This window comes from Leptolyngbya sp. UWPOB_LEPTO1 (genome assembly GCF_017302695.1).
Taxonomy (GTDB): domain Bacteria; phylum Cyanobacteriota; class Cyanobacteriia; order Leptolyngbyales; family Leptolyngbyaceae; genus Leptolyngbya; species Leptolyngbya boryana.
In genome coordinates, this window is the sequence record NZ_JAFLCJ010000006.1 from 113,251 (window position 1) to 169,248 (window position 55,998).

Sequence of the window (55,998 nt, forward strand, 5' to 3'; positions counted from 1 at the left end):
TCAACGGCAAGGTTAGCGTTTCCTTGACTCTGATCTTCAGCGTTTCTTCTTTCAGCAGTCGTCGGGTCACTTCATACTCGACCCGATCTGCCCACACGGCATAAGACCGATTGAGCCGAACTGCCTCCTGGCAGGCGACCGTTGCCCAATCTCCAATCCAAACCGCAGGCGCAAAGCAGAGCAGTTGGCATTCTTGAATCTTTTCTCGTAGGAGATTACGGATCTTCCGATACTGACGCACGTAAATAATTGGTTTATAGGCAAATGGTAAAGGCACTAATTCAATCTGGTCGGCACAAGGCAAATCCTCGATCGCTCTCCAAGTTTCGGTTTTAGAAAGTTCCTGTGCTTCTGCCTCTGGCAAAACTGGCGCTGCCATCACAACGCGACCAAAATGCTCAACCCACCGAATCAAGCCGTCACAAGTTTGCTCATCCAACCCATAGCGTCCGTCCACGACTCGGAACGGAACGGGAACGACGAGTAACAAACTAGTATCCATAGCGTAAAAATCCCCTGCCTACAATAAAGTCAAGAATTGGGTCAAGTAGCGAATTGCATTTGTGAACAAACTGTGAACAAATTATGTCAAAAGGTGGGTGAACCCGGACTTTTGGCTAAATTGCTCCGCAATTCTATGGTCTGCAACAGTCAATAAGTATAACTACTGAACCTTTGTGCGGGAGAGCTTCATAGAAACAACACAATTGTGAAGCGTCTGCTTATTCTCCTGAAATCCAACTAAATTCTAGTGTCCTGCCTAGTGAAAATTGCTTAAATCGGGCGAGAGAAAATTGTTTCTTTAAACACTTGATCAAATTCCGCAAGGTTTCCATAAACTTACGGTTCTGGGTGAGATTGGATTGCAGAATAGATAGGGAGATTTGCGGAAAGCGTAATTTTATGAAGCTTCAATCCTTGATTCCACTAGGGTTAGGTCTAGCGTTGACCGGCTGTAATGTTTCGGGTGTCGATGCAGGCAACCGCCCTCAGATTAAAGTGAATCAGGCTTACTTAGTCAAGCCTGACCTTTTGGCAATTCGGATTGAAACCGGAAAGATCATTCACGCTCAACAGACTCCCTACAAACCCCAAGCGGGCGATCGCATTGAGCAACCTCGTCCGGTGGACGAAGATTGGGTGATTCGCAACGGTAAAGCGATCGGGTCTTTAGTGGGCAAACAGCGCAATATCTTATATCCATTTGATCAATTTGTCCCGTCTCCGTTTGATTCCCAATGGGCGGATCGCATGACCAGCTACCGGATTACTTCCCAAGAAGACTCCACCTATTCGGCAAATCTTAATCCAACCGCGGTCTATCGCAAATCTAAACCCACCGACATGGCACGCGTCGGTCAATGGAAATTTGAATTTCCGATGCTGCATACGATGTATCTGAAACTTCCGAGCGCGCTGAAAGCTGGAAAGACTTATCAGATCAACTTTCCAGGCAGCAGTGTTGAAACTGTCTCGTTTAAATTTGAGCCAAATCGGACGCGAAGTGAAGCGGTGCATGTTTCACACATCGGATTCACTCCGAAAGAAAACGCCAAGGTGGCGTTTCTCTCAACTTGGCTCGGAAATGGGGGACGGCTGGAATATGGTGCAGGTCTGCCCTTTGCTGTGATTGATGAGCAGACGAATCGCAAAGCCTTTACCGGGAAGACTCAACTCTCGCGCACGAGTCAGGAAAATGAAGATCCGCGATCGCGCAATTACACGAATACCAACGTGTACATGATGGATTTCACCGCTCTGCAAACTCCTGGGAAATATCGAGTTTGCGTCGAAGCGATCGGGTGTTCTGGTTCTTTTGAGATTCGACCCGATGTTTGGAAAAACGCCTTCTCCACCTCAGCCCGTGGACTTTATCATCAACGCAGCGGCATTGCCTTAACAGCACCCTATACCCAATGGACGCGCCCGCGGGCGTTCCATCCGCAAGACGGCACGGTTGTGTATCAATCCAAAACGCCAATTTCTCAAGTTGATCAAGGCATCGGCACCGCAGAATATCCCAAAGCACTCGCGGCAGGTGAAACGAAGCAAACTGTCCCGGATGCTTGGGGCGGCTATTTTGATGCGGGCGATTGGGATCGCCGGATTCAACATGTCGAAGTCTCGCGGCACATGCTTGAATTGGCAGAACTCTTTCCGAACTACTTCGATCGCGTCTCTCTGAACATCCCAGAATCCAAAGACCGCTTACCCGATGTGGTCAATGAAGCCCTTTGGACGATCGACTTCTTCCGCCGCCTCCAAACGCCTGACGGTGGAATTCGCGGCGGCATCCAATCCCAGCGCGATCCGCGTTTAGGGGAAGGAAGCTGGCAAGAGTCTTACAAAATTTATGCCTATGCTCCGGATGCCTGGTCAAGCTACCTCTATGCAGGCGTTGCCGCGCGAGCCGCGCACTGGCTCAAGTCTAGAGATGCCCAACTCGCAAAAACTTATCAAGAGAGTGCCCTGCGAGCGATGGCATATGCAGAACGGGTTTCAAGTGGAACTTCAATGCCGAAACCCGTTCGTGACAGTCGTAACTTAGCCGCGCTAGAACTTTATCAACTAACAGGCAGTGGCTCCTGGCATCAGATCTTTCTACAAACGACCGTCTTCAAAGATCCCGCCCAGGATGTGATCGTCTGGGATGAACATGATCAGCGCGATGCGGCATTCTTGTATGCGCGAATGCCGAGAGAATTAGTCGATGCAACCGTTCAGAAAAATGCGAATAATGCCCTAGTGCGGGATGCGGATACTGCATTAGCCGTGGGCGAGCAAACTGCTTTCAAATGGTCAAAAGAAATGCCGATGCATCCGATCGGGTGGGGAAATGGTCTTGGTGCGCCGAAAGCAGTGTCTTTGGTTCGCGCTCATTACTTAAGTCAAAATCCGAAATATCTACGATCGAGCGTGCTTGCAACTCAGTTTTCACTGGGCGCAAATCCCGATAACATGTCCTACACGACAGGAGTCGGATACCGCACTCCGCGCAATCCGTTGCTCATTGACCAGCGTGTGCGGGGCATTGAACCGCCGCCTGGCATTACCGTATACGGTCCGTATGACCCAGTGTTTTATAGTAAGACCTGGACGATCGACCTATTCAAAGATGTTCTGTTCCCTGCCCCGATGGACTGGCCCGCCACTGAATCGTATTTTGATATTTTTCTGTTTCCGATGGCGACAGAATTTACGGTGATGCAGTCCATTTCTCCGACCGCTTATCTCTGGGGCTATTTAGCTGCCCATACTGCTAGGAACGACTAGAGCAAACATATGACCAACTCACTCAAGAAAGTGGCGCTCAGGGGAGCATTCTGGACAATTGCGGGTTACGGTAGTCAACAAATTCTCAGGCTAGGCAGCAATCTGATTCTGACGCGCTTATTGGTGCCAGAGTATTTTGGTCTTATGGCTCTGGTCAACACGATCAGAATCGGAATCGAGCTATTTTCCGACTATGGGATTACGCAGAGCATTATCAGCAATAAGCGCGGTGATGACCCCCTGTTTCTTGATACTGCTTGGTCATTGAAAGTGATTCGCGGCTTTCAAATTTGGGCGATTAGTATTTTGCTCGCCTACCCGATCGCTCAACTTTATCAAGCCCAAGATCCGCAGGGGCAACTCCTGTTTCTGTTGCCCATTACCGGCTTTACAGCGGTCTTAGAGGGGGCAGCTTCGACCGCGGTGCTGACTTGGGAGCGCCATATCGAAATCAAGAAGATCATGCTCTACGACATGAGCATTACTATCGTGACGCTTCTGATTTTGGTCTTGCTGTGTTGGTGGCATCCGTCTGTCTGGTCATTGGCAATCGGAGGTGTCGCTAGCTCGGCAATTAACATGGTGGCGAGCCATTTCGTCAATCGTAAACATCACAATCGCTTTCGGTTTGATAAAGAGATTCTCAAAGAAATTCAGAATTTTGGAAAATGGATTGCGGTGGCATCGTCGATGATGTTTTTGGCGGATCAAGCCGATCGCTTTATTTTGGCAAAGCTCCTCTCGTTTGAGAGGTTGGGGGTATATACGATCGCTTACACGTTAGCGAGTATTCCGCGGAGTGTGATTCAAGAATTGAGTGTAAAGGTGATCTTTCCCACCATCTCGAAGCAGTTGGATTTGTCGCGATTGCAGCTTCGCGCCAAAATTGTGAAACAAAGATGGTTACTTTTGGTGGGTACAGCAGTCTTTCTAGCCGGATTGACGGTGTGCAGCGATTGGTTCATTATGCTGCTGTATCAAGGGCGAAATAAGCATTGGGAGCAATACCAGGATGCAACTTGGATGATGCCAATTCTGTGTTCTGGAATTTGGTTTTCGATTCTGTTCTATACGACTAGCCCGACTTTAGTGGCAATTAACAAGCCGATGTATTCGGCGCAAAGTAATTTTGCTCGACTGAGCATCGTGGGCTTAGGGATGCCGTTAGCATTTTCTCAATTTGGTGAACTCGGTGCGATCGTGGTTGTGGCGATGAGTGATTTTCCGCTGTATGTGGTGAATCTTTACGGGTTGAAGCAAGAAAAGCTATCGTGTACGACGCAGGATGTTTATTGTACGGCTTTCTTTGTAACGACGCTTTCTCTCTTGCTTTTGCTGCGATACTCATTGGGTTTAGGTGTCCCAATTCATGTGCTTTTGCAAGGGTCTTAATAAAGTACAGCCTTTGATCATTTAGGAGAGGGTTACTTTGCAAAACAACCAAAGACAACCTTAGAGATTAAAAATGCCTAAATGAATCAGAATTGCTGTTAAGGTGTGAGATCCTAATCTTTTACAGAGTTCGTCCATGATGAAAGATCTTGATCTCGACAAAACAACTTACTTACTCAATTCCATTATGGAAGCAGAATTGGCGGGGGTTGTTCGGTATACGCACTATGCTCTCATGGTGACAGGACCCAATCGGATTCCGATCGTGCAATTTCTAAAAGCCCAAGCGAGTGAATCCCTGCTACATGCTCAGCAAGTTGGGGAGATTCTGACGGGATTAGAGGGACATCCGAGTTTGCGAATTGCCACGATCGAAGAAACCGATAAGCACTCGGTCTATGATATTTTGCTGGAAAGTTTGAACCATGAAACGAATGCCTTGAATCTATACAAACAACTGCTGGATGTTGTTGAGGATGCCAGCATTTATTTAGAAGAATTTACACGCGGAATGATTGGACAGGAAGAATTGCACGGCATGGAATTGAAGAAGATGCTGCGCGATTTTCATCCGAATTTAGCTTAGTCTACGTGCCAGGAAGCTGCCGAACTCTAACCCGAGATAGCCAATTGCGGCGCTTCCTAGCCAGTACAGTAAAGCAAGGCTATGATTGCCAGATTTGACCAGCACTGAGGTTTCGAGTGCGTAAGTCGAAAATGTCGTGTAAGAACCGAGAAATCCGACCGCAAAAAATAGCCGTAGTTCTGGTGTGCCGATGCCTCGATCGAGAAAATACGCCACAAAAAATCCCATCAGCATTGCCCCGGTAATGTTGATGAAAAAGGTTCCATAGGGAAATTGCACCCCAAACACCCGCCCAAACCATAAGGTGAGATAGTAGCGACTGAGTGCGCCTGGAATTGCACCCAGACTAATGGCGATCGCAGAAGAAACGTTCACGATTATAGATTTGTAGATGATGGACTGCGAGCTAGTTTTGAGCGTTTTGATTTTTGCGTGGATTCAGTTCTGCACATTTTGCAACGGCAGCTTCGTAGGCTTGAGTGTACTCTTTGCCACCTAGCATCAAATCTCCGTAATATTCATACGGGGTTGATCCATAAATCGGCAGTGGATCATCTTCTGGATAGTCCTCTTGCGCTTCTTCTAAAGCTTTTCTCAACTGTTTAGCTGTTAATTTTTGAGCAGGATAGTAGTGAATGTGTTCAGGCTTGCGGTTGAGATGTGGCAAAGACGGATCGAGAATGCGATCGCTTAACTCTAACCAGCCATGCTCGATCGGTTTATAGGGCGCACCAACACAAGCTACAAAGCCCTGCACATACAATGCGCCATCGACGACTGAAACTGCTTTCGAGGCATTTTGAAAACTTGATTTGGCTTTACTCTTGATGCGAGTCGCAAGCTCGATCGATTGGTCTGGATCTAGAGGTTTATCCATATTACATCAGTAGGATTCAGGCTCTTTCTAGGGTATCGAGAAACGGGCAATTTAAACAAATTCACCTTTTGCAACCAAAATCGTTTTGCCGCCCACAGCAATATCAAAGGTCTGATTTTCCTGGCTAGCTCGTAAGAACAACACTGAAGGTCGTCCGATCATATACCCTTGTTCGACTCGAATATCAATCTCCGTTTGCCCAAAGTAGGCATGTTGGACTAAATATGCGGCAAGGCATCCATTCGCACTGCCTGTTGCCGGATCTTCAGGAATGCCTAACCCATCGGCAAAGACACGCACGCTCAGTTGATTGGCTGCATTGAGTGGCTCAGGGCAAAATACAAGGATTGCTTTCGCGTCCATCGTCTTGATGCGTTGGAAAAATAAATCTTTGTTCACTTTCGCCTGTTGCAAAGCGTCTTGAGTTTTCAGCGGCACGATCAAGAATGGAACGCCAGTCGAGACGGTTTCGATCGCAAACCGATCGTCAATTTGATCTAAACTCAGCCCTAGGATAGATGCAACTTCAGCACGATCTAGACCCATACCAAACGTAGGTTGATTCTGCTGCATCCAAAGCATGTCAATGGACTGATCGGCATACTCGATCGTCACTGGAATCTGCCCAACTTGCAAATTTAATCTCACGATTGATACTGAATCTTGGATAATCATCTGTTGCAAAACGAACGCAGTGCCAAGCGTGGGATGCCCCGCAAATGGCAACTCCTGCTCTGGTGTAAAAATCCTCACGTTATAGCCTTCTGATTGCGGACTTTCAGACAGAATAAAGGTCGTTTCAGAATAGTTCATTTCCTTTGCAATTGCCTGCATTTCCTCGGTAGTGAGTTGGGTACTAGCTCGAAAAACAGCAAGTTGATTGCCTGCAAATTTGTGTTCAGCAAATACATCTACGATATAGAACGGTAATGGCATAGTTTTAAGTTGTGGGAATGTGCCAAAAGGTACACGATTAGGCCAAAAAAGGCAGTTAGCTTAGTGAAATTACGCCTTGGGGATAATCCATTTTGTGCCGCGAGAACTTTATAATAACCCTTGGTAAAAGTGTATTGCTAAATACAATCTTGAGATTTAACCTCATCACAAATAACCAAAAATGTTGATACTCGGACTTATGTGGGTCGCTTCATGGTTTAGTGGAATCCCGAGTTTTGGGACGAAGCTACTAGAAACGCCCAAATTTCTCACCCATGTTCTGTGTAACAGCCGCGCGTGCCATTCTACCGTGCTACCTTCTTCTTCGCTTCAACCGCTGGTACTCGGAACATCCCCTACTTCTTCTGCTACTTCTTCTGTCTCGCTCGATCGCTCAGAAACTTCCACTTCCCAAACCTGGTTGAGCACAGTCGAGACACTCGTCTTTAATTCAGAAATTGCTCCAAATCTCAATACGATTCATCCGGTAACGCAGTTTATCGATGCAATGCAGTCTGTGTTTGATCAGTTGCCAGTCGTGGCTGACTCGAAACAGATGGACAGAGCGATTGCGATCGTTGAAGTGGGCTATGACGGAGCGCTGCTCGGCGAAAATCCTCCTATTCTCCCGAAACTGGGATTTTGGCAATGTCCAACCTGGCAAATTGGCTCGTCTGATTCGATTGGAGGCTATCAAATCTGGCTCAAGGGCTGCCAAATTGCAACGGTTCGCGATCGTTCGACCGCAGAACTGTTTAGAAAAGAGTTACGTCGAATGATGACGACTCCGAATTTCGATGCTTCAAAGGTGCGGGCTGCAATGGAATTGGGTCAGCCAAGGTTGAAGTTCGGCGATCGCAGCCTCTTGACGATTACGGATCAGATTGCTGCCCAAACTGGTCGTCCAGCGGAAATGATCGCGATCGAATGGGCAAACAATCTCCGCATCGCACTGGGGCAACCTAGCTTGGCTTTAGCAGATGCCCAAGCCCAGATGTATGGATTAGAGCCAACCCAGCAGTTTATCGATGGCATGGCATCCTGGTATGGACCCTATTTTCACGGTCGCCAGACGGCAAATGGAGAAATTTTCGATCAAAACGATCTGACGGCGGCACATCCGACCTTGCCTTTGGGGACATTTCTCAAAGTGACGAATCAACTCAACGGCAAGAGCATTGTCGTGCGGGTCAACGATCGCGGTCCGTATTTTGACAATCGCGTTCTCGATTTGTCGAAGCGCGCTGCTGCCATCATCAATGGCGAAGAGCGGGGCGTTGTCCCGATCGAAGCGGTAGTCATGCAGTCGGCGGTCGTCGCTCGGACTCCCATCAACAAACCCCCGCAGCAGGTGGCGCGCTTGGTGACAGGCTATTGATGCAAAATGATGTGGCGCTTGGTGTCGATCGAGAGCCAGCCAGCTTGTTTCAATTGACCGAGTAATCGAGTAACGGTCACACGAGTTGTGCCGATCGCGTTGGCTAATTGCTGATGCGTCAGGCGAATTGTGAATCGGGTGCCGCGTTGAGTCGGCTGCCCGATTTCATGCTGGAGCAGAATCAGTAACTGTTTCAGGCGTTCTTCAACGCGACGGCAGCCCGATAGCGCTAAAAATGCTTCTGATTGTTGAAGTCGGCGGCTGAGATGGCGAAACAGTCCTTGACAGAGTGCAGGAGAGCGTTCGACTTCTGCGATCGTCAAGGGCAGCAGATCGACATCGGTTAATGCGATCGCTTGATAGGGTGTAATCCAGGTCAGCGGTAATCCAAAGGGCATCGAAGGAGTCACGATACTGAGGAGTGCTTCATCGCCTGTTGGATGCAAGGTGTTGATCACGACCACACCGCGACAAGTCACCCAAATCTGATCAGGGCGCAATGGAATTCTCTGACCGCTTCGGAAGGGTTGAAGGGTTCGTTCTCGGTAAAGTTGTTCTAAAAGTCGTCTTGAATCGGGTAGCTCAATCTGTGGTGGTGCGAACGATTGAATCATGAACTCTGCTCCATCTTGAAAGCCCGCCATTCACTGTAGTCTTTGAAGATCAAGGGCAGGTAATCCCTGGGTTTGGATTGGGTTAAGATTTGCAGCACACTCCAAAACCGCGAAAGTCTTGCAGAGTTTTGCTAGGGCGACAATAATAGTCCTAATGCTTTGAAGGACGAGCCAGTGGCAGAGGAAAAACGATCTGATTCAGTAAACGAGCCAAATCATTATGCGTTGTTAGGGCTGCATCCTTCGACTTCGGTGCGGGAGATTCGTCAGGCGTACCGGGAATTGAGTAAGCTTTATCATCCGGATACGACGGAACTGCCGACCGCGATCGCAACGAGGAAGTTTCAGCGCTTAAATGAAGCATACGCGACCTTGAGCAATCCGGAGCGTCGTACAGCATACGATCGCGTAATTGGATATTCGCGGGTAGTTGTGGTGCGCCCTTTGCCGAGCTTGCACAAACCGAATCAGCCTGAACCGAAGTCTTCAGCGTATTTGGATGCAACGGATCGACCTTTATCTCCGGGCGAATTGTTTGCGCTGTTTATTCTGGGTGTAACGTTTGTTGGATGTTTGATTTTGGCGATTATGATCGGCATTACTCGCGGTGATCAAGCATTTCAGCCACTCACGGCTCAGCATTTCACAGTGAAAGAAATTGTAGAAGAAGTGCAGCCAGTTCAAGAGACACCTGCACAAGAACTTTTACCCTCGCCGGAGACTGCATCTGAAAATTCTGCATTGAACTCTGCATTGACCACAGAGATTGAGCAAAAGACTGAGCCATCCAATCCGCCAGTGTCTTAGAGAACTTGGCTTTGAATTGAGGAATGAGCCAATCGTTGATAGAAATGAGATATACCCCAAATCCTTACAGGTGAAATTACTCTAGCTATGGCTTTACCTTCTGCCGACACTCCGCTTTACAATCATCCGCTGCCTGCGATCGAAGAATGGCTGTCTGATATGGGCTGCGAACAAGATAGCCAGGAACTTCACTGCTGGACGATCGAACGCCCAAAATGGCAGGCTGAACTGATGTTAGATGTCGATCAACTGAGCGTGCGATATCTCAACATTGAGGGGCGTGATATTCAGCGATCGTTCAAATATTCGCTCAGTCGTCAAGATGTTGAGGATGCGGTATTTGGTGGTCCTTAGGGCTTAAGTTTGCGCAGTCCTTGGAAGGCAGTTTGTCGCAGCGATTTGGGCAAGAGCGATAGGGCTAAACCCGTATAGGCTTTAGAAATTGAAGCGAACTTGCCCGATCGCACCAAGTTTCGTCCGGTTTCGGTATCGCCGATTTCGATCAGGCGCAATCCAAGCAGCAATTGAGTTTCAGCGAGCCGCGATCGCCGAATTTTCTCTAAACCTGAATCAGAGAATTCAAAATTGGCGAGATAAGTGAGCTTGTCTTTGAGATAGGGAATGGCGCGATCGATGCCTTGCTGTTCCGCATGAACACGGTATTCCATGAGGCGTTGAGGTAAGTAGTATCCTTGCTTTCCCTCTAAGGCTAATCTGACGAACAAATCATTATCTTCGCAGTTTTGAATGTTGGGGCGCATGTAGTCTACCTCATGCAATGCTTGTGTTCTAAACAGCGTTGCCCCAATTTGAAAACTTTGTTTGACGAAGACCGTTGCTAGTAGGTTATCGGGAATGCCTTCGGATAGGTCTGTTCTGCCCCATTTGTGAGAGTTCTGATCGCTGAAAGCATTGTCTCTCTGCCCTTTGGAATCGATGATCCAATGATCAGTTCCGACAAAATCGATCGTTGAATTGCGATCGAGAATTTCACTTGTTTTCTCTAAGAACTCAGGCGTTAAGCGATCGTCATCGTCGAATTTAAGAAAATACGTTCCGGTTGCGATTTCAAAGCCCGATCGCATGTTGTTACTTTTGCCAACATTGCGAGAATGCCGGATGTATCGAATTCGGGGGTCGTGATAGCGCGATAACACTTCTGGAGTGGCATCTTTTGAGCCATCGTCACAGATGATCAACTCCCAATCGGCGATCGTTTGTGCAAAAACACTGTCGATCGCATCCGGCAAAAGGTGGGCGCGATTATAGGTGGGAATACAGATGCTAATTTTGGGCATATCGAAAGGGAGGTGGGTTCCCATTCAATATCGACAAGATTGGGGCGTGAATATCAGAGGGAGTGGGGACTTCCCATTCCCCTACTTCCCCACCTTAATAGGCAGTCGCAGACTTACGATGCTGAATCGCAGTCATTCCCGTCGTTTCGAGGACTTTGCCATTCTCTACAGTCGCGTACAGTAACCAATGATCGCCGCAGTCCATTCGGTTTTGAATCTTGCACTCTAGATAGGCGAGTGCATCGAGTAACACGACACAGCCGTTTGCCGCAGTTTCCGTACTTAATTCAGCAAAGCGATCTTCTCCGGGGGCAGTCATCTTGATGAAATTCCGTCTGACATTTCGACCTTCTCTCAGAATGTTCAGAACAAACGGCGTTTCAGCTTGATCGAGCACACCCTCAGCCCGACCTTTCGGAACCGCGATCGTCACACCAGGTGGTGTAAAAGTCGCTTGCGAAACCCAAGAAGTGAGAATTCCAAACGGCGTTTCTCCCTGATTTGCGGTAATGACGCATAATGACCCAATGACACGACCTAAAGCTTGCTCAGTACGATCGCTTTGAACTTCTGCAACAACTTGACGAGGCGCACGCGCTTTTTTCGCTTTCTTCAATGCCTGAGCGAATTCTGTCCCTGCCTTTTCACAGTGCTGTAAGTCTTCCTCAGTCGGCTTGAACTTGACGCGAATGGTGTCAAATCCAAAGGCAAATCCAGCATCTTGCAGTTTACTTTCAAGTAAGTCGATCGCTTCTCCACTCCAACCATACGACCCAAAAACGCCCGCAATCTTGGTCTTAGAGGCAGTAGAAAGGACTAAACCTAATGCAGTCTGCATTTGAGTAGGGGCATGTCCGCCGAGGGTTGGAGAGCCGATGACAAAGCCATCACATTGCTCGATCGCGGCTGTAATCTCTGCTGGATCAGCGAGTTCACAATTGATCGATTCGACGTTGATTTCAGTATCGGTTAAGCCTTTCGCAATCGCGTGAGCGACCGTTGCGGTATTGCCATAGGCGGAAGTGTAAAGCAGGGCGACGGAGAGTTCTTGAGTTTCTTGCTGCTCGCACCATTCGAGATATTCAAGTTTTAGGCGGCTTTGGCTGTAGCGAACAATCGGGCCATGACCGACTCCATACCATTTGGGACGGAAGCGGGAGAGTTTGTCAATCGCATCTTCAACTTGCTTGGACTGAGCCGCATGTAGACAATCGAAGTAGTAATGTCGATCGTCATCGAGTTTTTTCCAGTTCTCATCGAAGATCGGATCATCGCAAACGTGAGCGCCAAAGAACTTGTCTGTATAGAGAATTCGAGTCGCTGGATCGTAGGTGCAGATTCCATCGACCCAGCGTGGAGTGGGTGTAAATGCAAACTGCAATTCATGCCCTTTTCCGAGATCGAGCACTTCTTCCCCTCGAACTGCGTAGAGGTTGAGTTCTTGATTGGGAAACGCCGCTTTCAGAGTATTGACCGCAGGTTTAGAGCACACGATCGTAATCTGTGGCGCAATTTCCAGCAGTCGCTTGATAGTCTCAATCCGATTGGAGTTCACGTGACCGAGAATCACGTAATCCAGCTTTTGAAAGTATTGATGATCGTGGAGTTCTTTCAGAAAAATATCGGTGAAGGATTCTCCGGGCGGATCAATCAGGGCACTTTTCTCAGCCTGAATGAGATAGCTATTCGCGGTTGTGCCTTTTTGTCGCGCGTATTCGACTTCAAACTTGAGACGATCCCAAGTGCGAGATCGTAAGACGCGCGTATTTTGGGCAATTTCGGCAACTTGGACATCTCGCGATCGAGGTTGAACCATAGGACAAATCAAGGGTTAGGGGGTAGGGAGTGGGGGGTAGGGAGTGGGGAGACGATAAGAATTTTTTGTTCTTTGAACCCTGAGGCGCAAACTAACTTACTCCCTACTCCCCACTCCCCACTAAAATTAATAGTGGTTTCCAACTTTCCGATGATGAACCGCTGTCAGCGAATCTGCTTTCGCAACTCGTCCAGCAGTCACGGTGCTGTAAACAATCCAGTGATCGCTACATTCCATTCGGCTGACGACTTCGCATTCCATGTATGCCAAGGCATCCGCAAGAATTGGTGAACCATTGGTCGCGGGATAGTTTGCGACATCAGCAAAGCGATCGGCTCCTGGGGCAAATCGCTTTAGGAAATGCTTCATCAAGGTCTGATACTTGCCCTCTTCGAGCGCATTCAGCACAAAGCGATCGCCGACATGCAGGAACGATTCAATTGCTCGATCTTTGGCAACCGCGATCGAGACTCCTAACGGCTCAGAACTCGCTTGAGCAACCCAAGAAGCCAACATCGCACTAGAGATGTCGCCCTTTTTCGCCGTGATGATGTACAAACCGCCGCTAATCCGACCGAGGGCTTTATCTAACTCGGTATCGAGCGCTTTCATCTGTTTGACGGTGCGATCGCGCGTTAGCCATTGTCCTAAGTCGGTTCCAGATTCTTCGCAAAGCTGATAAATTGCTTCGGTGGGTTCGACTTCAATCTTGATCGGCTCGAACTTCTCAGTTAATCCAATTTCACGGAACTGGTTGCGAATCGGGTAAACGGCTTCATCGTTTCCGCCCCCGACTTCAAATAATCCAAAGTTCTGTTTGGAGTTCGCCGCTGCCAGAATAGTTCCCAGTGCTGCCTGCGCGTTTTCTGCAATTTCGCCCACTTGAGGAGCCATGCCTAGCACGACCGCGCTGGATAATTCAACCAATTCCCGCACGTCTTGAGGTTCTGCAACTCGCAGATCCATCATTTCAACCGCAACGCCTGTTTTCGTGATTCCGGCTGCGATCGCTTGGGCAATGCGATCGCCATACCCATACCCGGAAACATAAAACAACCCAACGGTTGTGGTTGCTTTCGCTTGGCTCTGACTCCAATCTTTGTAGCGTCCAACTAATTCTGCAATGTTGTAGCGCAGCAGCGGGCCGTGACCAGTCGCGATCGTGGTAAATTCTGGCAATTCGCTGATGCGTTTGATGGCACCAAGTACCGATCGAGCATTCGGAGCCATCAAGCAATCGTAGTACAGACGAAATTCAGCTTCGAGAATTTCTAAATCTTCGTCGTAGGTGTGATCGTCGCAGAAGTGCATCCCAAATGCATCACAGGTAAAAAGCGTCTGGGTTTTGTGGTCGTAAGTAAAAATGGTGTCAGGCCAATGCAGATTCGGAGCGGAAACGAATTCGAGTTCGTGACCGTTGCCGAGATCTAAGCGATCGCCACTTTTAACAATCTTGCTCTTGAAAGAATGATGCACGAGTCCTTCTAAAAACTGAATCGCCACTTTTGCCCCAATCACCGTAATCTCAGGGTTGAGCGCTAAGACATCGCGGACTAAGCCGCTGTGATCCGGTTCAGTGTGGCTGATGATGAGATAATCAATTTCCTTCGGATCGATCAACTCATTCAGTGCGTCTAAATAGAGTTCTTGAAATTTGGCGTGAGAGGTATCAACGAGCGCGACTTTCTCGCCTTTAATCAGAAAAGAGTTGTAGGTTGTACCGTTTTCGAGTGAGAATTCGATGTCGAAGCGATCGCGATCCCAGTCTAAACAGCGGATCGTCGTTGTCTCAGGAGCAATTTCAGCGATTTCAGTTGTGAGGCGCACTCTTGATCGAGCGGGGCGAGAAGCAGAAGCGACCATATACCAATCTCCCTACGAACAATATGTTAACGGTAAAACAATTTTCTTAATCTGTTTCAATTCTCTCTCGTTATAACTCAGTTTGTAAAGTTTTAATAAGCAAGGATACCTATAAATGAATCTAATAGATTGCGAATGGATTGCGCTCAATATCGGCAATTCCCGGCTGCACTGGGCTGTATTCAAAAATGATCAGGTTCAAGAGAAATGGGATACCCCGCATATTATCGAGAAAATAGAAGATTTATTGCCTCATTTTCCTTCTAATCGTATAGCACATTTAATTAATTTTACTAATCAATCAAAGCCACGGAATGATATTGATTGTGAGCTATGGATCGCGTCTGTTGTTGCGGAGCAATTCAATTACTGGTCTGATTATCCGAAGCTGCATTCGATTCAATTGAAAGAGGTTCCGATTCAGCAGATTTATCCAACTTTGGGCATCGATCGAGCTTTAGCGCTTTGGGGTGCAATTCAAATTTATGGCAGTCCAGTGCTGGTGATCGATTGTGGAACAGCGCTGACTTTCACCGGGGCGAATGAGAACAATCAATTGGTTGGAGGTGCGATCGCGCCTGGCGTGCGGTTGCAATTTCAAGCGTTAGGAAATCACACAGCAGCATTACCTACGATCGAGCAAGTTGCAACGTTGCCGAATCGCTGGGCAACCGATACGGTTCACGCGATCGAGAGTGGGATTTTGCACATTCTCTTAGCAGGTATCCGAGATTTTATTGCCGATTGGCATCGACAGGTGGGAGAAAGCGCGATCGTGTTAACGGGAGGAGATGCAAATTTGATTGCTCAATTCTTGGAGTTGGAACAGGTTCAGGTTGATTTAGATTTGGTATTTTGGGGAATGCGATCGCTTCGGAATCATCAGAAAATGGTTTAGAGGATGTGGTCAGCTTTTTCGATCGTAAACTCTGCGTTGCTGCAATTCATGGCTCTCCTCCAAGAAAGACCGGATTGATTGCAGCACGGCAAACGTCGGTTAAAAGAAAATGAACGGAACGTCAGAAGAACTGACTTCATTACGCTTCAGGAAGTAATCAAATTACTCATCTGAGTAATTTGATTGCTCAAGAGTAAACCTCTGCATAACGATGGCGCTCACAAGCCGCAGGTAATCTCTGCACCTTAACCAATTACATTTGGGTGTTCCGGTGCATTGCGGGTGTTGGACTGCAATTTCTGCACGTCCTTAAAAATAGCAGACTGAAACTCATGTCCGAGTAACTGTTTGAGTTTTGGGCTTGCCTGTTCTAGAAAAGTTGGCGACATCTGCTGTGCTAGGTTTTCCAGCGGACGGACAAACTTTGGATTGTAATTTCCTAGAACTGAAACGCGCGGCTTATCTGAGTGATTTGTAGATGTGTCATGCCAACAAAGTCCGTGAGAAAGAACGACTGAACCTGCTGCTCCAGTGACTTTATAGGCTGAGCTCGAAAACTCCTCTCGCTTAGGAAATTGGCAAAGCTTCTGGGTGTCTGCTGCAAATAAAGGAGCGCCGTTAGTTTCTGTAAAGTCTTCCATCATCCAGATTGCTTGAACTTCCATCACAGGGGTTGCTGGATAGGGAGGAGTCATGGTGAAGTAAGGATAATCGACATGTGCGCCCATACTACTAGCACCTGGATAAAGGATATGTGCAGAGAACCCACCAAGGGTCATATCGCTTCCGAGAATTGCCTCCAAAACCTCTATCACTTTCGGATGCTGTACCATTTGCTCAAAGATTTTTGCTTCTTCGAGCAATCTGTATAGGCGTGATCTCTCCCCCGTCTTTAAAAATCTTCCTGCTGGTTCTTCTGAGGCGAGTTTGAGGATTTGCAATCTAGCTTCAGAAACTTCTTTAGGTGTGAATAACTCTGGCAATAGAACATAGCCTTTGCCTTGAACAATTTCTTCTGCTAAGGATGTAACATCCCACATAGATTATTTCCTCTAAGTACCAGCATTGTTACCATACAATGAAATTAACGCGAATCCCAAAGCAGATAGCTTGAACAACGAACAGTTGTAGTTATCAGATGCAGATAATCTTCGCTAGCCCCTAGTATCCTTCAAAGTTTCAGTGCATTGCGGTCCTTATACTACGATCGCTCACTATTTTGCTTTTGGAACTTACTTACTAATTGCATAGCAATAACAGTCTCGTGGCTCTTTAGCAATATTCGGGTGAATGAACCACCGCTTCAAAACCCCTTCTCTCTGCATTCCAACTTTCTCCATCACTCGTGCCGATGCAGGATTTTCAACATCACAAAAAGCCCAGACTCGATAGATCTCATCCTGTGCTAATGCCCAATTCGTCAGTGCTTGCATCGCTTCTGTCATATACCCTTTACCCCATTCTGATCTTGCAAGAACATATCCTAAATCTGCCTTGTACTGATTGATGCGAATTTCTATCATCCCAATCAGTTGGGCATCTTGCTTGCAGATCAGTACATAAGGAAATGCAGAGTGATTCGCCCAAACCGAAATACATCGATCGATGAACTCATCTGTCTCTCTAATAGACTGATGAGGTTGCCAACTCAGATACTTCGTTACCTCTGGGTCTTGTGCGTATTGCTCAAATATCGATCCTGCATCTTCAGGTATTGGCTGCCTCAAGCATAATCGCTTCGTTTCTAGAGTTTGTGGTGGTTTCATAGCACATTCCCAAGTTCCAGACTCAACTCACAGCTTACTAGATAAGCAAGGGCAGTGCAGACTCAACTCAGAATTTTAGCGCTAGGTTTCTCCAGTGTCGTCGTCATAGAAAAGCTCCACACTTTTCTAGCTCTTGTACGATTTCGACTGCATGAGCAACTCCATCTTCAGCTTGAATCTTTGCTCCTAGATCGGCAGCACGTTGGCGCATTGCTGAATCGTTCATAACCTGCTGAATTGCTTTTGCCAATCTTTCAGCAGTAAGGTCTTTACGAGGAATCGGTGCTGTCCCTACGCCTAATTCTGCAACGCGATGTCCCCAAAAAGGCTGATCACCAAAGAAAGGAATCACAATGGTCGGTATCCCTGCTCTGAGTCCCGCGGCTGTTGTCCCTGCACCCCCATGATGAACCACAGCCGCGACACGTGGAAAAAGCCAAGAATGGGGAATTGAATCCACCATAAAAACCGTATCTGGCAAATCACGCTTACCCAGACCCCGCCAACCCGATTGCAAGATAGCACGTTGTCCCGTAAGTGCGATCGCTTGTAAGACTAGATCTGCTGTTTCTTCTGGATTTCGACTCACCATACTCCCAAATCCAATAAACACAGGGGGAGAACCACTTTGTAGAAACTCTAGTAAAGCGAGAGGTGGAGACCAATTGGGAGGCTCATCTAAGAACCAATAGCCAGTCATATGAGTATTCTGCCAATCCGAGGGTTTCGCAATCACAGATGGACTTAACCCATACAGGATGGGATAACGCTGAAGATGAACCGAATGATAATTTCCCCAAAATGGGGCAGCGGGCAACTCTAGCACTTGTTGTCGTGCTAATCCATCCCCTGTCCGCGCTCCCTGCCACATGATCTGTCGAAAGACATGATGCGACAGTCGATTGACAGTTCCGCCAAATTTAGCAATAGATTGAGGAAACAAAACAGCGGGAAAGGCTTGAGTCGGCGTAAAAGGAAAGATGTATGCCTGAAGCAACGGGATCTTCAGCTTCTCAGCAAGGGAAACACCGAGGAAGAGTCCGCCTACGCCTGCAACTAGCAGATCCATTCCCTGAGCCGCGACCAATCCGCCCTCTGCCCAATCGATCGCGGCTCGTTGAGAAGCTTTCGCTGTACGTGCATTAATCGCCAGAAAATTCCCGCTTTCTAGCAACTGACGGTTCGCGGGGTCTTCTAGAAAAGCTTGGACGTTGCCCTTAAGCGGATAGAACTCTAGCTCATATGAATTGACTAACGATTCAAAGTTTTCATGCGTGGCAAGTCGAACGCTGTGTCCTGCGGTTTTCAGCCCCTTGCCCAAAGCAACGTAGGGCTGAACATCGCCTCGACTTCCCATCGCCATAATCATAATTCGCATCATTGACTCTCTCTTTTCATTGCTTGCTGTAGAACTTGCTTGTAAAATGTGAGTAATTACTCATAATTTTATGGGCGATCGCACTCCTCTGACAACTCGCATTTCGAGAAGCCCTACCGATGTCTCCTAAACCTCCTGCAACCCCACGTAAACAACCCAAACAAGAGCGATCACAAGTCACTGTTGAAGCGATTCTCTCGGCAACGGCTCACATTTTGACGGAAAACGGGTATAACCAACTGACGACGAATCGGGTGGCTGAACGGGCTGGTGTGAGTATCGGCTCGCTGTACCAATACTTTCCGAATAAGGAAGCTTTGATTTTTGCTTTAGCGGAGCAGCATGCTAATGAAATGGTGCAATTAGCAAAGCAGCATTTAGAAGGACTCAGCGATCGCACAATTCCAGAGGTGCTGCGACAAATTATTAAAGCAGCATTGGCGGCTCATGCTGTGAACCCTAAGCTTCATCGCGTTTTGCATGAACAGATTCCCCACAGTGAAGTGATGAAACGCTTAGATCAGGCAAAGATAGAAAATCTGCTGCAATCATTTCTCGCGCAACGCTCTGATCAGCTTCGACCCAAGAATCTAGAGTTAGCAGTTTTTATGGTTGAGCGCACGATCCGAGCCTTGATTTATGGGGCGATGATCGATCATCCTGAGTTGCTCAAGACTGGGGAATTGGAACAAGAACTAACGCTGATGTTGTCAGCATATTTAGTCAAAAAGTGACCAGAGTAGATTCAAGAGTTGCTTCAACAGATGGCTTTTAACATAAAAGTATTGGGCAGCCATTTTCTGCTATTTAATCCCAATCACCATCGAATCTGGGCCAACTAAATGCTCAACCCGGATCTGAGAAAAACCAGCTTCTTTCATCCATCCAGAGCAGTCAGCACCTGTGTAGTCGAAGCCTCCTGGCGTTTCGATCAGCATATTTAGGCTCATCATCAGACCAAAGGCATTCTTTGAGCGATCGTCATCAATGAGTGCTTCATATACGACGAGAGCACCTCCAGATGGAACAGCATCGAATGCTTTTGCAATCAGCATTTTCTTCGTCGGTAGATCCCAGTCGTGCAGAATATGCCCCATCAGTACTACGTCAGCTTTGGGCAGATCGTGCTGGAAAAAATCACCTGGCACAAACGACAGACGGTCTGCTACCCCTGATGTCATGCTGTACTCTTCAAAGAAAGGAGCAACCTGGGGCAAGTCGAATCCGAAACCCTGTAAATGCGGGTTTGCTTTTGCGATCTGAACTGCTAAATCACCTTGGGCTGTGCCTACATCTACGAAGGTGCGGTAGTCTTTCCAGGGAAAGCGTTGTGCGATCGCGACATTAGAACCTCGGCTCACTCCTGTCATCGCAGAAAGAAATTCTTTCAAGCGGTCTGGCTCGGCATAGAGGGTTTCAAACAGACTAGGATCACCTGTCCGATATTCGTTTTGCGGTTGCCCAGTGCGGAGAGCGTCAGTGAGATGACCCCAGAAGGGATACAAGCGGTGGTTCGCCATTTCTAGTATCCCTCCGACGTAGGATGGCTTGGTTCGATCGAGGAATAGATTGGTCTCGATCGTATTCGAGTAGAGATCGCCTGTGCGTTCCAGGAAGCCAAGCGCGACTAACGCATCGAGGAAGTCACGCGCCGAGCGTGGGTGCAACCCTACCAGATCTCTGATTACGTCAAATGGCTTGGCACCATCTGCCAGTTTAGTAAATAGGTCGATTTCGATAGCACTCAACAGCATCTTTGATGCCCAGAAAGCTAGCCCTGTTTGCAAGATTTTCTCTGGACTTGGTTGTTCACTCATGCTGTTCTCCTAAAACCCAAAAGTCGCGCTCAGATATTATTTTTGTTTACTATTTACGATAGATTTACCCAACTTGTACAGACGAACGATTGTTCCGAATCATACCTTTCGACAGCCGATTAGACAGACAATTTAAGGATTTCTTCTCGAAGCGCTTAGCGCTCAAAAAAGTTCGTCTGTCTCAGAATGAATGAAATATTGGGGAGCTTCATCCCTGCAACAAGTCATGCGATCGGCGGAAGTTTAGCGCTCTCACAAAAAACTAGTAGATTGCTAAGATTGCCTCTCGCTTACTAACAAAAGCACTCCAAGTCTTTCAAAGACTTGGAGTGCTTATCTTATGAACTAACCTAATTACGAACTAGCCCATTCGAGATCGATAGTCCTCATACCCAAACGTTCGCCACAATTCAAACGAACCATCTTGTTTGAGACAACCGATCGATGGATGCGTTACCCCGTTAAACATTGTTGTTTTAACCATGGTGTAGTGCATCATGTCCTGGAACAATAAGCGATCGCCAACCTCTAAAGGTCGATCAAACTGATAATCTCCCAAGAAATCTCCAGCCAAACAGCTAGCACCACCTAAGCGATACCCAGTTTGACCTTCTGGCAACACAGAGGCTCCAGTAATCTCTGGCTGATAAGGCATCTCTAAGCAATCTGGCATATGTGCTGTGAATGAAACATCTAACATCACATGCGTCATGTTCGGCATTGGAATCAGATCCAAGACTGAGCTTAGTAAAAAGCCTGTCTGCCAAGCGATCGCTGAACCCGGCTCTAGCATCAATTGCAAGTTCGGATACTTCTCATGGAAAGCTTTCAGAACTGCGATCGCATGATCGACATCGTAGGTTTCATGCGTCATCAGATGTCCGCCCCCAAGATTGAGCCATTTCAACTGAGGCAGTAAATGACCATAGTGTTCCTCAATGTTGAGCAGCGTTTTCTCCAAAGCAAACGAATCACTTTCACAGAGGTTATGCGAGAGAAACCCCTCAATTCCATCCGGTAAGCGATCGCCCAATTGCTCAGGTAGTACCCCCAAGCGTGATCCTGGCACACAAGGATTGTAGAGCGCAGTTTTCACAGGAGAAAAGAGCGGATTGATCCGAATCCCGATCGAAGCATTGCGCGGGAATTTGAGCGATCGCTCCCACTGACTCAAAGAATTGAACGTCAAATGCGAAGCAGACGCGAGTAACTCCGGTAAGTCCTCGTCCCGATAAGCAGGCGAGTACACACACAGCGCACCCCCGAAAAACTCCGATGCCAGTTGCGCTTCCCACAATGAACTTGCAGAAGCTCCATATAGACTTTCGCGAATCATCGGAAAGCTATGAAACAGCGCAAAGCCTTTCAGTGCCAGTAACACTTTCACAGGCGCATCTCGTTGAACCCGCTCGAAAATTTGCAGGTTGCGTCTCAGCTTTGCTTCTTCCAGCACAAAGCAGGGCGAAGGAATATTCGCCAAGACCTCATTGACTTGTTCCATCAGTTAGATCGCCTCAAAGGGAGAAGGTTGACCGATGACTTCATGCCAAGGCAGTCCCATGTCACCCAACTTTGCTAAGAATGGATCAGGATCTAGCTGTTCAACGTTGAACACACCTGGCTTTTGCCAAGTTCCATTCGCCACCATGAGAGCACCTAGCGCTGCCGGAACGCCTGTGGTGTAGGAAATTGCCTGTGCCCCGACTTCTTGATAAGCCGCAGCATGATCGCAATTGTTGTAGATGTAGTAGGTCTTTTCTTGACCATCTTTGATGCCGCGAATGTGACATCCGATCGAGGTTTGTCCGGTATAAGTTGCTGCTAGAGAAGCTGGATCAGGAAGCAGCTTCTTCAACATTTTCAGAGGCACAACGGGTGTTCCTTCATAGTCGATCGGATCAATTCGGGTTAATCCGAGCGTTTCTAGCACCTGAAGGTAGTTGATATAGCTCTGTGAAAAGGTCATCCAGAACCGTGCTCGCTTCAAAGTCGGAATGTGCTTCACCAGCGATTCGAGTTCTTCGTGATAGAGCAAGTAAGATTCGCGATCGCCGATATGGGGATAATCAACAGGGCGATGAATTGATAAAGGCGGAACCGTGATCCATGCGCCTTTTTCAAAATAGCGTCCCGGCTGAGTAATCTCGCGAATATTAATCTCTGGATTGAAATTCGTTGCAAATGCTCTGCCATGGCTACCGGCATTGCAATCGACGATATCTAGCTCGTGAATCTCATCAAAATGATGTTTCAGAGCGTGAGCAGTAAAAATGCCGGTCACACCTGGATCAAAGCCACAGCCTAGAATCGCAGTTAGTCCGGCATCATAAAAGCGGTCTTGATAAGCCCACTGCCAGCTATACTCGAATTTCGGATTGTCTGGAGGCTCGTAATTCGCCGTGTCAAGATAATGCACACCTGCATTCAGGCAAGCATCCATCAACGCCAGATCTTGATAGGGCAATGCCACATTCACCAAGACATCTGGACGGAACGACTTCAAAAGAGCCACAGTTTGAGAGACATCATCCGCATCGACTTGCGCGGTTTGGACATGCCTACTGGAAATACTTTCTGCAATCTGGTTACACCTTTCTACCGTTCGGCTGGTAAGCAGAATTTCCTCGAATTCTTCCAGTGCAGCAAGTTTGTGAGCCACTACTCTGCCAACCCCGCCTGCGCCAACGACCATCACTCGTGCCATTTTTTCTCCTTTGCGCTTCGTTTAGAAGTCCGCGATTATCGATCCCCTAGATACTTCTAGATTTTCTGGACACATCATTATGACACGGGATCTTGTTCGTCGTTATGTATCAACAACACAATCTGGAAATTTCATTCAATCCACTGATAGGCGCGTTGAAATCGATCGCAATTCGTCTGGAATTTCACTGACTTCTGGAAATTCCAACAGCGTCTCAGACAATCCTAAGTATCCGGATTCTGCGAACGATAACAGCATTCGTTGTAATGCAAACCAAACTTCCGGCTCAAATTCCCAGTCGCGTCCTCGTTTGGCTCGACCTGCGATCGACTTTAATGCCCAAAAGTAACTATTCCGGACGATTGACCCACCTTTTTTGAAGGGCGGGACATCTTCGTGATGCAGATACAAAATATCCGACTCAATTCTTGCTCTCATCTGTCTTGAATCCAAAAGAAATTCCCCTAATGCACACACATTAGGGGAACCTAAATTTTAGCGAATCAAATTAATAGCGCTGCGAGAATCCACCGCTACGACCGCCACGACCGCCGCCACTGCGACCACCGCCGCCGCTACCCGATTCTTCACGGGGCTTCGCCTTGTTGACGCGCATGTCGCGACCCATCCATTCCGCACCATCGAGTGCCTCGATCGCTGCGTCCTCTTCGGCATCCGAAGACATTTCGACAAACCCGAACCCACGCATCCGTCCAGTTTCACGATCAACGGGAAGCTGAACGCGCTTAACAGATCCGTATTCTGCGAAGATCTCAGTTAAATCCTCGCGTGTAACCTCATAGGACAGGTTACCTACATAAATCGACATTGAAAGAATTCTCCAGAACCAGAAATGAACGAGGCAATCGTATCGGAGGGTGTGCCTGCTTTAGCGCTAACAAACTTGCAAGTTTTAATGGAAAACGAACGAGTCACTGTCTAGGAAAAACAAACTGAATCAGCCGAGCTAAATACCTCTCATTACTCACTGTAACACGAATCTTTATTGCAGACCGTTTGATTCAATTACACTTGAGAAGTTTCGATGTTGTCGCGGAGATGGCTATGGCTGTTGCATCTTATGGGGCGTGGAAGTCCCCGATTAGCTCAGATTTGATTGTGGCGGGCGCGATTGGGCTAGGTCAAATCAAGCTCGATGGAAAAACAATCTATTGGAGCGAATCGCGCCCGACCGAGGGCGGAAGGAATGTGATTATTCGACGTTCAGAGAACGGTCAGACAGTCGAGGTCACACCTACTGCGTTTAACGCTCGTACCCGAGTGCATGAATATGGAGGTGGGGCGTTCACAATCATTGATGAGACAGTTTATTTCTCAAATTTTGCTGACCAGCGCTTGTATCAGCACAGGGTTGGAGAGGAACCGATCGCGTTAACTCCCGAAGCTGCGATTCGCTACGCAGATGTGATTTTAGACAAAAAACGCGATCGCTTAATTTGCATTCGAGAGGATCATCAAAATGCAGATCGAGAGGCAGAAAATACGATCGCGAGCATCTCTCTCAAGGATCACTCTCAAACTACCTTAGTCGCGGGATCTGATTTCTACATGTTTCCTCGATTAAGTCCGGATGGATCTCGATTGAGTTGGATTTGCTGGCATCATCCTGATATGCCTTGGGATGGAACCGAGTTATGGACAGCGAAAATTCAAGAGGATGGCACATTAGCAACGCCTGAAAAAATTGCAGGGGGACGAGAAGAAGCGATTTTTCAGCCGGAATGGTCGCCGGATGGAAATCTGATTTTCGTCAGCGATCGTACAGGCTGGTGGAATTTTTACCGCTGGAATCCAACGACTCAAACTGTAGAAGCCCTGTGCGAAAAAGCGGCTGAATTTGGATTGCCGCTTTGGGTGTTTGGCATGTCTACCTATGGATTTGCAGGCAACAACATTATTTGTGCTTATACCGAGAATGGGATGAGCAGATTGGCGAGTCTGGATCTCAACACACTTGAGCTTAAAAATCTTGAATCTCCCTATACCAGCATTGCAGGTGTTCAGGTTTGTCCAGATCATGCGGTTTTTGTTGGCGGATCATCAACTGAACCGAGCGCGATCGTCAAATACGATTTCAACACTCAACAGTTTGAAACTCTCAGACGAGCCAGTGAACTCAGGATTGATCCAGGCTATTTGTCCATTCCAGAAGCGATCGAGTTTCCCACGGAGAACAATCTCACGGCTCATGCGCTCTACTACGCGCCGAAAAACAAAGACTTTCAAGCTCCCGAAGGCGAGCTTCCTCCGATGTTAGTTAAAAGTCATGGAGGCCCAACGGCTGCAACTTCTGCTTCATTCAACTTGGGCATTCAGTACTGGACGAGCCGTGGGTTTGCTGTCCTTGATGTGAACTATGGAGGCAGTACTGGATATGGTCGAGCCTATCGAGAAAGACTCAAAGGGACTTGGGGAATTGTCGATGTGGCTGACTGTGCCAATGGAGCAAAGTATCTCGCAGAACAAGGTAAAGTCGATGGCGACCGCTTAGTGATTGCAGGCGGAAGTGCAGGCGGTTATACAACGCTGTGTGCTCTAACTTTCCGCAATACCTTCAAAGCAGGTGCAAGTTACTATGGCGTAAGTGATCTCAAAGCGCTTGCAGAAGATACACATAAATTTGAATCACGGTATTTAGATGGCTTGATTGGAGCTTATCCAGAACGGGCTGATTTGTATCACGATCGCTCTCCAATCAGTGCTGTCGATCGCTTGTCTTGCCCAGTCATCTTTTTCCAAGGTGACGAAGATCGGATTGTGCCGCCAAATCAAGCTGAAATGATGGTCGATGCTTTGAAAGCGAAAGGCTTACCTGTTGCGTATGTTCTATTTGAAGGAGAACAACATGGATTCCGCAAAGCAGAGAATATCAAACGCGCATTAGATGGCGAGTTTTACTTCTATTCGCGAGTATTTGGCTATACGCCTGCGGATACGATCGAACCTGTTGCAATTCACAACCTCTAAAGTTCAACGTTTCCAAGCCTTAGATGGATTGCACCCTGATTTCAAACTGAAATGAGGTTCTACTGATCAAGTAGAACCTCAAAACGTCTTAGCGGAGACAAATGAATACCGAGTCAGCTTTCAAAGTGAACAGATTGACTGAACACGCCAAACTCTAAAATCCGAAAATTGTACTAGCTAGCACAGATAGGCTTATTGTTCGCATTCAAGCGAATCTTACCTTCTGACCCACCCACCATAAACGGTGCAGTCTGATCATCAACCACACGCACGAATGCAGGCTTATCTTTCAGGCAAGCACTCACGGCTGCGCCCCAAGCTGGCAAATCTTTCGCCATTTTATCAGTAATCGGGGTATCGCTAGTAACACTCGCTTCCTGAACAACAGCAATTTGGATCGGTAAGGTAAACTTCGCTGCTGTGTTAGCACTCTCAGGTAAAGTCACTTGCTGCACACCCGTGATCGTTTCGCTTTCTAGCACAGTTGTCGTTGCCATGGGTTGCGTGCTAGGAGTTGAAGACTGTTCAGCCGGAGCAGTTGGCTGAGTAGGCGTAGTTGTCGATTCCGGTGTGGTCGAAGGGGTAGTGGGAACCGTGGTATCCGGTGTGGTCGAAGGGATAGTGGGAACCGTAGTATCCGGTGTAGTTGTCGATTCCGGTGTGGTCGAAGGCGTACTCGGAGTCATCGGAGCGCTTGTTGGAGAAGCAGGCGTTGTAGATGAATCAGGAGCAGGCGTTGTTGTATCCGGAGTCGAAGGCGTTGTCGTTGCGCCAGGAGTCGAGGGAATTGAAGTTGGGCTGACAGGTGTGGTCGCGGGGGTTGCAGATTCAGCAGGCTTCTCGACTGTGGGTAGCGTCGGCTTACTCTCAGATGGCTTCTCTGTTGTTGGCATCGTTGGCATGGAGGTCGGAGTCGATGCAGGAGTCATCGTCGAAGGAGCCGAGGTCGGCATAACTGGGGTTGAACCTGGATTAGCAGGAGTGGTACTGATTGACGGCATCGAAGGCATTTCCGGCTTTGCGATCGGAGTCATTGAAGGCGTGCTGGTCTGGTTTACCGTAGGAGTTGCAGACTCAGTGTTAGAAGGCTTCTTCACCGATTCAGCGATCGTTGGAACCGCATACCCTGCTAAGACAGCAGCAGCTATACCAAAAGCAGCAATCTGTTTCCGTTTGCTCACGTTAGATCTCCGAAATTTGCTAGAGGGGCTAAATCTTCTTTCGTATTCAGGACGCACCTGGATGATTCACACAGCTGACATCTAGAGGTCGAGCAATGTCCGCATGAATTGGAAAGCGGCAGACTAAGCGAACCGTACCGAAGGATGTGTAAATGGCTCAACCAATCGGGAGACAGATAATAGATTGGCACAGGGTTAGGATACAAAGATGCAAAATCAAGGTCTTAAAGGCGAAATTCGGCGCTAAAGTAGGCTGTGCAGTAGGCTCAGTAGTGTGTTGAGGGAATCGAGCATGCAAGACCCGTATTATCGGCTAGCGCCTTTCATTCAGGAGTATATTTACGCACAAGGTTGGAGCAGTTTACGCCCAATTCAAGCAGAAGCGTGCAGAGTTTTATTCGATACCGATCAGCATCTTCTGATCGCCGCAGGCACAGCATCCGGGAAAACTGAGGCTGCATTTCTTCCAGCGTTGACGTTACTGCATGAAAATCCATCTCGCAGCGTTGGTGCAATTTACATTAGTCCGATTAAAGCTTTGATCAATGATCAGTTCGATCGATTAACGGATCTCTTACGGTTCGCGGATTTACCTGTGTGGGCATGGCATGGAGATGTGTCTCAAAGCCGGAAGAAAAAGCTACTTGCAAATCCGCGTGGCATTCTGCAAATTACGCCTGAATCCTTGGAGAGTTTGCTGATCAATAAAAGTTCTGACATCGATCGTATATTTGGCGACCTTCGATTTGTGATTATTGACGAAGTTCACGCATTTATTGGCAGCGATCGCGGTTGCCAAATCTTGTGTCAACTTTCGCGCCTTGCGAAGCTGACAGGTAACCAACCGCGTCGAATTGGACTGTCTGCAACTCTGGGCGATTATTCTTTAGCAGAAGCGTGGCTGCGGGCAGACACTTCTCCATCTGTCACCACCCCAAAAATTGAAGGAGCCGCGAGAAAAATTCAGTTGTCGATCGAGCATTTCTATGATCCGGGTTTAGTTGTCCGGGCAAAAGGAGATACCCGCGATCGCGTCTTTAATCCGTATCATTTGTATTTGTTTCAACAGACAGAAGGGCGGAAGAGTCTAATTTTTGCGAATGGGCGGACTGCCACCGAAGAAGCGATCGCGGCATTGCGAGAAATTGCCCAGGCGAAAGGCGCACCGGATATTTATCACGTTCATCACGGCAGTATCTCGGCAGCATTGCGAGAGACGGCTGAAGAAGCCATGCGGGATGGGGAGAAGCTCGCAGTGACGGCAGCAACCGTGACGTTTGAAATGGGAATCGATTTAGGACATCTCGATCGCGTTTTGCAACTTGAAGCACCTGCTTCGGTTGCTAGCTTTCTGCAACGCTTGGGTCGATCAGGGCGAAGAGGCGATACCGCCGAGATGCGATTTGTCTGTGCAGAAGACAAGCCGACAGGCGAGGAGATTTTACCTGAGCAGATTCCTTGGCAGTTGTTGCAAGCGATCGCGATTATTCAACTCTATATTGAGGAAAAATGGATCGAGCCTGCACGGGAAATGCAGTATCCATTCAGTTTGCTCTATCACCAAACGATGAGTACTTTGGCAGCATTAGGAGAACTGTCGCCAGGTGCGATCGCGCAAAACGTCCTCAAATTGCCTCCTTTTCAGTCGGTGACTCAAGATGATTTTCGGCTGTTTTTACGGCATTTAATCGAAATTGACCATTTAGAACAAACGCCGACTGGGGGCTTGATCATTGGAATTACAGCCGAAAAAATTATTAACAATTTTAAGTTCTATGCAATTTTCCCGGATACCGAGGAGTATCTCGTTAAGCATGATGGAAAAGCAGTTGGTAGTATCATCGTTCCGCCAATGGAGGGAGATCGCTTTTCGCTAGCTGGCAAAACCTGGGAAGTGATCGAGGTCAATGCGAAGAAGAAAACGATCGTTGTGATTCCTAGTACAAAATCCGTGACTTCTAGCTCATGGCGCGGCAGTATGGGCGAGATTCATACTCGAGTGTTGCGGCGCATGAGAAAAGTGCTGCAAGAGACAACGATGTATCCTTATTTGCAACCCGGTGCGAAACGGCGACTCCAAGAAGCAAGAGAGCTAGCGCAATACAAAGGCTTTTTACATCAGCCGATCCAATTGATTGAAGAGGATGTTTGCTGTATTCTGCCCTGGATGGGAACGATTCCATTTCGGACCTTAGAGCGATTTTTGCGGTTTTACGCGAAAGATGCTTTGGGACTGAAAAGTATTAAAGGGCGATCGCCTTATTTTCTAATCGTTCGATTGGGAAAATGCAAGCTAGAGACTTTGGATCACGAGATTCGATCGTTAGCCAATCGCCGCTTAGAAGCGAATATGCTCCTGCCTGATGATGAGATTCCAAAGCTGCAAAAGTTTGATCCTTACATTCCATCAGAATTGCTCAGAAAAAGCTTCATGAGCGATTATTTGGATCTAAAAGAACTCACGACGGCGATCGCCAAGTGGTAATACTCAATTTCACCAAAGCAGAGTTGAAGATGAAAGCCCTTGATCGGAAAATCTGTCATCGTTTAACTTGGGTTAACTTGCCAACTTTTGCGGCGCAGTTCCCAGAGCTTCCTCTTCACTCTCAAAAATCTCAAATACTGAATCCATCATCGTGACTTCAAAGACCAGTTTTGCCTCTGGATGCACATTGCAGAGCTTAAAGCTGCCGCGTGCTTTATCTGCATCCCGCATCCCTGCTACTAGCGAAGTCAGCCCAGAACTATCAATAAAATTTACCTGACCTAAGTTGACAATAATATGATTTGTTTGTTTCGCAATACAGTCCTGTAACTTGGTGCGGAACTGCCACGCTGTTGTGATATCTAAGCGCCCGCTCGGATTAAATACGACGATCGTATTGCCATCCGGGGTACTAAATACTCTTTGCTCCATGAGGATCGACTTCTGCTCCATATTAATCAGGACTTGCTTCGTGCAAGCGATTGGGGGGATTCTCTAGGTCAGTTATGCCCAAATCAGGGAAAATGCTAACACCATTACCTTCTGCAAAAAGAGGGAAGCGCTAGAAAAACGCTTCCCTCGACATGCAAGGCTTAACAAATGGATGTTAATGGCTAATCACCATTAAGCTGAGTGTGCCCCGTTTTGTGACCAATTGATCCAATCTTGTGGCTTCAAGAAAATGTCATACAGCCGAGCTTCTGGACTTCCAGCTTCTGGTTCATACCCATATTCCCACCGCACCATCGGAGGCAGTGACATCAGAATCGATTCTGTGCGTCCATTGGTCTGTAAGCCAAAAATTGTGCCGCGATCGTAGACCAGATTAAACTCGACGTACCGTCCCCGGCGATAGAGTTGGAACTGGCGTTCGCGATCGCCATATTCGGTATTTTTGCGTTTTTCAGCGATCGGCGTATATGCAGGCAGAAACGCATTTCCGCAAGATTGAATAAACGCAAACAGATCTTCCCAAGTCCGACCTTGCACTGCACCCACCTGTTGACTGTATTGTGCGGCAGGGGTGTCCATTTGCGAACCTGGATAGAAAATCGGATACAAAACGCCTTGAGTGTCCTGATAGTCAAAGAAGATACCGCCAACTCCACGAGTTTCATTGCGATGCTTCAAATAGAAGTACTCATCACACCAGAGTTTGAAGGTGGGATAGTATTCGGGATGATGCTGGTCACATGCTTGTTTTAGTGTTTGATGAAAATGGATAACATCTTCTTCAAAGGGATAGTAAGGCGTTAAATCAATACCACCGCCAAACCACCAAACGGGACCTGCTTCAAAGTAACGATAGTTCAGATGCACGGTTGGAATGTAAGGATTCCGGGGATGCAGTACCATCGAAGTCCCCGTCGCATAGAAGCTATGACCTTTCGCTTCGGGACGCTGCACTAAAATCGAGGGTGGCAAATCCTTGCCCCAAACTTCGGAAAAATTGACTCCGCCTTGTTCAAACACACGACCTTCGCGCATGACTCGCGATCGTCCGCCACCGCCTTCGGGTCTCGTCCAACTATCTTCGCGAAACGTCGCTTCACCATCAACGGCTTCTAAGCCTTTACAAACTTGATCCTGGAAAGATTTCATCCATTGGCTCACCCGCTCTCTTGAATCTTGAGGCGGTAGCGCTTGAGTCGTTTCGGTCTTGTCGGAAGTGGAGAAGGCAGTCATAAACGTCGGTTCCTGGAACGAATCGCTTTACTATCGGTGAAGAAGTTTAAAGGTTCCGTTAGGTTCGAGCAGCAGGATTGCTCAATCTAGACGGTTCAATTAGACTATCGCGAAACGGTTCCTGTCTAAACAGTTGAGCCGATTTCCAAGGTGCGGATCGCGCATCCTGTGCGGAAAGTAGGGATCGTAAATGTTTATAACGTTCTGTGACTTCTGCCCCAAGAAGTCGGTCAGCATCTTGAGAAGGATGACGATCGGGGACTCAATTTGGCTAAGATCAATCACCCCGGCTTTAGCGTACAGGTTCGCCTTAGAGGAGATGAATATTATGCTGAACTTTCCTTGGACATTCTTCTACCGCAAGCGGCGACGTGTCGAAATGACATTAGCGCGATCGTACCAAGCGATTAGTTCAGCCTCGGTCGATGATCTCTGGAAAAAAGTCATCGATTTAGCGGATGTATCTTGGCATCCGATGATTTCGCACACGAATGTTCCGCGAGGGCAGGTGGCAAAGCCGGGATTGATTTATGAAGCGGTGACGCGATTGGGACCGTTTCCGATTCGGATTTTTGTCGAGCGGGTTGATCCGCGAGAATTGTTGAGTGTGAGAATTATGGCAATTCCTGGGCTTGAGGAACGGATTCAGTACGAAGTGAAATCAACCGTTTCGGGCACGAGTATTGCGTATTCGGTGACATTGCAGGGGTGGTTGTCGCCATTGATTTGGTCAATTATTAAGCCCTATGCGGCACGAGTGGCTGAGGATTTGGCACATGCGGCGGAACAACCGGAATTACCGCGATCGAATCAACGCAGTTGTTTAGACTTCTAACGAGATCCGTAGAACGGTAAGATCGAATCAAACCCTGACTCGATCTCTCCATGCTAGAAACTCTTAGTGCAGAATCCGTTTTAGAAGTGCTTAAACCAGTTCAAGACCCTGAACTCCAAAAAAGTTTGGTGGCGTTGAACATGATTCGCAATGTGTCGATCGATGATGGCAAGGTTCGATTCACATTAGTCTTAACGACTCCTGCCTGTCCGTTACGTCAGTTTATTGTCGAAGACTGTGAGCGGGCGATTAAAACTTTACCCGGTGTGACATCCGTCGAAGTCGAAGTGACCGCTGAGACACCGCAGCAAAAATCTTTACCCGATCGTACTGGGATCGAGGGTGTGAAAAATATTATTGCGATTTCCAGTGGTAAAGGTGGCGTTGGGAAAAGCTCAGTTGCCGTTAACGTTGCAGTGGCATTGGCGCAAGCTGGCGCTAAAGTCGGTTTAATCGATGCCGATATTTATGGACCGAATGCTCCGACAATGTTGGGGCTTGAAGGATCGGGTGTTGCAGTTACGCAAACCGAACAAGGTGAAATTCTCGAACCTGCCTTCAATCACGGAGTCAAATTAGTTTCGATGGGGTTTCTGATCGACAAGGATCAGCCTGTGATCTGGCGAGGTCCGATGTTGAATGGTGTCATTCGTCAGTTTCTCTATCAAGTTCGGTGGGGTGATCTCGATTATTTAATCGTCGATATGCCTCCGGGAACTGGAGATGCTCAATTGACGATGGCGCAAGCGGTTCCGATGGCGGGGGCAGTGATTGTTACAACTCCTCAAACGGTTGCGCTACTGGATTCTCGGCGCGGGTTGAAGATGTTTCAACAATTGAACGTCCCAGTATTAGGCATCGTTGAGAATATGAGTTATTTTATTCCGCCGGACATGCCCGATCGACAGTATGACATTTTCGGTTCAGCCGGAGGCGAAAAGACTGCGGCGGAGCTAAATGTGCCTTTGTTGGGCTGTGTACCGTTGGAAATCCCGCTGCGTCAGGGCGGAGACAAGGGAATTCCGATCGTCGTTGGCGATCCCGATTCTGCTTCGGCAAAAGCATTGACACAAATTGCTCAGCAAATTGCTGCTAAAGTATCCGTTGCAGCACTCGCATAAGCTCAAATTTCTATGTTTCGCAAGAAAAAGTCTCCGATTCCGTCTACGCTCCGACCTTGGCTTCAACCCTGGCAAGATATGGACTGGTTTTTGTTAGGCGCAGTCCTAGCATTGACTATTTTAGGAGGGTTGATGATTCACAGTGTGCAACTGAATCATACGGAGCGACGGGACTGGATGTTTCACGCTCTGATTGGGAGTGTGGGCACCTGTTTGATCTTCGTCATCTCTCGGCTGCGTTATGACGCGCTGCTGGCTTGGAAATGGTGGATTTATGGCTTGACCAATGTAGCACTGCTGCTGGTGATGGTCGTGGGAGTCGAGGAAAAAGGGGCACAGCGATGGCTAAATGTCTTTGGGTTCGGGATTCAGCCGTCTGAGTTTGCGAAGTTGGGCGCTATTATTACGCTAGCTGCGATTTTGCATCAGCGATCGGCATCGACGTTGCCTCAAATGCTGAAAGTTTTGGCGATCGCTGCTTTGCCTTGGGCGTTAATCTTTTTACAGCCTAACTTAGGCACATCGCTGGTATTTGGTGCCATTACATTCGGGATATTGTATTGGGGAAATGCGAATCCGGGCTGGCTATTGTTGCTGATTTCTCCAGTCATTTCTGCGATTTTGTTCACAACGTTGGTGGCAAAAGGCGCGATCGGGATTGTGGGGCTAGGACTGTGGATTGCTTTCGTTGGGGTGGTTGCCTGGAGAACTTTGCCGTGGAAGACTTACGGGATTTTAGTACCCGTTGTGATTAATACGGTCGCGGGCGGGCTTGGTCAAGTGCTGTGGCAATTTGTGCTGCATGACTATCAGAAAGCTCGGATTCTGACGCTGATTGATCCAGATCAAGATCCGCAGGGGGCTGGGTATCATGTCATTCAGTCACGAATTGCGATCGGGGCTGGAGAAACTTTCGGACGAGGATTGTTTCATGGCACTCAAACCCAGCTAGAGTTTGTCCCTGAACAGCATACAGACTTTATTTTTACTGCGATCGGTGAGGAATTAGGCTTTGTCGGTTCGATTTTTGTGTTGGGCGCTTATCTGCTGATCTGTTATCGTCTGCTGATTATTGCTCAAAGTGCAAAGGATGAGTTTGGTTCACTGATTGCCGTGGGTGTGTTCTCAATGATTATTTTCCAAGTGTCGATCAATATCGGCATGACGATTAATCTTGCGCCTGTTACGGGAATTCCGCTGCCTTGGTTAAGCCACGGGAATGCGGCATTGCTGATGAATTTTTTGGCGATCGGGTTAGTCGAATCAGTGGCGAACTCTCGACAGAAGTCAAAATTCTAATCAATTGGAAAAGTGCGATCATCGCATCGACGAGAATCAATATCAGGGAAGCCGAGAGCCACGGTAAACTGATAGTGAAACGTATTGAAGCAGAATTATGTTTTTACCAGGTTCAGCCGTTCGCGTGACGAATGTTAACGATATTTACTACGGGTTCCAAGGACTCGTACAGCGGATTAGCGATGGGAAAGTTGCAGTCCTGTTTGAAGGGGGCAACTGGGATAAACTAATCACGTTTAGAATGTCGGAACTTGAAGTGGTTGAAACTGGGAAGAAAAAGGCAGGAAAGTAATCTGCTCAATTTTTTGAAGATTCTTTAGAACTCCAGGTTTTCTGAAAACTTGGAGTTTTTGCAATATGCAGCTTCCCAATAGGAAAAAGTGCAGTTCCTACTTCTCTACACTCAAAAATTCTTGTAATAGTCCAGCCACGATCGCAGGTTGCTCTAACGCGACTAACACTCCCGAATCCGGCACGACTTCAAACGATCGCACTCTTTCATTCAAGTCCGACAACCGTTGTCCCAATCTTACGTCTGTAAACTGCGCTTCTTCTCCCCAAACGATTGCAGTGGGCACTGTCAATTGCGGCAAGTATCGTGACAGATCAAAATACAAATCTCCTCTTAAAAACGCCAACGCTGCATACTCTGCATTGGGCTGGCACGCAGATGCAAGATAGGCATTTACCATCTCTGGAGTAATGCGATCGCGATTCACAAACAAGAAATTCTCTAAGAAATTCCGAACGGCGAATTCATTCGTGGCTCCGATCGCATAAATCACGCGATCTAAAATCGGTGTATTAATAATCTCTCTGGGAATTCGTCTGCCTGCTCCCTCGCCAAAATCATCAAATCCAGATGGACACACCAGAAACAGTGACTTCACTAAGTCAGGATGCTGAATTGCGACGCGAATCGCTAATGCACCACTCAATGAAGAAGCCACTAATATTGCAGGTTCACGGGTTACTTTTGGGAGAAATTCAGCGATTGATGATACATAATCTTCCGCTCGGTAATCTCGTGCGGGATGACTTGACTCCCCCCAACCTAGAAGATCTGGCGCAATGATTTGATGCTGCCTTGCAAATACTGGATAGACTTTTGACCATTCATAAGCCGAGGAACCGCCACCGAAGCTATGGAGAAAGACGATGGGAGATCTTTCTACCACTTCAGTTTGAGTGTAGTAAGCGATCGTTCCTAAGCTGGTTTGAGTATTTTTCTGTCTAAATCCTGGAGGCTGAAATTGCAGCATGAGACTCGCTTTGAACGCATCAAATATATTCTAGCTAGCTCTCACATTCGGCTGATGATCAATACCTTGCAATAGAGTTTGGGAAGTAGAGGTTAAAATGTACTATGAGCATATAATGCTAGAAATAAAAGACTAGGCGACCTGCTTGGGAATCGACCAAAACTATCAGACACCCCATCATCGCAATGAGTTCTAACCTGGCTTTTGACAAAATTTTAGGTGAGCGGCTGCACGTTTCTCCTGACCAAATTGCTGAATTCTGTCAGCGTTGGCATGTCCTGGAGTTTGCTCTATTTGGCTCTATCCTGCGCGACGATTTTCAACCGAGTACAAGTGATGTCGATGTGTTGGTAGCGTTTTATCCAACGGCAAAACAAGGTCTGACTGAATGGCTGGATATGCAAGATGAACTCGAAGCCCTGCTTCAACGTAAAGTCGATCTCGTTAGTAAGAAGGCAATTCAGGAAAGCCGAAACTGGATTCGGAAACGCAACATCTTGGAATCGGCACAGGTAATCTATGGCAACTAATCGCGATGCAGAAGCGATTTTAGATATTGTCGATGCTGCTCAACAAATTCAGCGTGCCGTGCGGGCTTTGACCCTTGAAGCGTTTCAGTCTGATCGAGAAAAGCAAGCGGCAGTCCTCTACTTTTACATCATCATTGGCGAAGCAACGAAGCGCGTTTCTACAGAACTGCGATCGCAGTTCCCCGATATTCCTTGGCGTGATATGGCTGGACTTCGAGATATTGCCGCTCACCAGTACGATCGTGTGGACTTAGAGACAATTTGGATCATTACACAGACCAGCATCCCTGATCTACTCATCCGCCTCGAACCCCTACTAGAACCGCCCGAAGAGAGCCAGTAACGAGCGGAGTGGGGAGTGGGGAGATGAGGTGATGTAACCATAACTATGATTTCAGACCTTTCCCCTATCTCCCTATCAGCTTGGTTGTGATGAACTACTACCTTGGAGTGGGAGGCTTTAGAACCACTTTCTAAAACAGCAGTCAGACTTTTATCGACCTGCCGCAGGCTGATTTGGCTGCGGAATCGTAATCTCTACCGCTGTTACAGGTTGTCCTAAAGTCGATAACGGTGGATTAATTTCCTTCTCATTCCCGACCACGATCGTGACTAACTTTTCAGGCTGTAAATATTTCTGTGCAACCCTTTGTACATCTGCAACTGTCGTCGCTTCTACGCCTTTACGGTACTGGAAAATGAAATCCTTGGGATAGCCATAGTACTCATACCGCAACAATCGAGAAAGCGTCTGTGCTGGATCTTGGAAATTAAAGATAAACGAATTCAAAACTGTATCTTTCGCAAATCCTAGCTCCTCTTGTGAAATCGGCTCTTTGCGAATCCGTTCAATCTCTTTTTTCACAGCTTGAATGAATGGCACGGTTGCCTGCGATCGCGTTTCTCCCGCTGCTAAAAACACACCCGGATGATCAAACTGCGCCCCCCAACTTGCATACACTGAGTAAGCTAAGCCTTGACGCGATCTCACTTCATTAAACAATCGCCGCCCAAACCCACTTAGCACATCTTCCATCACGCTTAAAGCCGGATAGTCAGGACTGTTCAACGATCCGCCTAAATGTCCAATTTGCAGATAGCTCTGATTCAATTGAGGCTGATTGACAAAGAAAATGCCGCCTTGCTTGGCTTGAGTGACCTGTGGAAGCTGACGAGGCATCGCTTGACCTGTCGGTTTCCAGGTTCCAAACTTTGCTTCGATTAGCGATCGCATTTGTTTCGGATCAAAGTCTCCCACTATTCCAAGGAGCATCTGATCCGGGCGGAACGATCGCTGATAGAAATTGACTAAATCCTGGCGAGTAATGTTTGCAAGTGTTGAAAACTCAGTGATTCGAGCATAAGGACTCTCAGCACCGTAGATCAATTTCTGAAACTCTCGTCCTGCAATACTATTCGGGTCATCATTGCGTCGAGCAATTCCGCCCTGGGCTTGAACTTTCGCGATCGCGACTTGATTGTCTGCAAATGCAGGTTGTTGAATCACTTCTGCAAACAGATCAAAAACTTCTGGCAAATCTTCGGTCAGCGTATTGAAGCTCGCATTTCCAGCCGTGGTTGAAATACTCGTTTCAATGCTGGCGGCACGTTGTTCTAGGAATTGATTCACCTGATTGGCACTGCGTTTCTGAGTGCCGCCAGAGCGCATCACGATTCCTGTCAGTTCACCGAGTCCAACTTGATTTGCAGGTTCAAATCGATCCCCAGTTCGGACGATCGCAGTTCCACTCACTAAAGGCAATTCGTGGTCTTCCATCAAATACACGGTTAAGCCATTTTTGAGCTTGAACTGGGTATAGTCGGGGACTTTGACCTCTGGCGGGGACGAGAATTTGAGATCTGTATAATGCTTGGGCGTATCTGCCACGGCGGGATGAACCCGCAGCAAAACAACCAGACAGGCAAGAACAAATAAACTTGAGAGTCGGAATAATTTCATCGTGCTTATCCTTGCGGCAAAATTCGACCAATGGTGCGGTTTTGATCAGTAAAAGTTGCGGTGGCAACTCGCTGAATATCCGCAGGAGTAATTTTCTCGATCGCATCAACTTGCTGAAACAAATTCCGCCAGCTTCCCGTTTTCACCTCGTATTCCAACAATGCCTGAGCCATGCCCATATTAGAATCGAGCGATCGCAGTAATCCGGCTCTAGCTTGAGTTTTAACTCGATCGAGTTCTTGTGCTGAAACTGGCTGAGTTTTTAAGCGCTCAATTTCTGCTCTCAGTGCAGATGCCACTTCTTCGAGCGATCGACCGGGAGCCGTCAACGCATAGAACAAAATCAAATTCGGAAATTTATCTCCGGGGAATCCATTTAGTCCCTGTGCGGCTAATGCTAATTTCTTCTCTTCGACCAGCGATTTGTAGAGTCGAGAAGTCCGTCCGTCGCTGAGAATCGATGTCAGCGTTTCATAGACGGCATTATCTGGATGGTTCAATGCCGGACGATGATAGCCTTCCAAATACCAAGGCTGAGATTGCAGCTTTAGAGTAACTTCTTTCTGCTGCGTCTGCGGTGGCTCGACTGCAAGGACTTCTGGCGGTGCAGGTTTTGCTTTATATCGACCGAAATAAATTTGAGCGAGACGTTTGACTTCGGTGGGATTGACATCGCCGACAATTGCGATCGTCAAATTATTCGGAGTGTAATGCGTGTTAAAAAAGTCCGTTACATCCTGGCGAGTCAGATTGACCAAATCTTGTGAATAGCCAATCACTGGGCGGCGATAAGGATGAACTGTAAACGCTTTTCCTGTGAAGGCTTCGATCAATTGCCCGATCGGAGAATTCTCAGTTCTTAGCCGTCTTTCTTCGAGGATGACAGATTTCTCTTGATAAAACTCTCGAAACACTGGGTCTAAGAAGCGCTCAGATTCCAAGGACATCCAAAGCTCTAACTTATTCGACGGAAAACTGTAAAAATAGCGAGTCGCATCTGCGGACGTATTTGCATTTAAGCCAACTCCACCCGCCTGCTCAACAATTCGCCCTAATTCGTTCTGTCGCCCTAGCCGTGTGGCTTCAGCTTCAATGCGAGTAAATTCTGCTTGCAGGGCTGTGACATCTTTCTTTTGATCTTTTGCAGCTTTAATCTCTGCTGCTAGCTGATCTAATTTTTCTAGGAGTGGCTGCTCGGCTTTGTAATCACTTGTTCCAATCCGAGTTGTTCCTTTAAATGCCAAATGCTCTAAAAAGTGGGCAACGCCAGTTTTTCCTTCTGGCTCATCCGCTCCACCGACATCGGCATAAGTGAGAAACGAAACCACTGGCGCTTGATGCCGCTCCAAAACAATAAACTTCAAGCCATTCTCTAACTTAAACTCGGTAATATTCTGAATGACTCGATCGAGATAAGGCTGAATCGATTGAGTCTGAGGCAGAGTTCTCGCCCATCCGATTCCTGGCGCACTTTGCCAACTCAACAGAAAAACTAATCCAAAGCTCAGGATCGCTCGACTTATTCTTTTCATTCCACGAAACCCTTAAGGCACGTTCTCTATCCTAGAGAGTTTCGTCAAAATTGACCTATTTTGCGTCGAACTTATCCGTTGAAGTCGTAACTGTAAAGATGTACGTATCAAACAAACCACCAACCACAGCACACGCGCATCCAATAACAATGACACCTTCCCAAGCACTGCCATTGCCAAAGGTTGCAAGGAAATAGAGCAATTGAGTCGCGCAGGCTTGCCCGAACAACATCAATCCCGGTACAGATCCAATGCAGAGCAGAATGATGATTGCACTGCCAATTAACGCGATCGGTGTAAGAAAGCTGAGCAACACCGCGAGCAATAGCGACCTTAGATAACTGATGGTGATGCCAAATGACATAGATTCACCTCAATGAAACGAACTTGAATGAACAGGTTGAACTCTTCTAACAATACGGGGGATTTCTAGGTTTGGGGCGAGTTGTTGCTAAATCTTAAATCTTTATAAAGAAACTTGGTGAACTAGATTGCAATGATTATTGCACTGGGGCTAAAAATCAAGCTGTAAATCGGGCTACAGGTTTATAAACCCTTACATTCCAAATCTTGCAGTTGATTTTCAGCGATTGCAATATATCGATATCCGGCGATCGCAGCGTCCGAAACTGGTCTAACAAAAGAAAGATTTTTCCTCACTTCTAAAGGCTGATGAAGCTAGCTTGGTGCATTTCTAAGATCGCTTCTAGAACCCTATAAAACTGGATCTATTTCTTATGCAAGTTCTCAGACATCCTGAAGCAACGAATGACCCCAGAGATCCCCGCAATAATGAGGTCGTTTCTCCCGGTGCTGATATTTATGACGGCAACCTATCTACGCCAATCAATTCTTCTCCGCTCGTCAAATCCTATCTTTCAGCGCTGCCTGCTTACCGCCAAGGTCTTTCTCCTCAACGTCGCGGCTTAGAAGTCGGCTTTTTCCACGGGCTGTGGATTATTCTTCCCTTTACCTTGCTAGGTCCTTTACGCGACACTCCAATGGCAGCGCTCTCTGGCTTGCTCTCCGGATTTGGGTTGCTCTTGATTTCAGCCCTGAGCATCTCACTCTACGGCGCAACCAATCCCCCCGCTCCTACTGCAACGATTACTACTCCTAACCCGCCCCAAGAACTCGCAACTGGGCACGGTTGGAATGAGTACGCAGGTGGATTTCTGCTTGGCGGGGTTCTCGGCGCGGTTCTGACCTACTTCTTATTGCCCAATACAGCCTTATTCCAGCACTTTGGGACGGGTCTGTAAACTCTGTTAACCCGTTAAACTAAGTGGGCATCATAAAGATCGCCCACTTGTTGTAGTGTGTAGTCAACTTGACTGCACGAGACAAATTGCTGCGCTAAATTGACTCAGCAGACAGCTGCAACTGGCTCGAATAAAGCGATTTCAATTTCGCCCAGCGCCCGTTCTAAATCGTCATTGACAATCTGAATGTCAAATTCCCCTGCTGCTTCTATCTCTTCCCAAGCTCTCTGGAGCCGACGCAAAATTGCGGCTTCAGGATCTTGGGCGCGTCCTCGAATGCGAGCTTCGAGTTCTACCATGGAAGGCGGAGCGATGAAGATTTGCAGAGCGCTCGGGAACGATCGCCGAATTTGGCGAGCGCCATCGAGTTCGATTTCGAGAATGACCCATTTTCCGGATCGGATTTTTTCTTCGACGGGCTTGCGAGGAGTGCCGTAACAATTCCCAGCAAATTCAGCCCATTCGAGAAATTCCCCTTGGGCGACCATACGCTCAAATTGTGGTCGGGTGACAAAGTGATAATTTTTGCCATCGACTTCTCCGGGGCGGGGGGATCGAGTGGTTGCCGAGACAGAGAGAAATAGATCGTCCTTGTGGCGCTGAAGAAGCGACTTTAGCAAGGTTCCTTTTCCGACTCCGCTTGGCCCTGTTAAAACAATTAGTCTACCCTTGCTCATGGCTGCCTAATTAATTTGATGCGCTAGTGTTCCCAGTTTTCTGATTCTGTGAGTATAGCTTGCAACGCTCGTTGATAGGATGAAGGATTCGGCGGAAAAAATAAAATTTTCTCGGAAATTACGGTTTTCTTAGTTCTACCCTTCTAAAAAACGATGCGCAACTGTCTCAGGTTGGATCGCTGAAAGGACGACGTGACCGGAGTCCATGACAATGACAGCGCGGGTTCTGCGTCCATAGGTGGCATCGATCAGCTTCTCCCCTGTACGGGCGTCGCTGATGATACGCTTAATGGGTGCGGATTCGGGACTGACGATCGCGATGACTCGGCTGGCGGAGACGATGTTGCCAAAGCCGATGTTAATGAGTTTGATCTCCGTCATGAGAAAAAATTGAGAGAACTTGTTTTTTCACAATACTGAAAAAATAAGAGGGGGTAGAAAATGCAACCAGTTGATTTCACAACGCTAATGGCGGTCTGTGCGGAATTGCGATCGCAGTGGCTTCCAGCCAGATTTGAACAGGCGTATCAGCGCGATCGCTTTACAGTTTTATTGGCGTTGCGAACGCTAAAGCAGCGGGGATGGTTAACTCTATCCTGGCATCCGCAGGCAGCCCGGATGCATATGAGTGAGCCGCCGCCTCGCGATCCGGATACATTCACATTTAGTCAGCAATTGCGGCATCAGCTAGGTGGATTAGCCTTGGTCGCGATCGAGCCTGTTTCTCCTTGGGAAAGAGCGATCGATTTGCAGTTCGCTCATCGTCCTGGGGAGCCTGCGCTATGGCATCTCTATATTGAAATTATGGGTCAGTATAGCAATGCCATCTTGGTGAATCAGGAAAATGCAATTGTTACAGCAGCGCATCAGGTGAGTTCCAATCAATCGAGTGTGCGTCCGATTCAGACAGGGCAGCCGTATGAGTTGCCGCCTGCTCGACTCGATCCGGCTCCGAGTTTGGCAGAAGATTTTGAACGTTGGAAATCGAGAATTGCTCTTGTTCCAGGTGCAATTCGGAAAAATCTGGTCAAAGCTTATCGAGGATTAAGTTCTTCGCTGGTTTTATCGATGGTTAAAGCGGCAGAAATTCAGCCAGATCGCTTAACTGATGAAATGTCTGACGGTGAATGGCAACGATTATTTGAATGTTGGCAATTTTGGTTGAAATCGCTTGAGGCTGAAAATTTCCAGCCAGGATTTACTTCATCCGGCTATACAGTGCTCTGGGGTCAGGGAGAAACGAGCGTTCAGAACATGATCGATCGCTATTATCGCGATCAGTTGAATCAGCAGGTTTTTACTCAACTGCTTCACCAGATCACTCAGCGATTAAATGCTGTCCTTGGAAAGCTACGAGTCAAAGCAGAAGGATTTGAAAGTCGATTAGACCGTTCGGATCGAGCAGACCAAGCGAAGCAACAAGCGGACTTGCTCATGGCTCATTTACATATGTGGGAGCCAGGTATGCAATCCATCGAGCTTTGCGATTTTGAAACCGGGGAGCCTGTAACCATCCCACTCGATCCAGAAAAGAATGCAGTTCTGAATGCTCAAAGCCTTTACAAGCAGCATCAGAAATTAAAGCGAACCCGTGCCGCGATCGAACCTTTATTAAAAGCGGTTCAAGACGAGATGTTTTATTTAGAAGAGATTGAAACGGCGATCGCGCAATTCGATCGCTACGAAACTCCAGACGATTTGAAAGCGCTCGAAGAGATCCGGGATGAATTAGTTCAGGAAGGCTATCTCGAAGGCTCTGAGTATCGAAAAGCGACAACTCAGCAAGATTCTGAAACTCAACCCTACCGCTACAAAACGCCAGGCGGATTTGAGCTTTTGATCGGTCGGAATAATCGCCAGAATGATCAACTCACGTTCCGAACGGCGACGGAATACGATTTGTGGTTTCACACTCAAGAAATTCCGGGCAGTCATGTTTTGTTGAGACTGGAACCGGGAGCGATCGCGGATGAAAAAGATCTGCAATTTACGGCAAATTTAGCTGCATTTCATAGCCGTGCCCGTCAAAGCGAACAAGTTCCGGTGGTTTACACGGAACCAAAACACGTTTATAAACCGAATGGCGCAAAGCCTGGAACCGTTATCTATAAACAGGAGCGGGTCATTTGGGGGCAACCGCAGCAGGGTAGAGAATTTGCGATATCGCACCAACCGATTAGCTAGATCTTAGAAAGAGAGAATCAGTCATCAGGAAGATATATGTCCGAGAACCATGAAGTTTCATGACAAAAGTTTTGTGTATGTTGTTACAATAGCAAGCGAATAGGGATTATTACTCTATGAACCCGCTGCAATTTTGGGAAAAAGCGCAGATGGGTTTTCTCCAATGTGAAACGACAACAGGTTGATTCAGAGCCGATCTCTCAAGGGGTTGGCTCTTTATTTATGTTTATCAGTATTCGATAAAAAATCATTGTATGTTATGTAACAACAGATTGCGATTTTTGAGCGATTAGACTGATTTTGATCTTGTTATTGAGTCTGAATTAATACTCAGATTATTGATTCTTTTGCAACGGTTGGAGTGATTCAGTTGTCCCCGGAGTCTTCTCATTTTGGGAATCTAGAAGTCTTCTTGAACTTACAATCGCCTCCAACTCGTTCCATAAAGCTCAAAACTCTAAGCGATCGCGAAACATCCTTCATAGACGGTTCGACCCACTGCTTTTGCCACAGGCTGCACACTTTGCACCAACTGCATCATGCTCTCGATCGACAAAGCCTGTTGTGCATCTGAAACCGATTGATCAGGTTCGGGATGACACTCAATGATTAATCCATCTGCTCCACACGCGATCGCGGCTCTCGACAAATCTGCAATCAATTCTCGCCGACCTGCCGCATGGCTCGGATCAACAATCACAGGTAAATGCGTAATTTGCTTCAACGCAGCCACGGCACCCAAATCCAAAACATTGCGGGTGTAGTTGTCGAAGCTGCGAATTCCTCGCTCACACAGCACGACATTCGGATTGCCGTGGCTCATGATGTACTCGGCTGCCATCACGAATTCTTCGATCGTGGCTGCGAGTCCTCGCTTCAGGAGAATCGGCTTATCCGTCTGTCCCAAAGCTTTGAGTAAATCGAAATTCTGCATATTCCGGCTGCCCACTTGCAGCATGTCAGCATATTGAGCGATCTCTTCAATTTGAGAAATTGCCATGACTTCTGTGACGACCGGCAAATCATAGCGCTGACGAACGGTTGCTAAGATTTCCAGTCCAGCTAAACCAGAACCCTGGAAAGAATAAGGGGAAGTGCGTGGCTTGTACACACCTCCCCGTAATGCTTGAATCGGAGCCGATTTTAATTCCCGTGCGATCGTTTCCATCTGTTCCAAACTCTCGACAGCGCAAGGACCGCCAATAATCACGATCGCTTCGCCGCCAATGGCAACACTATTTGACAGAGACACGATTGAGTTGGAAGTGGACTCAGTTTTGCGGACTAATCTAGCGTCTTTCATGGAATGAACTCCTTAAATTGGTTTCGTGAACTTCAAACAAAAAACCCGGAACCTGATTTGAGGCTCCGGGTTGCAATCACACATGCAAATGACTTACCCAGAGCGCCTGCGGGTAAAAAAGTAAAAACCGTAAAACCAGGAAGTGAGATAAGTCATTGCAAAGAAGATTTTGAGAATAAAAAAACCGCAGATGTTACTCTGCGGTTCACCGGACGGACTCATGAGGATTTACCTCGCCGGGTGAACCGCCGATCGCCAAAAAAAGTAAAAGTAGGAAGTGCCGAGTTGCATTTCTCTAGGTTGGCTTGTAAATCTGTTACTTTGAACCCTAACAGAGCTTTCTTAGGTTCGTCAAGTACCCGATTGGGCGACTTGTTTGGCGGGGATGGATTGAAGTGCTTCTTGAACGAGTTGTAAAATCTCCGATCGCACTTGTTCGTGATGAATCGCAGCACACCAGGGACGTAAATACAAAATTGTTGCGTCAGGTGTAATGCTCTCGACGTGACAAGTTGGACGGGGTTCGCGCAATACGAGGGGATGAGGTTGTACCAGCGATAACAGATGCGTCATGGTCGAGTCAATTTCGCGATGACCAATATTAATCTGCAAATCGACTCGCCGCGTTCCCATAATCGTATTATTCTTCAGGGTTCCACTAAATAAATTGCTATTGGGCACGGTAATGCGGACATTATCAGGCGACACGATCGTCGTCGAAAACAATCCAATACTATCAACCATGCCTGCGACACCTGCACCTTCGATCGAGTCCCCGACTTCAAACGGTCGAAAGCTGACTAACATTACGCCTGCTGCAAAGTGAGACAGGCTATTTTGCAAGGCTAAACCAATGGCTAAGCCTGCTGCACCAATGATCGTAATCACGGTTGTCGTTTGAATCCCGATTGCATTTAGAGCTGCAACGGTTCCCGCAATCCAAACCATAATCGATGCGACTTGAATCAGGAACTTTTGCAGGGTTGGCTCTGCATATTTAAGTAGGCGAAATCCGATCGGTCGAATAGCGTCTGCGATCCAACGAGTAACCAGTAGAATCACGATCGCCCAAATCACTTTCGGCAGATTTTGAGATGCCAAATTGATCAAGGTATCACTCAGGGATGTCACTGTTTGAGCATTGAATGTCATGAGTTTCTACCTCCTCTAGCTTATCTAGTGAGGATTCTACAGAAGAAATGTGAAGCATCCCGCATCACTATTGACAAATTTCGTTCTGAGTAATCACAATGTATATACATTGTGATTTTAATTTATGAGTGGAACAATTCGGACTCGACTCGTCAAATTTGGCAATTCTCAAGGGATTCGGATTCCGAAGCCATTACTAGAGCAAAGTGGCATTCAAAGTGAAGTTGAGATCGAAGTCGAAGGCAATCGTTTGATTATCCGTCCTATATCTCATCCTCGTGCTGGATGGGAAGCAGCGATCGCTGCGGAAATCAAAACATCTGGGGATGAAGGCTTACTTGACGATGAAACTTCAACCCAATGGGATGAAACCGAATGGCAATGGTAGTGCGTCGGTTTGACGTGTTTCTCGTTCAGCTAGATCCTACCGTTGGTTCTGAAATCCAGAAGACTCGCCCTTGCGTGATCATCTCTCCTGATGAAATGAACCGCCTACTCAAAACAGTTTTGATAGCTCCATTAACTTCTGTAAGACGAAACTTCCCATTTCGAGTGGATTGTCAGTTTCAAGGCAAAGCGGGTCAAATTGTCCTGGATCAAATTCGAGCAGTAGATAAAGCCCGACTTGTTCAATTTCTAGATCAAATTTGCGAGGAGCAAAGAGCGATTCTCGATACGCTAGCTGACATCTTTGCAGAATGAGCTTTTGGCAGGAACTTTTCAAGAAATGTGAATCAGAAATAAGAAAGGTAGGCAGCATAACACTACCTACCCAAAGTGTAGATTAGACGGTGGGGAACGATTAGGTTCCAGAAGTCCAGGAGTTGATGTACTCGATTTGCGACTCGGTTAAGCTATCGATCGAGAAGCCCATTGCCTGTAATTTCAAGCGAGCAATTTCTTGATCTAACTCAGTCGGAACTGGGTAAACACCTGGCTCTAGCTTGCCTTTGTTCTGCACCAAATACTCTGCTGCCAATGCTTGGTTTGCAAAGCTCATATCCATCACTGCGCTCGGATGTCCTTCAGCCGCAGCTAAGTTCACCAAACGACCTTCGCCCAAGACAACAACGGATTTGCCGCTCTTGAGGGTGTACTCTTCGGTGAAGTTCCGAACGGTCTTCACTTCGGTTGAGCGCTCTTTCAGCGATTCGAGATCAATTTCGATATCGAAGTGACCAGAGTTACAGACGATCGCGCCATCTTTCATCGCATCGAAGTGGCTGCCATTGATCACGTGCTTGTTACCTGTCACGGTGATGAAGATATCGCCACGCTTCGCAGCTTCATCCATCGGCATGACTTGGAAACCGTCCATCACAGCTTCGATCGCTGCAACTGGGTTGATTTCCGTCACAATGACGTTTGCGCCTAATCCACGCGCACGGTTTGCAGTTCCCTTACCGCACCAGCCGTATCCTGCAACGACAATCGTTTTGCCTGCGAGCAGAATATTGGTCGCGCGGATGATACCGTCGAGGGTGGATTGCCCTGTACCGTAACGGTTATCGAAGAAATGCTTGGTTTCAGCATCGTTTACGTTCACAGCCGGGAACGTGAGCGCACCGTCTCTCAGCATTGCTTGGAGACGGACAATCCCAGTTGTGGTTTCTTCCGTGGTTCCAATGAGGTCTTCGAGTTGGTGTTTGCGTTGTTGTACTAAAGTTGCAACGACATCACAACCGTCATCAATGATGAGGTTAGGACGGTGGTCAAGCGCGATTTGCACGTGCTTGTGGTAGGTATCGTTGTCTTCACCTTTGATAGCGAAAACGGGAATTTCGTAGTCAGCGACTAAGCTTGCTGCTACATCGTCTTGAGTTGACAGCGGATTACTTGCGATCAAAATCGCGTCAGCTCCACCAGCTTTGAGTGCAATCGCGAGATTTGCAGTCTCGGTCGTGACATGGCAACATGCGACGAGTCGAATGCCTTCAAACGGCTTCTCTTGAGCGAAACGATCGCGGATCTGCTTCAAGACGGGCATTTCCCGCCCAGCCCATTCGATCCGCTGTTTTCCAGCAGGTGCGAGGGCAAGGTCTTTGACTTCGTATTTCAAGCGGACGGGTGTTGCGGTCATGAAAATGTTCCTTTTTCAGAGAGACATCAGAGTTGGGGTGTAATTCCCCTTAACAAACTAACTTGCCGCTTCAAATTAATCCATCTCGTCGGAAAAATTCTTAGATATGGATCGCTGACGTAGCAAGTCATTCCCACTGTCAAGGGGGAAGTCACTAAAGTCAAGGTGATCAATAAAGCTTTTCAGGGGCTTTACAAAGCCTTGCTCGACTTCTTTGAAAGCTTAACCTTTCTTTAGGAACTGTGTGCACTTTACATATAAATCGGCTAATATAGTACATATATACCAAGCACGGTGTGAGGGGATAAACCGCCCTATGTGAGACGGGAATTGCGCTAAAGCAGGCGAATTTTTGTAGTGGAATTTAACTACAATAGAAGAACGACACATTCTTTCCTTTCTATGAATACTTTTGTCCCGATCGGTCGATTTTTCTCGCTGCGAGATGGACGTGTTGGACAATATCTTTCGAGTCGAGTTTTAGTAGTGCGCACTCCGTTTCGGCGATCGCTGAGTAGTTGTTATTTCGGTTTTGACAAGCTAAATCAAGCTCAAAAATTTGCTCAATCGCTTGCGAGTTCTGGTTATCGATTCTCGGTGCAGAAAAGCCAAGTTTTGACTCAGTTTACGTTTGAAATTAAGCTTGTCGGCGACACTGAGATTGCGAAACGCTTGGCATATTGGGATCGCAAAGATCAGCAACAACTGCCAAAACTCCGCCGTAAAATTCTTGCCGCTTAAGCTTGAAATCGTAGCGATTTTGCACTACAATAGTACAAGTGATTCAAGGTTCTTGTTCCATGACGAAGCATTACATTCTTCAGCTTGATCCGAATGCCAAGTATGAATGGGATCGTTGTTCGTTACGTGACCCAATTACCGCCGATCGCCCTGGTTTTGCAGAACTGATCGCGCAGGCAGTGGGCGAGCAACCCGGTTCTTATCTCGTGTCCGTCAAGATTGAAGTGCAGGTACTCGAGCAAGCTGCGCCTCAATCACAACTGATTCCTCCGACTCTGACCGAATTGCCGTCTGAGTTAACGGCTCGTGTGCCTCAACTCGTCGCCTAAGGCTTGAAAGGCTGTCTGTTGTTCGTAGTCGGTGTCAAATTTTGACCCGATGGCTACTGACCACTTCATTATTTTCAGGATGTCAGTCATGAAACTTCGATTAGATCAATATCCCAGTGCGATCGCTCAAGCGTCTCAGCATGTGAATGAGCTAGAGCAAAATATCGCAGAAATTCGCTACCACATTGCTCGATTGGAAGGCAATGCCGATATGGTGGTGGCGTTTGAGACGGCGCTAAAAAATGACAATCAACGCAAAGCTCGGCGATTTGAAGTCCTGCAAGTGAATTCCGAGTATCAGCGGGCAGTGGATGCGCTGAATCGGGCTACGACCGAGAAGGCGAATGCATTTGCTCATCTCGAGCGGTTGCGGAACGAGTTCAGTGTCGCCAAGTTAGAAGCACGATTGACGATCGCGCAACAGTTGAGCGGTTTGGAAGCGCGTGAGTTAGTTGGTCTGTAAGACATTGAAACCCGGTTGGCAGCAGAGCGACGCAGCGTTCTGCTGCTTTTCTATGGAAACATCTGTACGATATATCAGCGTAAAAAAAGACCTTTACCATATGCGGCAAGGTCGTTCAGTTGATTCAAGTTCTCAGAAGCATAGCGTAATCGAAGGTGGGGCTTTATGCAAGAAAGAGTGGTGGAGGTAATTCGGGAACTGATGAAAACCCAAGGGCTGAGCATTCGTCAGATTTCCGCCAAAATCGCTGAGGAGCATGGTGGGAGTGCATTAGGCTACACTCAGCAGATCAATCGGATTTTAAACGATCCTCAATATGAGCCGAGTTTCGCCACGGTGGAAAAAATTCTGGCAGCCTTAAAATTTTCGATGTGGCAGATGCCAATCAATTTGAAGACCGTAGAAGTGCGATTAGATCATCTGAGTAGTGAGATCTCAGAAATTAAATCCTCGATCGCTCAACTGATGTCAGAGATCGAAGGATTGACTAAACCCAAGACCTGAACCACATCCGCAATTTGTATTCATCTAGGGTCAGCGGTAAGCCGAGATAGATGGGCATCCAAAAGATAAAACTGATGGCACAAATTACCATCACACCAATCCCGATCGCACGAAATTCGCGGGTTCTAAACCAGCGATCGACGAGCCAAGCCAAGCCCATCCCGGCATATACCGATGAACCCATATAGTGATACAAAAACACACATCTCGATACAGGAACCCAGGGTAATAGATTCGCTACATAGCTAATCAGCAAAAATAAGACAATCCACAGCTCTTGAGGCGGCAAAAAACTGAGTCTGGGCGCATTGGGGATAGCCAAACTCGGCAGGATCTTCCAGTGTTCGAGCAGTATCCAAACGAGAAATGCGATCGCGATCGACGAAAACCACCAAAGAAACGGATTCCCCAGGGCATGAACATCGTAAACAACCCGCCCTGGCTCAAGTACTAATGCCGAGTTTCCACTAGGGATCGGAGCGTTGACAGACTCGGCAACCTGGTAAAAATACGCAACAGGACGCAACATGGGTATCCAACTGTACCAGGTTGAACAATAAGGATGAATGTTTGATCCGCTGCCAACTCTTTGGTGATAAACCAGAATTTGTCTTTGAACTTCGAGAAAATCAAACTCTGGATTGAGGTGAATATGAGGCAGCCAAATTAACCAATAAACAAGTGCAGGAATTGCAGCGAAACAGAGTAAAAAATATAACAAATTAATCTGTGTAAGGCGATATACAGACGAAGTCGGTAATGAATTGGTCGGAATTTGTTCACTTCCTTTTGAGCTTTGACGAAACCAATTCAGCACACGAAAACTCCAGCCAATTCCCCACAATAAATAAATGCTTGCCAAGAACCATAAACCATTCCATTTGATTGAAGCAGACGCTGCAAAAAATACGCCGGATAATACCAGAGAAAAATTCAATCTTTTGGACGATCGTAAACTTAATAACAAACACCATTGCCCTAATAATCCGAATAGCACCAGATAGACATTATTGAGGGCATAACGAGACTCAACTAAGAATAGACCGTCCATCGCAGCAAGGCTTCCAGCGACGAGAGCATAGCTTCGGCGGCGGCTCAGCTGGAATGCGATCGCGGCAATAACCAGTGGAATAAATGAGCCTGTCAATGCATTTAGCCAGCGGTAACTCCAAGTACTCAGTGTGGAACCCGTGAGCGAATTAACAGTATCTCGACCGATCGGGATTTGATTGCCAATCCAAATTCCGATCGCGATCAAATATTTACTTAAAGGCGGATGTCCATCAAAAAAATTTGTGCCAGTCAGGTAGTTATTTGCAAACTTTGCATAGTAAACTTCATCAAAGACTAGGGTATTGAATCGCTCGAGTCCCCAAAATCGGAGACCCAACGAAACGAGAAATATTCCAAGTAGTCCTAGCCGAAACCATGCAATCGGCTTGATCGGTTGCTCAGTCTTCCGCATCACAGTTTGTTGGAGCCTATTTTTCTAGTCTTTCAGCATACTGATTTCTCAATGGATTTGGTAAATTTCTGTCACAAAAGACTTGATTTCTTCTATCAAATAATAAAAAATACGTTTGGTGAAGTTTCGTGAACGATTTGCATGACATCTTTGATTTGCTAAGGAGCATCTGCGATCGCAGCCAGGTTTGGTTCAGAGTCTGCGTGATTTCTTGGATATCCAAGCCCTATGCCTGAAAATCAATATTGAGTTGAGGAACCGATTATCATGATTCGCGTATTGCTGGCAGACGATCAGAACCTGATTCGAGAGGGTCTGAAAGCGCTTCTAGATCAAGAACCCGATCTACAAGTGATTGCGGATGTGGATAACGGCTATGACGCAGTGCAGCAGGCAGAGGCGCTCCTGCCCGATGTTGTGCTCATGGATTTGAAAATGCCTCGAATGGATGGCATTACAGCGACGCAGACTATTTGTGAACGTTGTCCAGACACGCGGGTTTTGGTCTTGACTGCTTCGGATGATGAAATTTCAGTGCGCAATGCCTTACAGGTCGGAGCACACGGCTACCTGCTGAAAGACATGTCCCCCGATGAATTGGCAAATGCGGTGCGGACGGCTCATAAGGGATTTACTCAGCTGAGTCCTGGGATTTTACAGAAAGCAATGGCTCCAGCGATCGAATTAGAAACGATGCCCATTGAAACCCCTGCCACAAATGTTTTGCCTTTCGTCCCGTCTCAGCGCCGCACGTCTTCGAGCAATTTACCGCCTGGATTTTCCAAGCTGACCGCCCGCGAACGTCAAGTTTTGCGCTTGATCGCAGAAGGCTCAAGTAATCGAGAAATTGCAAGAACTCTTGACATTTCCGAGGGCACAGTTAAGAACCACGTTGCGAGTATTTTAGGACGGCTGAATTTGCGGGATCGTACGCAAGCCGCGATCGTTGCCACATCAGTTATGCCCTTACTGAACTAGCGTTTTCTCGGACTCTGCTTAGAAATCCATGTGGTAATACTGTGCTGAAAGGAAACACGCTGTACAGAAAATACTCATGGCACACTTCATCTTAGACTTACCGACTTGGTTGAATAGTACGACGCATCTCGGCGATCTGTTCCAAACCATGCAATCGATCGATGTCACCATTTTTGCTCAAGAATTCAAACCGACTGATATCACCGGAGATGTCAGCAAAAGTTGGAATCACTTCGTCAGAACCGGACAAGTCTGGGCGTTCGTGATTGGAATCGTAGCTGGCTATCTGGCTAAAACTTTTACTTCGTTTGGCTAAGCAATGGGGTGGGGATGAAGAAATTTTATTTGGGCTTCATCCCTCATGTGATCGCGGTTTAGGGTAGGCTTAAAACTTGCAGTCGAGCGAGAAAAATTTCTCTTGAGTTCCCAGCCTTCTGAATCCTCTCAACCCTCCCAAACCTGGAGTCAACGCTTTGAATCTGCGTTGCATCCTGCGATCGCGCAGTTTAATGCCAGTATCGGGTTTGATATTGAATTAATTGAATACGATCTCACCGGATCGCAAGCTCACGCGAAAATGTTGGCAAAGACCGGCATCATTTCTGAAGCGGAAGGTGAGCAACTTGTCACAGGATTAGAGCAGATCCGCCAAGAATACCGTGCCGGACAATTTCAACCCGGAGTGGATGCGGAAGATGTCCATTTTGCGGTGGAGCGGCGCTTGACCGAGATTACGGGCGATGTTGGCAAGAAGTTGCACACGGCACGATCGCGCAATGATCAAGTCGGAACCGATACCCGGCTCTACTTGCGTGCCCAAATTCAAGACATTCAGCAGCAGCTTCGAGAATTTCAAACCGTCTTGCTGGATTTGGCACAGCAGCATGTGAAAACGCTGATTCCGGGCTATACGCACTTACAGCGTGCTCAGCCGATTAGTCTGGCGCATCACTTGCTGGCGTACTTTGAGATGGCACAGCGGGATTGGACGCGGCTCGGAGAGATTTACCAGCGAGTGAATGTATCGCCTTTAGGCTCTGGTGCGTTGGCAGGCACAACGTTTCCGATCGATCGACATTATGCTGCTGAGTTACTCGAATTTGGCGGATTGTATGAAAACAGTTTAGATGGCGTGAGCGATCGAGATTTTGCGATCGAATTTCTCTGTGCTGCCAGTTTAATCATGGTGCATCTTAGCCGCCTATCAGAAGAAGTGATTTTCTGGGCATCGCAAGAGTTCAGTTTTGTGGCACTGAAAGATAGCTGTGCGACGGGTTCGAGTATCATGCCCCAGAAGAAGAATCCCGACGTTCCAGAATTAGTGCGCGGAAAAACAGGACGGGTGTTTGGACATTTGCAAGGCATGTTGGTGCTGATGAAAGGCTTGCCTCTCGCTTACAACAAGGATTTGCAAGAAGACAAAGAAGCCTTGTTTGACTCCGTGAAAACAGTCCGGGCATGTCTAGAAGCGATAACCATTCTGTTCCGTGAAGGATTGGAATTTAAGACGACGCGGCTAAATCAAGCCGTATCTGAGGACTTTTCTAACGCGACAGACGTGGCAGATTATTTAGCGGCAAAAGGTGTGCCTTTCCGAGTGGCATATAATCTGGTCGGTAAAGTCGTGCGATCGTGTTTAGCAGAAAATAAATTGCTCAAAGATCTGTCGCTCACCGAATGGCAGGAATTGCATCCAGCCTTTGAAGAAGATATTTACGAAGCGATTGCCCCTGTTCAAGTGGTTGCGGCTCGAAATAGTTTCGGGGGAACAGGATTTGAGCAGGTTGAACGGGCGATCGCGTCGGCAAAACAACGATTAGGGTAAGAACTATGGCGCTGAAAGTGGGCGATCGCGCTCCTGATTTTTCACTCCCTGATACCGATGGAAATCTCGTCAATTTGGCGGATTTACGCGGCAAATGTGTGATCTTGTATTTCTACCCCCGCGATAATACACCAGGCTGTATCAAAGAAGCTTGTGGCTTTCGGGATGCCTATGCCGATTATCAAGCTCAAGACTTCGTAGTGTTAGGGGTGAGTACAGACGATGCAAAATCGCATGCGAAGTTTGTTAAAAAGCACAATCTTCCATTCCCCTTACTTTGTGATGAAGGCGGGAAAGTTGCGGAGACTTACGATAGTTTTGGTCTAAAGAAATTTATGGGTAAAGAGTATTTAGGCATTACCCGGAATACATTTGTGATTAGTCCAGATGGTACGATCGAGAAAATCTACCTCAAAGTTAAGCCAGAGTTTCATGCGGCTCAAGTTCTCGCGGATTTAGCCTGAACTACAACGTTAGATTTCTTTGTGCTCAGGGTATTACTCAGACATCCCTACAAATTCTGTTCCCTAAGTTTATGAGTCGGTTGTGGCACTTTTTTCAAACTGTTTTAGGGGTGGTTTTCCGTCATCCTGTGACTGGCACAAGCATTATTACGGTGTTGCCAGACGATCGCATTGTGTTGATTCGTCGCCGTGACAATGGCTTGTGGGGCTTGCCGGGGGGGATTGTCGATTGGGGTGAAGATTTGCCAACGGCGATTCGGCGTGAATTATTTGAAGAAACCGGGTTAGA

At 47.4% G+C, this 55,998-nt stretch carries 58 protein-coding genes and 1 pseudogene (2 of these 59 cut by a window edge); 30 read left to right on the forward strand and 29 right to left on the reverse strand.

What is annotated here, in order from left to right:
* On the reverse strand, positions 1 to 502 hold the 5' portion of the coding sequence (locus tag J0L70_RS11640) for a glycosyltransferase (RefSeq protein WP_017285978.1). It extends 773 nt beyond the left edge of the window; 502 of the gene's 1,275 nt are visible here — the first part of the coding sequence; the start codon lies at positions 500 to 502; its stop codon lies off the left edge, out of view.
* Positions 503 to 903: 401 nt separating this feature from the next.
* Here J0L70_RS11640 and J0L70_RS11645 point away from each other — a divergent pair, with 401 nt between their 5' ends.
* From J0L70_RS11645 to J0L70_RS11655, 3 genes are all read left to right on the forward strand, one after another.
* The gene (locus tag J0L70_RS11645; protein WP_287454657.1) at positions 904 to 3,273 is read left to right on the forward strand and encodes a glycoside hydrolase family 9 protein; all 2,370 of its coding nucleotides are present in this window, start codon (positions 904 to 906) and stop codon (positions 3,271 to 3,273) included.
* A 9-nt stretch (positions 3,274 to 3,282) separates the two neighbouring features.
* Positions 3,283 to 4,665 (forward strand): oligosaccharide flippase family protein, encoded by a 1,383-nt coding sequence (locus tag J0L70_RS11650; protein WP_017285976.1) that lies wholly within the window; start codon positions 3,283 to 3,285, stop codon positions 4,663 to 4,665.
* A gap of 136 nt (positions 4,666 to 4,801) precedes the next feature.
* Positions 4,802 to 5,251 (forward strand): ferritin-like domain-containing protein, encoded by a 450-nt coding sequence (locus tag J0L70_RS11655; protein ID WP_017285975.1) that lies wholly within the window; start codon positions 4,802 to 4,804, stop codon positions 5,249 to 5,251.
* Here J0L70_RS11655 and crcB read toward each other — a convergent pair.
* The 3 genes from crcB to J0L70_RS11670 are packed head-to-tail and all read right to left on the reverse strand — an operon-like array spanning position 5,243 to position 7,064.
* Complete coding sequence (gene crcB / locus J0L70_RS11660; RefSeq protein WP_017285974.1) at positions 5,243 to 5,626, reverse strand: fluoride efflux transporter CrcB; 384 nt, start codon at positions 5,624 to 5,626, stop codon at positions 5,243 to 5,245. The two genes, J0L70_RS11655 and crcB, sit on opposite strands and share 9 nt — an antisense overlap.
* Positions 5,627 to 5,657: 31 nt before the next feature.
* Positions 5,658 to 6,128 carry a hypothetical protein gene (locus J0L70_RS11665; protein ID WP_017285973.1) on the reverse strand — a complete coding sequence of 157 codons (471 nt, stop codon included), beginning with the start codon at positions 6,126 to 6,128 and terminating at the stop codon, positions 5,658 to 5,660.
* Positions 6,129 to 6,179: 51 nt separating this feature from the next.
* The gene (locus J0L70_RS11670; protein ID WP_287454659.1) at positions 6,180 to 7,064 is read right to left on the reverse strand and encodes a PhzF family phenazine biosynthesis protein; all 885 of its coding nucleotides are present in this window, start codon (positions 7,062 to 7,064) and stop codon (positions 6,180 to 6,182) included.
* 199 nt (positions 7,065 to 7,263) lie between these two features.
* Here J0L70_RS11670 and J0L70_RS11675 point away from each other — a divergent pair, with 199 nt between their 5' ends.
* Entirely contained in the window at positions 7,264 to 8,442 is a 1,179-nt protein-coding gene (locus J0L70_RS11675) for a septal ring lytic transglycosylase RlpA family protein (RefSeq protein WP_017285971.1), read from the forward strand.
* Here J0L70_RS11675 and J0L70_RS11680 read toward each other — a convergent pair.
* On the reverse strand, positions 8,436 to 9,056 hold the full coding sequence (locus J0L70_RS11680; RefSeq protein WP_036045169.1) for a Crp/Fnr family transcriptional regulator: 621 nt from the start codon (positions 9,054 to 9,056) through the stop codon (positions 8,436 to 8,438). The genes J0L70_RS11675 and J0L70_RS11680 overlap by 7 nt on opposite strands.
* A 174-nt stretch (positions 9,057 to 9,230) precedes the next feature.
* On the opposite strand from J0L70_RS11680, the gene J0L70_RS11685 reads away from it, so the two are divergent.
* Positions 9,231 to 9,863, forward strand: coding sequence for a J domain-containing protein (locus J0L70_RS11685; RefSeq protein WP_287454661.1), 633 nt, complete (start codon positions 9,231 to 9,233; stop codon positions 9,861 to 9,863).
* 87 nt (positions 9,864 to 9,950) lie between these two features.
* Entirely contained in the window at positions 9,951 to 10,217 is a 267-nt protein-coding gene (locus J0L70_RS11690) for a DUF3143 domain-containing protein (protein WP_017285968.1), read from the forward strand.
* Here J0L70_RS11690 and J0L70_RS11695 read toward each other — a convergent pair.
* The 3 genes from J0L70_RS11695 to J0L70_RS11705 all read right to left on the reverse strand — a co-directional run bounded on the left by J0L70_RS11695 (position 10,214) and on the right by J0L70_RS11705 (position 14,840).
* The gene (locus J0L70_RS11695; protein ID WP_287454663.1) at positions 10,214 to 11,161 is read right to left on the reverse strand and encodes a glycosyltransferase family 2 protein; all 948 of its coding nucleotides are present in this window, start codon (positions 11,159 to 11,161) and stop codon (positions 10,214 to 10,216) included. The genes J0L70_RS11690 and J0L70_RS11695 overlap by 4 nt on opposite strands.
* 94 nt (positions 11,162 to 11,255) lie before the next feature.
* Complete coding sequence (locus tag J0L70_RS11700; protein WP_017285966.1) at positions 11,256 to 12,977, reverse strand: diflavin flavoprotein; 1,722 nt, start codon at positions 12,975 to 12,977, stop codon at positions 11,256 to 11,258.
* Between the two features lie 126 nt (positions 12,978 to 13,103).
* Positions 13,104 to 14,840, reverse strand: a complete 1,737-nt coding sequence (locus tag J0L70_RS11705) for a diflavin flavoprotein (protein WP_287454665.1) — start codon at positions 14,838 to 14,840, stop codon at positions 13,104 to 13,106.
* A gap of 115 nt (positions 14,841 to 14,955) precedes the next feature.
* On the opposite strand from J0L70_RS11705, the gene J0L70_RS11710 reads away from it, so the two are divergent.
* Positions 14,956 to 15,738, forward strand: a complete 783-nt coding sequence (locus tag J0L70_RS11710) for a pantothenate kinase (RefSeq protein ID WP_287454667.1) — start codon at positions 14,956 to 14,958, stop codon at positions 15,736 to 15,738.
* A 245-nt stretch (positions 15,739 to 15,983) separates the two neighbouring features.
* On the opposite strand, the gene J0L70_RS11715 is transcribed toward J0L70_RS11710, so the two are convergent.
* The 3 genes from J0L70_RS11715 to J0L70_RS11725 form a co-directional block, all read right to left on the reverse strand.
* Positions 15,984 to 16,778, reverse strand: a complete 795-nt coding sequence (locus tag J0L70_RS11715) for a phytanoyl-CoA dioxygenase family protein (RefSeq protein ID WP_190651484.1) — start codon at positions 16,776 to 16,778, stop codon at positions 15,984 to 15,986.
* Between the two features lie 192 nt (positions 16,779 to 16,970).
* Positions 16,971 to 17,504, reverse strand: a complete 534-nt coding sequence (locus J0L70_RS11720) for a GNAT family N-acetyltransferase (protein WP_287454670.1) — start codon at positions 17,502 to 17,504, stop codon at positions 16,971 to 16,973.
* 103 nt (positions 17,505 to 17,607) lie between these two features.
* Complete coding sequence (locus tag J0L70_RS11725) at positions 17,608 to 18,885, reverse strand: glycosyltransferase (protein WP_287454672.1); 1,278 nt, start codon at positions 18,883 to 18,885, stop codon at positions 17,608 to 17,610.
* Positions 18,886 to 19,001: 116 nt separating this feature from the next.
* Here J0L70_RS11725 and J0L70_RS11730 point away from each other — a divergent pair, with 116 nt between their 5' ends.
* Positions 19,002 to 19,616 (forward strand): TetR/AcrR family transcriptional regulator, encoded by a 615-nt coding sequence (locus J0L70_RS11730; RefSeq protein ID WP_287454673.1) that lies wholly within the window; start codon positions 19,002 to 19,004, stop codon positions 19,614 to 19,616.
* Between the two features lie 69 nt (positions 19,617 to 19,685).
* On the opposite strand, the gene J0L70_RS11735 is transcribed toward J0L70_RS11730, so the two are convergent.
* The 5 genes from J0L70_RS11735 to rbp all read right to left on the reverse strand — a co-directional run bounded on the left by J0L70_RS11735 (position 19,686) and on the right by rbp (position 24,232).
* Entirely contained in the window at positions 19,686 to 20,699 is a 1,014-nt protein-coding gene (locus J0L70_RS11735; RefSeq protein WP_287454674.1) for a methyltransferase, read from the reverse strand.
* Positions 20,700 to 21,060: 361 nt separating this feature from the next.
* Entirely contained in the window at positions 21,061 to 22,200 is a 1,140-nt protein-coding gene (nspC, locus tag J0L70_RS11740; RefSeq protein WP_017285958.1) for a carboxynorspermidine decarboxylase, read from the reverse strand.
* Positions 22,201 to 22,203: 3 nt separating this feature from the next.
* Complete coding sequence (locus J0L70_RS11745; protein WP_190651493.1) at positions 22,204 to 23,403, reverse strand: saccharopine dehydrogenase family protein; 1,200 nt, start codon at positions 23,401 to 23,403, stop codon at positions 22,204 to 22,206.
* A gap of 135 nt (positions 23,404 to 23,538) precedes the next feature.
* On the reverse strand, positions 23,539 to 23,841 hold the full coding sequence (locus tag J0L70_RS11750) for a hypothetical protein (protein ID WP_017285956.1): 303 nt from the start codon (positions 23,839 to 23,841) through the stop codon (positions 23,539 to 23,541).
* A gap of 70 nt (positions 23,842 to 23,911) precedes the next feature.
* The gene (gene rbp / locus J0L70_RS11755) at positions 23,912 to 24,232 is read right to left on the reverse strand and encodes an RNA-binding regulator (RefSeq protein ID WP_017285955.1); all 321 of its coding nucleotides are present in this window, start codon (positions 24,230 to 24,232) and stop codon (positions 23,912 to 23,914) included.
* Positions 24,233 to 24,468: 236 nt separating this feature from the next.
* Here rbp and J0L70_RS11760 point away from each other — a divergent pair, with 236 nt between their 5' ends.
* Complete coding sequence (locus J0L70_RS11760; protein WP_287454676.1) at positions 24,469 to 26,391, forward strand: S9 family peptidase; 1,923 nt, start codon at positions 24,469 to 24,471, stop codon at positions 26,389 to 26,391.
* Between the two features lie 173 nt (positions 26,392 to 26,564).
* Here J0L70_RS11760 and J0L70_RS11765 read toward each other — a convergent pair whose 3' ends face one another.
* Positions 26,565 to 27,077, reverse strand: a complete 513-nt coding sequence (locus tag J0L70_RS11765) for a hypothetical protein (protein ID WP_144056124.1) — start codon at positions 27,075 to 27,077, stop codon at positions 26,565 to 26,567.
* Between J0L70_RS11765 and J0L70_RS11770 the strand changes: the two genes are divergently transcribed.
* Positions 27,052 to 27,657, forward strand: coding sequence for a hypothetical protein (locus J0L70_RS11770; protein WP_017285952.1), 606 nt, complete (start codon positions 27,052 to 27,054; stop codon positions 27,655 to 27,657). The genes J0L70_RS11765 and J0L70_RS11770 overlap by 26 nt on opposite strands.
* 207 nt (positions 27,658 to 27,864) lie before the next feature.
* Positions 27,865 to 30,057, forward strand: a complete 2,193-nt coding sequence (locus J0L70_RS11775; RefSeq protein WP_287454678.1) for a DEAD/DEAH box helicase — start codon at positions 27,865 to 27,867, stop codon at positions 30,055 to 30,057.
* A 72-nt stretch (positions 30,058 to 30,129) separates the two neighbouring features.
* Here J0L70_RS11775 and J0L70_RS11780 read toward each other — a convergent pair whose 3' ends face one another.
* Together J0L70_RS11780 and hemF are read right to left on the reverse strand one after the other, a co-directional pair.
* Positions 30,130 to 30,489: an STAS domain-containing protein gene (locus J0L70_RS11780; protein WP_197693294.1), complete on the reverse strand. Its 360-nt coding sequence runs from the start codon at positions 30,487 to 30,489 to the stop codon at positions 30,130 to 30,132.
* A 192-nt stretch (positions 30,490 to 30,681) separates the two neighbouring features.
* Positions 30,682 to 31,743, reverse strand: a complete 1,062-nt coding sequence (gene hemF / locus J0L70_RS11785) for an oxygen-dependent coproporphyrinogen oxidase (protein WP_268182649.1) — start codon at positions 31,741 to 31,743, stop codon at positions 30,682 to 30,684.
* Between the two features lie 328 nt (positions 31,744 to 32,071).
* On the opposite strand from hemF, the gene J0L70_RS11790 reads away from it, so the two are divergent.
* The 4 genes and pseudogenes from J0L70_RS11790 to J0L70_RS11805 form a co-directional block, all read left to right on the forward strand.
* The gene (locus J0L70_RS11790; RefSeq protein WP_017285948.1) at positions 32,072 to 32,578 is read left to right on the forward strand and encodes a hypothetical protein; all 507 of its coding nucleotides are present in this window, start codon (positions 32,072 to 32,074) and stop codon (positions 32,576 to 32,578) included.
* A 50-nt stretch (positions 32,579 to 32,628) separates the two neighbouring features.
* Positions 32,629 to 33,699, forward strand: coding sequence for an Mrp/NBP35 family ATP-binding protein (locus tag J0L70_RS11795; protein WP_017285947.1), 1,071 nt, complete (start codon positions 32,629 to 32,631; stop codon positions 33,697 to 33,699).
* A 12-nt stretch (positions 33,700 to 33,711) separates the two neighbouring features.
* Entirely contained in the window at positions 33,712 to 34,998 is a 1,287-nt protein-coding gene (gene rodA, locus J0L70_RS11800) for a rod shape-determining protein RodA (RefSeq protein WP_017285946.1), read from the forward strand.
* 103 nt (positions 34,999 to 35,101) lie between these two features.
* Positions 35,102 to 35,290: pseudogene (locus J0L70_RS11805) on the forward strand (NAD(P)H dehydrogenase subunit NdhS); the annotation flags it as partial.
* 97 nt (positions 35,291 to 35,387) lie between these two features.
* Here J0L70_RS11805 and J0L70_RS11810 read toward each other — a convergent pair.
* Positions 35,388 to 36,260 (reverse strand): alpha/beta fold hydrolase, encoded by an 873-nt coding sequence (locus tag J0L70_RS11810; protein ID WP_287454683.1) that lies wholly within the window; start codon positions 36,258 to 36,260, stop codon positions 35,388 to 35,390.
* A gap of 185 nt (positions 36,261 to 36,445) precedes the next feature.
* Here J0L70_RS11810 and J0L70_RS11815 point away from each other — a divergent pair, with 185 nt between their 5' ends.
* The gene (locus J0L70_RS11815) at positions 36,446 to 36,790 is read left to right on the forward strand and encodes a nucleotidyltransferase family protein (RefSeq protein ID WP_287454684.1); all 345 of its coding nucleotides are present in this window, start codon (positions 36,446 to 36,448) and stop codon (positions 36,788 to 36,790) included.
* The gene (locus tag J0L70_RS11820) at positions 36,780 to 37,133 is read left to right on the forward strand and encodes a HepT-like ribonuclease domain-containing protein (protein WP_268182640.1); all 354 of its coding nucleotides are present in this window, start codon (positions 36,780 to 36,782) and stop codon (positions 37,131 to 37,133) included. Before J0L70_RS11815 ends, J0L70_RS11820 begins: the two co-directional genes overlap by 11 nt.
* 150 nt (positions 37,134 to 37,283) lie before the next feature.
* On the opposite strand, the gene J0L70_RS11825 is transcribed toward J0L70_RS11820, so the two are convergent.
* The 3 genes from J0L70_RS11825 to J0L70_RS11835 are packed head-to-tail and all read right to left on the reverse strand — an operon-like array spanning position 37,284 to position 40,646.
* On the reverse strand, positions 37,284 to 38,750 hold the full coding sequence (locus J0L70_RS11825) for a M16 family metallopeptidase (protein ID WP_287454687.1): 1,467 nt from the start codon (positions 38,748 to 38,750) through the stop codon (positions 37,284 to 37,286).
* 5 nt (positions 38,751 to 38,755) lie between these two features.
* The gene (locus J0L70_RS11830; protein ID WP_017285940.1) at positions 38,756 to 40,282 is read right to left on the reverse strand and encodes a M16 family metallopeptidase; all 1,527 of its coding nucleotides are present in this window, start codon (positions 40,280 to 40,282) and stop codon (positions 38,756 to 38,758) included.
* Between the two features lie 55 nt (positions 40,283 to 40,337).
* A complete protein-coding gene (locus tag J0L70_RS11835; RefSeq protein WP_017285939.1) occupies positions 40,338 to 40,646 on the reverse strand; it encodes a hypothetical protein in 309 nt (102 codons plus the stop codon).
* Positions 40,647 to 41,019: 373 nt separating this feature from the next.
* Here J0L70_RS11835 and J0L70_RS11840 point away from each other — a divergent pair, with 373 nt between their 5' ends.
* Positions 41,020 to 41,544 (forward strand): photosystem I reaction center subunit XI, encoded by a 525-nt coding sequence (locus tag J0L70_RS11840; RefSeq protein ID WP_287454689.1) that lies wholly within the window; start codon positions 41,020 to 41,022, stop codon positions 41,542 to 41,544.
* A gap of 104 nt (positions 41,545 to 41,648) precedes the next feature.
* Here the strand turns inward: J0L70_RS11840 and gmk are convergent, their stop codons facing one another.
* The gene (gene gmk, locus J0L70_RS11845) at positions 41,649 to 42,221 is read right to left on the reverse strand and encodes a guanylate kinase (RefSeq protein WP_017285937.1); all 573 of its coding nucleotides are present in this window, start codon (positions 42,219 to 42,221) and stop codon (positions 41,649 to 41,651) included.
* A 135-nt stretch (positions 42,222 to 42,356) separates the two neighbouring features.
* Positions 42,357 to 42,602 (reverse strand): extracellular matrix/biofilm regulator RemA, encoded by a 246-nt coding sequence (gene remA / locus J0L70_RS11850; protein ID WP_017285936.1) that lies wholly within the window; start codon positions 42,600 to 42,602, stop codon positions 42,357 to 42,359.
* A gap of 60 nt (positions 42,603 to 42,662) precedes the next feature.
* Here remA and J0L70_RS11855 point away from each other — a divergent pair, with 60 nt between their 5' ends.
* Complete coding sequence (locus J0L70_RS11855) at positions 42,663 to 44,405, forward strand: Rqc2 family fibronectin-binding protein (protein WP_287454691.1); 1,743 nt, start codon at positions 42,663 to 42,665, stop codon at positions 44,403 to 44,405.
* A 457-nt stretch (positions 44,406 to 44,862) separates the two neighbouring features.
* On the opposite strand, the gene aroF is transcribed toward J0L70_RS11855, so the two are convergent.
* Together aroF and J0L70_RS11865 are read right to left on the reverse strand one after the other, a co-directional pair.
* The gene (aroF, locus tag J0L70_RS11860) at positions 44,863 to 45,708 is read right to left on the reverse strand and encodes a 3-deoxy-7-phosphoheptulonate synthase (protein ID WP_017285934.1); all 846 of its coding nucleotides are present in this window, start codon (positions 45,706 to 45,708) and stop codon (positions 44,863 to 44,865) included.
* A gap of 351 nt (positions 45,709 to 46,059) precedes the next feature.
* Positions 46,060 to 46,860 carry a mechanosensitive ion channel family protein gene (locus tag J0L70_RS11865; protein ID WP_268182629.1) on the reverse strand — a complete coding sequence of 267 codons (801 nt, stop codon included), beginning with the start codon at positions 46,858 to 46,860 and terminating at the stop codon, positions 46,060 to 46,062.
* Between the two features lie 124 nt (positions 46,861 to 46,984).
* On the opposite strand from J0L70_RS11865, the gene J0L70_RS11870 reads away from it, so the two are divergent.
* Complete coding sequence (locus tag J0L70_RS11870; RefSeq protein WP_268182627.1) at positions 46,985 to 47,248, forward strand: AbrB/MazE/SpoVT family DNA-binding domain-containing protein; 264 nt, start codon at positions 46,985 to 46,987, stop codon at positions 47,246 to 47,248.
* Positions 47,236 to 47,562 carry a type II toxin-antitoxin system PemK/MazF family toxin gene (locus J0L70_RS11875; protein ID WP_268182625.1) on the forward strand — a complete coding sequence of 109 codons (327 nt, stop codon included), beginning with the start codon at positions 47,236 to 47,238 and terminating at the stop codon, positions 47,560 to 47,562. The genes J0L70_RS11870 and J0L70_RS11875 overlap by 13 nt, the downstream gene beginning before the upstream one ends.
* Before the next feature lie 100 nt (positions 47,563 to 47,662).
* On the opposite strand, the gene ahcY is transcribed toward J0L70_RS11875, so the two are convergent.
* A complete protein-coding gene (gene ahcY / locus J0L70_RS11880) occupies positions 47,663 to 48,940 on the reverse strand; it encodes an adenosylhomocysteinase (protein ID WP_287454693.1) in 1,278 nt (425 codons plus the stop codon).
* Between the two features lie 402 nt (positions 48,941 to 49,342).
* Here ahcY and J0L70_RS11885 point away from each other — a divergent pair, with 402 nt between their 5' ends.
* The 4 genes from J0L70_RS11885 (at position 49,343) to J0L70_RS11900 (ending at position 50,977) form a co-directional block, all read left to right on the forward strand.
* Complete coding sequence (locus J0L70_RS11885; RefSeq protein ID WP_268182619.1) at positions 49,343 to 49,681, forward strand: hypothetical protein; 339 nt, start codon at positions 49,343 to 49,345, stop codon at positions 49,679 to 49,681.
* Between the two features lie 59 nt (positions 49,682 to 49,740).
* Positions 49,741 to 50,010 carry a hypothetical protein gene (locus J0L70_RS11890; protein ID WP_017285925.1) on the forward strand — a complete coding sequence of 90 codons (270 nt, stop codon included), beginning with the start codon at positions 49,741 to 49,743 and terminating at the stop codon, positions 50,008 to 50,010.
* Positions 50,011 to 50,098: 88 nt separating this feature from the next.
* A complete protein-coding gene (locus tag J0L70_RS11895) occupies positions 50,099 to 50,473 on the forward strand; it encodes a hypothetical protein (RefSeq protein ID WP_017285924.1) in 375 nt (124 codons plus the stop codon).
* 165 nt (positions 50,474 to 50,638) lie between these two features.
* Positions 50,639 to 50,977: a helix-turn-helix domain-containing protein gene (locus J0L70_RS11900; protein ID WP_190651528.1), complete on the forward strand. Its 339-nt coding sequence runs from the start codon at positions 50,639 to 50,641 to the stop codon at positions 50,975 to 50,977.
* Here the strand turns inward: J0L70_RS11900 and J0L70_RS11905 are convergent.
* Positions 50,961 to 52,442, reverse strand: coding sequence for a dolichyl-phosphate-mannose--protein mannosyltransferase (locus tag J0L70_RS11905; RefSeq protein ID WP_287454697.1), 1,482 nt, complete (start codon positions 52,440 to 52,442; stop codon positions 50,961 to 50,963). The two genes, J0L70_RS11900 and J0L70_RS11905, sit on opposite strands and share 17 nt — an antisense overlap.
* A gap of 267 nt (positions 52,443 to 52,709) precedes the next feature.
* Here J0L70_RS11905 and J0L70_RS11910 point away from each other — a divergent pair, with 267 nt between their 5' ends.
* The 5 genes from J0L70_RS11910 to J0L70_RS11930 all read left to right on the forward strand — a co-directional run.
* Positions 52,710 to 53,420 carry a response regulator gene (locus tag J0L70_RS11910; protein WP_017285921.1) on the forward strand — a complete coding sequence of 237 codons (711 nt, stop codon included), beginning with the start codon at positions 52,710 to 52,712 and terminating at the stop codon, positions 53,418 to 53,420.
* Between the two features lie 76 nt (positions 53,421 to 53,496).
* Entirely contained in the window at positions 53,497 to 53,736 is a 240-nt protein-coding gene (locus J0L70_RS11915; protein WP_017285920.1) for a hypothetical protein, read from the forward strand.
* 102 nt (positions 53,737 to 53,838) lie between these two features.
* Positions 53,839 to 55,245, forward strand: coding sequence for an argininosuccinate lyase (gene argH / locus J0L70_RS11920; protein ID WP_268182610.1), 1,407 nt, complete (start codon positions 53,839 to 53,841; stop codon positions 55,243 to 55,245).
* A 5-nt stretch (positions 55,246 to 55,250) separates the two neighbouring features.
* Complete coding sequence (bcp, locus tag J0L70_RS11925; protein WP_287454699.1) at positions 55,251 to 55,709, forward strand: thioredoxin-dependent thiol peroxidase; 459 nt, start codon at positions 55,251 to 55,253, stop codon at positions 55,707 to 55,709.
* Positions 55,710 to 55,780: 71 nt separating this feature from the next.
* Positions 55,781 to 55,998: the beginning of an NUDIX domain-containing protein gene (locus J0L70_RS11930; RefSeq protein ID WP_017285917.1), read on the forward strand. The gene runs 238 nt beyond the window's last position; the window shows 218 of its 456 coding nt (coding positions 1–218); its start codon is at positions 55,781 to 55,783; the stop codon falls past the right edge of the window.

Coding starts and splice junctions, on each gene's coding strand:
- J0L70_RS11645 (WP_287454657.1), top strand. CDS start 904: ATGAAGCTTCAATCCTTGATTCCACTAGGGTTAGGTCTAGCGTTGACC.
- J0L70_RS11650 (WP_017285976.1), top strand. CDS start 3,283: ATGACCAACTCACTCAAGAAAGTGGCGCTCAGGGGAGCATTCTGGACA.
- J0L70_RS11655 (WP_017285975.1), top strand. CDS start 4,802: ATGATGAAAGATCTTGATCTCGACAAAACAACTTACTTACTCAATTCC.
- J0L70_RS11665 (WP_017285973.1), bottom strand. CDS start 6,128: ATGGATAAACCTCTAGATCCAGACCAATCGATCGAGCTTGCGACTCGC.
- J0L70_RS11670 (WP_287454659.1), bottom strand. CDS start 7,064: ATGCCATTACCGTTCTATATCGTAGATGTATTTGCTGAACACAAATTT.
- J0L70_RS11675 (WP_017285971.1), top strand. CDS start 7,264: ATGTGGGTCGCTTCATGGTTTAGTGGAATCCCGAGTTTTGGGACGAAG.
- J0L70_RS11680 (WP_036045169.1), bottom strand. CDS start 9,056: ATGATTCAATCGTTCGCACCACCACAGATTGAGCTACCCGATTCAAGA.
- J0L70_RS11690 (WP_017285968.1), top strand. CDS start 9,951: ATGGCTTTACCTTCTGCCGACACTCCGCTTTACAATCATCCGCTGCCT.
- J0L70_RS11695 (WP_287454663.1), bottom strand. CDS start 11,161: ATGCCCAAAATTAGCATCTGTATTCCCACCTATAATCGCGCCCACCTT.
- J0L70_RS11700 (WP_017285966.1), bottom strand. CDS start 12,977: ATGGTTCAACCTCGATCGCGAGATGTCCAAGTTGCCGAAATTGCCCAA.
- J0L70_RS11705 (WP_287454665.1), bottom strand. CDS start 14,840: ATGGTCGCTTCTGCTTCTCGCCCCGCTCGATCAAGAGTGCGCCTCACA.
- J0L70_RS11710 (WP_287454667.1), top strand. CDS start 14,956: ATGAATCTAATAGATTGCGAATGGATTGCGCTCAATATCGGCAATTCC.
- J0L70_RS11715 (WP_190651484.1), bottom strand. CDS start 16,778: ATGTGGGATGTTACATCCTTAGCAGAAGAAATTGTTCAAGGCAAAGGC.
- J0L70_RS11720 (WP_287454670.1), bottom strand. CDS start 17,504: ATGAAACCACCACAAACTCTAGAAACGAAGCGATTATGCTTGAGGCAG.
- J0L70_RS11725 (WP_287454672.1), bottom strand. CDS start 18,885: ATGATGCGAATTATGATTATGGCGATGGGAAGTCGAGGCGATGTTCAG.
- J0L70_RS11730 (WP_287454673.1), top strand. CDS start 19,002: ATGTCTCCTAAACCTCCTGCAACCCCACGTAAACAACCCAAACAAGAG.
- J0L70_RS11735 (WP_287454674.1), bottom strand. CDS start 20,699: ATGAGTGAACAACCAAGTCCAGAGAAAATCTTGCAAACAGGGCTAGCT.
- nspC (WP_017285958.1), bottom strand. CDS start 22,200: ATGGAACAAGTCAATGAGGTCTTGGCGAATATTCCTTCGCCCTGCTTT.
- J0L70_RS11745 (WP_190651493.1), bottom strand. CDS start 23,403: ATGGCACGAGTGATGGTCGTTGGCGCAGGCGGGGTTGGCAGAGTAGTG.
- J0L70_RS11750 (WP_017285956.1), bottom strand. CDS start 23,841: ATGAGAGCAAGAATTGAGTCGGATATTTTGTATCTGCATCACGAAGAT.
- rbp (WP_017285955.1), bottom strand. CDS start 24,232: ATGTCGATTTATGTAGGTAACCTGTCCTATGAGGTTACACGCGAGGAT.
- J0L70_RS11760 (WP_287454676.1), top strand. CDS start 24,469: ATGGCTGTTGCATCTTATGGGGCGTGGAAGTCCCCGATTAGCTCAGAT.
- J0L70_RS11765 (WP_144056124.1), bottom strand. CDS start 27,077: ATGACTCCGAGTACGCCTTCGACCACACCGGAATCGACAACTACACCG.
- J0L70_RS11775 (WP_287454678.1), top strand. CDS start 27,865: ATGCAAGACCCGTATTATCGGCTAGCGCCTTTCATTCAGGAGTATATT.
- J0L70_RS11780 (WP_197693294.1), bottom strand. CDS start 30,489: ATGGAGCAAAGAGTATTTAGTACCCCGGATGGCAATACGATCGTCGTA.
- hemF (WP_268182649.1), bottom strand. CDS start 31,743: ATGACTGCCTTCTCCACTTCCGACAAGACCGAAACGACTCAAGCGCTA.
- J0L70_RS11790 (WP_017285948.1), top strand. CDS start 32,072: ATGCTGAACTTTCCTTGGACATTCTTCTACCGCAAGCGGCGACGTGTC.
- J0L70_RS11795 (WP_017285947.1), top strand. CDS start 32,629: ATGCTAGAAACTCTTAGTGCAGAATCCGTTTTAGAAGTGCTTAAACCA.
- rodA (WP_017285946.1), top strand. CDS start 33,712: ATGTTTCGCAAGAAAAAGTCTCCGATTCCGTCTACGCTCCGACCTTGG.
- J0L70_RS11810 (WP_287454683.1), bottom strand. CDS start 36,260: ATGCTGCAATTTCAGCCTCCAGGATTTAGACAGAAAAATACTCAAACC.
- J0L70_RS11815 (WP_287454684.1), top strand. CDS start 36,446: ATGAGTTCTAACCTGGCTTTTGACAAAATTTTAGGTGAGCGGCTGCAC.
- J0L70_RS11820 (WP_268182640.1), top strand. CDS start 36,780: ATGGCAACTAATCGCGATGCAGAAGCGATTTTAGATATTGTCGATGCT.
- J0L70_RS11825 (WP_287454687.1), bottom strand. CDS start 38,750: ATGAAATTATTCCGACTCTCAAGTTTATTTGTTCTTGCCTGTCTGGTT.
- J0L70_RS11830 (WP_017285940.1), bottom strand. CDS start 40,282: ATGAAAAGAATAAGTCGAGCGATCCTGAGCTTTGGATTAGTTTTTCTG.
- J0L70_RS11835 (WP_017285939.1), bottom strand. CDS start 40,646: ATGTCATTTGGCATCACCATCAGTTATCTAAGGTCGCTATTGCTCGCG.
- J0L70_RS11840 (WP_287454689.1), top strand. CDS start 41,020: ATGCAAGTTCTCAGACATCCTGAAGCAACGAATGACCCCAGAGATCCC.
- gmk (WP_017285937.1), bottom strand. CDS start 42,221: ATGAGCAAGGGTAGACTAATTGTTTTAACAGGGCCAAGCGGAGTCGGA.
- remA (WP_017285936.1), bottom strand. CDS start 42,602: ATGACGGAGATCAAACTCATTAACATCGGCTTTGGCAACATCGTCTCC.
- J0L70_RS11855 (WP_287454691.1), top strand. CDS start 42,663: ATGCAACCAGTTGATTTCACAACGCTAATGGCGGTCTGTGCGGAATTG.
- aroF (WP_017285934.1), bottom strand. CDS start 45,708: ATGAAAGACGCTAGATTAGTCCGCAAAACTGAGTCCACTTCCAACTCA.
- J0L70_RS11865 (WP_268182629.1), bottom strand. CDS start 46,860: ATGACATTCAATGCTCAAACAGTGACATCCCTGAGTGATACCTTGATC.
- J0L70_RS11870 (WP_268182627.1), top strand. CDS start 46,985: ATGAGTGGAACAATTCGGACTCGACTCGTCAAATTTGGCAATTCTCAA.
- J0L70_RS11875 (WP_268182625.1), top strand. CDS start 47,236: ATGGCAATGGTAGTGCGTCGGTTTGACGTGTTTCTCGTTCAGCTAGAT.
- ahcY (WP_287454693.1), bottom strand. CDS start 48,940: ATGACCGCAACACCCGTCCGCTTGAAATACGAAGTCAAAGACCTTGCC.
- J0L70_RS11885 (WP_268182619.1), top strand. CDS start 49,343: ATGAATACTTTTGTCCCGATCGGTCGATTTTTCTCGCTGCGAGATGGA.
- J0L70_RS11890 (WP_017285925.1), top strand. CDS start 49,741: ATGACGAAGCATTACATTCTTCAGCTTGATCCGAATGCCAAGTATGAA.
- J0L70_RS11895 (WP_017285924.1), top strand. CDS start 50,099: ATGAAACTTCGATTAGATCAATATCCCAGTGCGATCGCTCAAGCGTCT.
- J0L70_RS11900 (WP_190651528.1), top strand. CDS start 50,639: ATGCAAGAAAGAGTGGTGGAGGTAATTCGGGAACTGATGAAAACCCAA.
- J0L70_RS11905 (WP_287454697.1), bottom strand. CDS start 52,442: ATGCGGAAGACTGAGCAACCGATCAAGCCGATTGCATGGTTTCGGCTA.
- J0L70_RS11910 (WP_017285921.1), top strand. CDS start 52,710: ATGATTCGCGTATTGCTGGCAGACGATCAGAACCTGATTCGAGAGGGT.
- J0L70_RS11915 (WP_017285920.1), top strand. CDS start 53,497: ATGGCACACTTCATCTTAGACTTACCGACTTGGTTGAATAGTACGACG.
- bcp (WP_287454699.1), top strand. CDS start 55,251: ATGGCGCTGAAAGTGGGCGATCGCGCTCCTGATTTTTCACTCCCTGAT.